The sequence below is a fragment of the Streptomyces sp. NPDC053367 genome (assembly GCF_044545925.1).
Lineage (GTDB): Bacteria > Actinomycetota > Actinomycetes > Streptomycetales > Streptomycetaceae > Streptomyces.
Map to the genome: position 1 here is coordinate 57,672 of NZ_JBITYN010000012.1, position 56,670 is coordinate 114,341.

48 protein-coding genes, 2 pseudogenes and 1 riboswitch (2 of these 51 running past the window's edge) are annotated in these 56,670 nt (G+C 72.0%); of the genes and pseudogenes, 18 read left to right on the forward strand and 32 right to left on the reverse strand.

Features of this window, described 5'->3' with window-relative positions; translation table 11 throughout:
• A protein-coding gene (locus ACIGXJ_RS30415; RefSeq protein ID WP_399652086.1) for a glycoside hydrolase family 3 C-terminal domain-containing protein crosses the window boundary here: on the forward strand, positions 1-1,847 show its 3' portion. 988 nt of this gene lie to the left of the window's left edge; only the last 1,847 of its 2,835 coding nucleotides appear in the window; the start codon falls outside the window, past its left edge; it ends in the stop codon at positions 1,845-1,847.
• An 82-nt stretch (positions 1,848-1,929) separates the two neighbouring features.
• On the opposite strand, the gene ACIGXJ_RS30420 is transcribed toward ACIGXJ_RS30415, so the two are convergent.
• The 3 genes from ACIGXJ_RS30420 to ACIGXJ_RS30430 form a co-directional block, all read right to left on the reverse strand.
• Positions 1,930-3,375 (reverse strand): aldehyde dehydrogenase family protein, encoded by a 1,446-nt coding sequence (locus tag ACIGXJ_RS30420; protein WP_399652088.1) that lies wholly within the window; start codon positions 3,373-3,375, stop codon positions 1,930-1,932.
• Positions 3,376-3,748: 373 nt separating this feature from the next.
• Positions 3,749-5,326: a PucR family transcriptional regulator gene (locus tag ACIGXJ_RS30425; protein ID WP_399652090.1), complete on the reverse strand. Its 1,578-nt coding sequence runs from the start codon at positions 5,324-5,326 to the stop codon at positions 3,749-3,751.
• A gap of 156 nt (positions 5,327-5,482) precedes the next feature.
• Entirely contained in the window at positions 5,483-7,567 is a 2,085-nt protein-coding gene (locus ACIGXJ_RS30430; protein ID WP_399652092.1) for an ATP-binding protein, read from the reverse strand.
• A gap of 280 nt (positions 7,568-7,847) precedes the next feature.
• Between ACIGXJ_RS30430 and gabT the strand changes: the two genes are divergently transcribed.
• A complete protein-coding gene (gabT, locus tag ACIGXJ_RS30435; protein WP_399652096.1) occupies positions 7,848-9,182 on the forward strand; it encodes a 4-aminobutyrate--2-oxoglutarate transaminase in 1,335 nt (444 codons plus the stop codon).
• A 389-nt stretch (positions 9,183-9,571) separates the two neighbouring features.
• Complete coding sequence (locus ACIGXJ_RS30440; RefSeq protein ID WP_399652098.1) at positions 9,572-10,186, forward strand: phosphatase PAP2 family protein; 615 nt, start codon at positions 9,572-9,574, stop codon at positions 10,184-10,186.
• Here the strand turns inward: ACIGXJ_RS30440 and ACIGXJ_RS30445 are convergent.
• Positions 10,125-11,918: a chitinase gene (locus ACIGXJ_RS30445; protein ID WP_399652100.1), complete on the reverse strand. Its 1,794-nt coding sequence runs from the start codon at positions 11,916-11,918 to the stop codon at positions 10,125-10,127. The genes ACIGXJ_RS30440 and ACIGXJ_RS30445 overlap by 62 nt on opposite strands.
• A gap of 250 nt (positions 11,919-12,168) precedes the next feature.
• Here ACIGXJ_RS30445 and ACIGXJ_RS30450 point away from each other — a divergent pair, with 250 nt between their 5' ends.
• A complete protein-coding gene (locus tag ACIGXJ_RS30450) occupies positions 12,169-13,242 on the forward strand; it encodes a hypothetical protein (RefSeq protein ID WP_399652103.1) in 1,074 nt (357 codons plus the stop codon).
• Between the two features lie 36 nt (positions 13,243-13,278).
• On the opposite strand, the gene ACIGXJ_RS30455 is transcribed toward ACIGXJ_RS30450, so the two are convergent.
• The 7 genes from ACIGXJ_RS30455 to ACIGXJ_RS30485 form a co-directional block, all read right to left on the reverse strand.
• Entirely contained in the window at positions 13,279-13,734 is a 456-nt protein-coding gene (locus ACIGXJ_RS30455; protein WP_399652106.1) for a hypothetical protein, read from the reverse strand.
• Between the two features lie 119 nt (positions 13,735-13,853).
• Positions 13,854-15,281, reverse strand: coding sequence for an NAD(P)/FAD-dependent oxidoreductase (locus ACIGXJ_RS30460; RefSeq protein ID WP_399652109.1), 1,428 nt, complete (start codon positions 15,279-15,281; stop codon positions 13,854-13,856).
• 25 nt (positions 15,282-15,306) lie between these two features.
• The gene (locus ACIGXJ_RS30465) at positions 15,307-16,107 is read right to left on the reverse strand and encodes an ABC transporter permease (protein ID WP_399652111.1); all 801 of its coding nucleotides are present in this window, start codon (positions 16,105-16,107) and stop codon (positions 15,307-15,309) included.
• Complete coding sequence (locus tag ACIGXJ_RS30470) at positions 16,108-17,037, reverse strand: ABC transporter permease (RefSeq protein WP_399652114.1); 930 nt, start codon at positions 17,035-17,037, stop codon at positions 16,108-16,110.
• Positions 17,037-18,197: an ABC transporter ATP-binding protein gene (locus ACIGXJ_RS30475; RefSeq protein WP_399652116.1), complete on the reverse strand. Its 1,161-nt coding sequence runs from the start codon at positions 18,195-18,197 to the stop codon at positions 17,037-17,039. Before ACIGXJ_RS30475 ends, ACIGXJ_RS30470 begins: the two co-directional genes overlap by 1 nt.
• Complete coding sequence (locus ACIGXJ_RS30480; protein ID WP_399652118.1) at positions 18,194-19,441, reverse strand: spermidine/putrescine ABC transporter substrate-binding protein; 1,248 nt, start codon at positions 19,439-19,441, stop codon at positions 18,194-18,196. Before ACIGXJ_RS30480 ends, ACIGXJ_RS30475 begins: the two co-directional genes overlap by 4 nt.
• A gap of 56 nt (positions 19,442-19,497) precedes the next feature.
• The gene (locus tag ACIGXJ_RS30485; RefSeq protein ID WP_399652120.1) at positions 19,498-21,033 is read right to left on the reverse strand and encodes a gamma-aminobutyraldehyde dehydrogenase; all 1,536 of its coding nucleotides are present in this window, start codon (positions 21,031-21,033) and stop codon (positions 19,498-19,500) included.
• Between the two features lie 211 nt (positions 21,034-21,244).
• On the opposite strand from ACIGXJ_RS30485, the pseudogene ACIGXJ_RS30490 reads away from it, so the two are divergent.
• A pseudogene (locus ACIGXJ_RS30490) lies at positions 21,245-21,804 on the forward strand (NADAR family protein).
• A 60-nt stretch (positions 21,805-21,864) separates the two neighbouring features.
• On the opposite strand, the gene ACIGXJ_RS30495 reads toward ACIGXJ_RS30490, so the two are convergent.
• Positions 21,865-22,329, reverse strand: coding sequence for a DUF4190 domain-containing protein (locus tag ACIGXJ_RS30495; protein ID WP_399652123.1), 465 nt, complete (start codon positions 22,327-22,329; stop codon positions 21,865-21,867).
• A gap of 57 nt (positions 22,330-22,386) precedes the next feature.
• Positions 22,387-23,088 (reverse strand): DUF4190 domain-containing protein, encoded by a 702-nt coding sequence (locus ACIGXJ_RS30500; RefSeq protein ID WP_399652126.1) that lies wholly within the window; start codon positions 23,086-23,088, stop codon positions 22,387-22,389.
• Positions 23,089-23,425: 337 nt separating this feature from the next.
• On the opposite strand from ACIGXJ_RS30500, the pseudogene ACIGXJ_RS30505 reads away from it, so the two are divergent.
• Both ACIGXJ_RS30505 and ACIGXJ_RS30510 read left to right on the forward strand, forming a co-directional pair.
• Positions 23,426-24,545 (forward strand): annotated as a pseudogene (locus tag ACIGXJ_RS30505) (adenosine deaminase); the annotation flags it as partial.
• A gap of 20 nt (positions 24,546-24,565) precedes the next feature.
• The gene (locus ACIGXJ_RS30510; protein ID WP_399652129.1) at positions 24,566-25,264 is read left to right on the forward strand and encodes a glycerophosphodiester phosphodiesterase; all 699 of its coding nucleotides are present in this window, start codon (positions 24,566-24,568) and stop codon (positions 25,262-25,264) included.
• Here the strand turns inward: ACIGXJ_RS30510 and ACIGXJ_RS30515 are convergent.
• Positions 25,261-25,860, reverse strand: a complete 600-nt coding sequence (locus ACIGXJ_RS30515) for an NADPH-dependent F420 reductase (protein ID WP_399652132.1) — start codon at positions 25,858-25,860, stop codon at positions 25,261-25,263. The genes ACIGXJ_RS30510 and ACIGXJ_RS30515 overlap by 4 nt on opposite strands.
• A gap of 68 nt (positions 25,861-25,928) precedes the next feature.
• Between ACIGXJ_RS30515 and ACIGXJ_RS30520 the strand changes: the two genes are divergently transcribed.
• The gene (locus tag ACIGXJ_RS30520; protein WP_399652134.1) at positions 25,929-26,300 is read left to right on the forward strand and encodes a winged helix-turn-helix transcriptional regulator; all 372 of its coding nucleotides are present in this window, start codon (positions 25,929-25,931) and stop codon (positions 26,298-26,300) included.
• A gap of 152 nt (positions 26,301-26,452) precedes the next feature.
• Positions 26,453-27,601 carry a serine hydrolase domain-containing protein gene (locus ACIGXJ_RS30525; protein WP_399652137.1) on the forward strand — a complete coding sequence of 383 codons (1,149 nt, stop codon included), beginning with the start codon at positions 26,453-26,455 and terminating at the stop codon, positions 27,599-27,601.
• Here ACIGXJ_RS30525 and ACIGXJ_RS30530 read toward each other — a convergent pair.
• On the reverse strand, positions 27,591-28,124 hold the full coding sequence (locus ACIGXJ_RS30530; protein WP_399652139.1) for a hypothetical protein: 534 nt from the start codon (positions 28,122-28,124) through the stop codon (positions 27,591-27,593). The genes ACIGXJ_RS30525 and ACIGXJ_RS30530 overlap by 11 nt on opposite strands.
• Positions 28,125-28,180: 56 nt before the next feature.
• Positions 28,181-30,433: a heavy metal translocating P-type ATPase gene (locus tag ACIGXJ_RS30535; protein WP_399652141.1), complete on the reverse strand. Its 2,253-nt coding sequence runs from the start codon at positions 30,431-30,433 to the stop codon at positions 28,181-28,183.
• Positions 30,434-30,617: 184 nt separating this feature from the next.
• Between ACIGXJ_RS30535 and ACIGXJ_RS30540 the strand changes: the two genes are divergently transcribed.
• Positions 30,618-31,592 carry a hypothetical protein gene (locus tag ACIGXJ_RS30540; protein ID WP_399652143.1) on the forward strand — a complete coding sequence of 325 codons (975 nt, stop codon included), beginning with the start codon at positions 30,618-30,620 and terminating at the stop codon, positions 31,590-31,592.
• A 64-nt stretch (positions 31,593-31,656) separates the two neighbouring features.
• Here ACIGXJ_RS30540 and ACIGXJ_RS30545 read toward each other — a convergent pair whose 3' ends face one another.
• Positions 31,657-33,096 (reverse strand): gamma-aminobutyraldehyde dehydrogenase, encoded by a 1,440-nt coding sequence (locus ACIGXJ_RS30545; RefSeq protein ID WP_399652146.1) that lies wholly within the window; start codon positions 33,094-33,096, stop codon positions 31,657-31,659.
• A gap of 163 nt (positions 33,097-33,259) precedes the next feature.
• Here ACIGXJ_RS30545 and ACIGXJ_RS30550 point away from each other — a divergent pair, with 163 nt between their 5' ends.
• The 7 genes from ACIGXJ_RS30550 (at position 33,260) to ACIGXJ_RS30580 (ending at position 40,140) form a co-directional block, all read left to right on the forward strand.
• Positions 33,260-33,778, forward strand: a complete 519-nt coding sequence (locus tag ACIGXJ_RS30550; protein ID WP_399652148.1) for an Lrp/AsnC family transcriptional regulator — start codon at positions 33,260-33,262, stop codon at positions 33,776-33,778.
• A gap of 19 nt (positions 33,779-33,797) precedes the next feature.
• Positions 33,798-35,162, forward strand: coding sequence for an aspartate aminotransferase family protein (locus ACIGXJ_RS30555; RefSeq protein ID WP_399652151.1), 1,365 nt, complete (start codon positions 33,798-33,800; stop codon positions 35,160-35,162).
• Positions 35,163-35,350: 188 nt separating this feature from the next.
• Positions 35,351-36,091, forward strand: a complete 741-nt coding sequence (locus ACIGXJ_RS30560) for an ABC transporter ATP-binding protein (RefSeq protein WP_399652153.1) — start codon at positions 35,351-35,353, stop codon at positions 36,089-36,091.
• A complete protein-coding gene (locus tag ACIGXJ_RS30565) occupies positions 36,073-37,527 on the forward strand; it encodes a hypothetical protein (RefSeq protein WP_399652156.1) in 1,455 nt (484 codons plus the stop codon). Before ACIGXJ_RS30560 ends, ACIGXJ_RS30565 begins: the two co-directional genes overlap by 19 nt.
• Positions 37,528-37,671: 144 nt before the next feature.
• Positions 37,672-38,112 (forward strand): VOC family protein, encoded by a 441-nt coding sequence (locus tag ACIGXJ_RS30570; protein ID WP_399652159.1) that lies wholly within the window; start codon positions 37,672-37,674, stop codon positions 38,110-38,112.
• Between the two features lie 37 nt (positions 38,113-38,149).
• The gene (locus ACIGXJ_RS30575; protein ID WP_399652162.1) at positions 38,150-39,274 is read left to right on the forward strand and encodes an LOG family protein; all 1,125 of its coding nucleotides are present in this window, start codon (positions 38,150-38,152) and stop codon (positions 39,272-39,274) included.
• A 155-nt stretch (positions 39,275-39,429) separates the two neighbouring features.
• Complete coding sequence (locus ACIGXJ_RS30580) at positions 39,430-40,140, forward strand: LAETG motif-containing sortase-dependent surface protein (protein ID WP_399652164.1); 711 nt, start codon at positions 39,430-39,432, stop codon at positions 40,138-40,140.
• Positions 40,141-40,166: 26 nt separating this feature from the next.
• Here the strand turns inward: ACIGXJ_RS30580 and ACIGXJ_RS30585 are convergent, their stop codons facing one another.
• The 11 genes from ACIGXJ_RS30585 to rpsB all read right to left on the reverse strand — a co-directional run bounded on the left by ACIGXJ_RS30585 (position 40,167) and on the right by rpsB (position 51,637).
• On the reverse strand, positions 40,167-40,964 hold the full coding sequence (locus ACIGXJ_RS30585; protein WP_399652166.1) for a maleylpyruvate isomerase family mycothiol-dependent enzyme: 798 nt from the start codon (positions 40,962-40,964) through the stop codon (positions 40,167-40,169).
• Between the two features lie 133 nt (positions 40,965-41,097).
• Positions 41,098-42,117: an ABC transporter ATP-binding protein gene (locus tag ACIGXJ_RS30590; RefSeq protein WP_399652168.1), complete on the reverse strand. Its 1,020-nt coding sequence runs from the start codon at positions 42,115-42,117 to the stop codon at positions 41,098-41,100.
• Positions 42,117-43,784 carry an ABC transporter permease gene (locus ACIGXJ_RS30595; RefSeq protein ID WP_399652170.1) on the reverse strand — a complete coding sequence of 556 codons (1,668 nt, stop codon included), beginning with the start codon at positions 43,782-43,784 and terminating at the stop codon, positions 42,117-42,119. Before ACIGXJ_RS30595 ends, ACIGXJ_RS30590 begins: the two co-directional genes overlap by 1 nt.
• The gene (locus ACIGXJ_RS30600) at positions 43,760-44,851 is read right to left on the reverse strand and encodes a thiamine ABC transporter substrate binding subunit (protein WP_399652173.1); all 1,092 of its coding nucleotides are present in this window, start codon (positions 44,849-44,851) and stop codon (positions 43,760-43,762) included. The genes ACIGXJ_RS30595 and ACIGXJ_RS30600 overlap by 25 nt, the downstream gene beginning before the upstream one ends.
• Before the next feature lie 78 nt (positions 44,852-44,929).
• A riboswitch (TPP riboswitch) is annotated at positions 44,930-45,037 on the reverse strand.
• 39 nt (positions 45,038-45,076) lie between these two features.
• Positions 45,077-46,183 carry a 23S rRNA (adenine(2503)-C(2))-methyltransferase RlmN gene (rlmN, locus tag ACIGXJ_RS30605; protein WP_399652176.1) on the reverse strand — a complete coding sequence of 369 codons (1,107 nt, stop codon included), beginning with the start codon at positions 46,181-46,183 and terminating at the stop codon, positions 45,077-45,079.
• 49 nt (positions 46,184-46,232) lie between these two features.
• Positions 46,233-46,682 (reverse strand): SRPBCC family protein, encoded by a 450-nt coding sequence (locus ACIGXJ_RS30610; RefSeq protein WP_399652179.1) that lies wholly within the window; start codon positions 46,680-46,682, stop codon positions 46,233-46,235.
• 168 nt (positions 46,683-46,850) lie between these two features.
• Positions 46,851-48,053: a phosphatidate cytidylyltransferase gene (locus ACIGXJ_RS30615; protein ID WP_399652181.1), complete on the reverse strand. Its 1,203-nt coding sequence runs from the start codon at positions 48,051-48,053 to the stop codon at positions 46,851-46,853.
• Positions 48,053-48,610: a ribosome recycling factor gene (gene frr, locus ACIGXJ_RS30620; RefSeq protein ID WP_145867003.1), complete on the reverse strand. Its 558-nt coding sequence runs from the start codon at positions 48,608-48,610 to the stop codon at positions 48,053-48,055. Before frr ends, ACIGXJ_RS30615 begins: the two co-directional genes overlap by 1 nt.
• 186 nt (positions 48,611-48,796) lie before the next feature.
• Positions 48,797-49,555, reverse strand: coding sequence for a UMP kinase (gene pyrH / locus ACIGXJ_RS30625; RefSeq protein ID WP_399652183.1), 759 nt, complete (start codon positions 49,553-49,555; stop codon positions 48,797-48,799).
• 195 nt (positions 49,556-49,750) lie between these two features.
• Positions 49,751-50,587: a translation elongation factor Ts gene (tsf, locus tag ACIGXJ_RS30630; protein WP_399652185.1), complete on the reverse strand. Its 837-nt coding sequence runs from the start codon at positions 50,585-50,587 to the stop codon at positions 49,751-49,753.
• A 150-nt stretch (positions 50,588-50,737) separates the two neighbouring features.
• Positions 50,738-51,637, reverse strand: coding sequence for a 30S ribosomal protein S2 (gene rpsB, locus ACIGXJ_RS30635; protein WP_399652187.1), 900 nt, complete (start codon positions 51,635-51,637; stop codon positions 50,738-50,740).
• Positions 51,638-51,907: 270 nt separating this feature from the next.
• Between rpsB and ACIGXJ_RS30640 the strand changes: the two genes are divergently transcribed.
• On the forward strand, positions 51,908-52,486 hold the full coding sequence (locus tag ACIGXJ_RS30640) for a murein hydrolase activator EnvC family protein (protein ID WP_399652189.1): 579 nt from the start codon (positions 51,908-51,910) through the stop codon (positions 52,484-52,486).
• 494 nt (positions 52,487-52,980) lie between these two features.
• On the opposite strand, the gene ACIGXJ_RS30645 is transcribed toward ACIGXJ_RS30640, so the two are convergent.
• The 4 genes from ACIGXJ_RS30645 to ACIGXJ_RS30660 all read right to left on the reverse strand — a co-directional run.
• Positions 52,981-53,538: a TetR/AcrR family transcriptional regulator gene (locus ACIGXJ_RS30645; protein WP_399652609.1), complete on the reverse strand. Its 558-nt coding sequence runs from the start codon at positions 53,536-53,538 to the stop codon at positions 52,981-52,983.
• Positions 53,539-53,620: 82 nt separating this feature from the next.
• Positions 53,621-54,466 carry an RNA polymerase sigma factor WhiG gene (gene whiG, locus ACIGXJ_RS30650; RefSeq protein ID WP_399652192.1) on the reverse strand — a complete coding sequence of 282 codons (846 nt, stop codon included), beginning with the start codon at positions 54,464-54,466 and terminating at the stop codon, positions 53,621-53,623.
• 281 nt (positions 54,467-54,747) lie between these two features.
• Complete coding sequence (dprA, locus tag ACIGXJ_RS30655; RefSeq protein WP_399652194.1) at positions 54,748-55,902, reverse strand: DNA-processing protein DprA; 1,155 nt, start codon at positions 55,900-55,902, stop codon at positions 54,748-54,750.
• Positions 55,899-56,670, reverse strand: the final stretch of a protein-coding gene (locus ACIGXJ_RS30660) for a YifB family Mg chelatase-like AAA ATPase (RefSeq protein ID WP_399652196.1). It continues 854 nt past the right edge of the window; the window shows 772 of its 1,626 coding nt (coding positions 855-1,626); its start codon lies off the right edge, out of view — the gene reads right to left on this strand; its stop codon occupies positions 55,899-55,901. Before ACIGXJ_RS30660 ends, dprA begins: the two co-directional genes overlap by 4 nt.

The following is a 56,670-nucleotide window of genomic DNA, read 5'->3' on the forward strand; positions in this document are numbered from 1 at the left end:
ACACCCCCGAGCACCGGGACCTCGCGCGCGAGGCCGCCGAGCAGGCGATCGTGCTGCTGAAGAACGACGGCGTGCTGCCGCTCGCCCCCGACAGCCGGATCGCGGTCGTCGGGCTGCTCGCCGACGAGTGCAAGCTCGACTGGTACAGCGGCACGCTCCTGCACCGCTCCACCCCGCTGGAGGGCCTGTACGAGCGGTTCGGCGCGGAGCGGGTGCGGTTCGCCGAGGGCGTGGACCGGGTGCTGCTGCGCACGGCCGACGGACGTCTCCTGCGGGTGCCCGCCGCCCCCGGCGCCCCGCAGGACGAGCCCGGCGCCGAGGCCGCCCTGGACCCCGCACTGCTGTCCGGCCGCACCGACCTGCCGCCGCTCACGGCGGACGCCGAGGGCACCGAGCTGGCCCTGACCGACTGGGGCGAGGGCGTCCTCACCCTGCGCGCGCCGGACGGCCGCTACCTCTCCGTCGCCGACGACGGCTTCCTCCGCGCCTCCGCCGGCCGGCCCGGCGGCTGGGTCGTACAGGAGACGTTCCGGCTGGAACCCCATGGCAGGGGTCACCTCCTCCGGCATCTGGGGACAGGTCGTCCTGTCTGCGTCGCCGCCGAGGGCGTGAAGGTTGCCGGGGAGTCCGGGACAGCCGGGGAGGTCTTCGAACTGGTCGTCGTCCAGCGGGGCGAGGACGCGGTGGCCCGGGTGGCCGCCGACGCGGACGTGGTGATCGTCGTCGCGGGCAACGACCCGCACATCAACGGCCGTGAGACCGAGGACCGTACGACGCTGCGGCTGCCCGGCCACCAGCGCCGCCTGCTGCGCGCCGCCCGCGCCGCGAACCCGCGCACGGTCCTGGCGCTGGTCTCCGCCTACCCCTACGCGATCGAGCCGGGCCCCCTCGCGGCCGCGCTGTGGACCGCGCACGGCGGCCAGGCCGCGGGCACCGCGCTGGCCCGGGTGCTGGCCGGTGACGTCTCCCCCGGCGGGCGCCTGCCGCAGACCTGGTACGGCCGCGACGCCGATCTGCCCGGCCTGCTCGACTACGACGTCATCGGCAGCCGCCAGACGTACCTGTACTTCGAGGGCGTGCCGCTGTTCCCGTTCGGGCACGGGCTGACGTACTCGGCGTTCGCGTACGGCGATCTGACCGCACGTGCCTCGGGCGACACCGTGGACGTCTCCTTCTCGGTCACCAACACCGGCGGCCGGGTCGCCGACGAGGTCGCCCAGCTGTACCTCCGCCCGGCCGCCCCGTCGGTCGTCCGGCCGCGCCGGCAGCTGGTCGCGCACCGCAGGGTGCGGCTGGCGCCCGGCGAGCGGGCCGGCCTCGCATTCGCCGTGCCGCTGCGGGAGTTCGGCTTCTGGGACGTGGCCCTCGGCCGCCGGCGCGTCGAGCCGGGCCCGTACGAGCTGCTGGCGGGCGCCTCCAGCCAGGACATCCGCTCGCGTACGACGGTGACGCTCGACGGCGAGCCCACGGGGCCGCGCCCGGTGCGCGAACGCGGCCTTCCGGCGGCCGACTTCGACGAGCAGAGCGGCACCGAGATCGTCGACCGCGCCAAGGTGTCCGGCGACGCGGTGCGGGCCGTGGCGGCCGGCTCGGGCGAACTCCTCTACCGCGACTGCGACTTCGGCACCGGGGTGACGGGGGTGCGCGCGCAGGTCGCGGGCGGGGGGACGCTGGAGGTGTCCCTGGACGGCGGCCCCGTGCTGGCCGTACTCACCCCGCGGACACCCACGTCAGGCCCGTACGACTACGTCACCCTCGACGCGCCCCTGGTCGCCGCGGGCGTCCACGACGTCCACCTCGCGCTGCGCGGTCCGCTGCGGCTCGCGCACGTCGGCTTCTCCGGTTGAGGGTCCGGAGAGGCCGGCGGACAGGCCGACGGCCTGAGCCCCCGCACAGTGGGCTCAGGCCGTCGGTGTCTGCGGATCGCGCTCAGAGGGCGAGACCGGTCAGGACCAGGACGCGCTCGTAGGTGTAGTCGTCCATGGCGTACTTGACGCCCTCGCGGCCGACGCCGGACTGCTTGGCGCCGCCGTACGGCATCTGGTCGGCGCGGTAGGAGGGGACGTCGCCGATGATGACGCCGCCGACCTCGAGGGCGCGGTGGGCGCGGAAGGCGGTCTGCAGGTCATGGGTGAACACACCCGCCTGGAGGCCGAACTTGGAGTCGTTGACCGCGGCGAACGCCTCGGCCTCGCCGTCGACCCTGTGCAGGGTCAGGACCGGGCCGAAGACCTCCTCGGTGGCGAGGGTGACGTCCGCGGGCAGGCCGGCGAGCACGGTCGGCGCGTAGGTGGCGCCCTCGCGGGTGCCGCCGGTGAGGAGCTTGGCGCCGGCCTCGACGGCCTCGTTCACCCACGACTCCACGCGCTTGGCCGCGTCCTCGCTGACCAGCGGGCCGACGTCGGTGGAGTCGGCGGCCGGGTCGCCCACGCCCTGCGCCTCGACGGCCGCGACGACCTTCTCGGCCAGACGGTCGTAGACGGAGGCGTCGGCGATCACGCGCTGCACGGAGATGCAGGACTGGCCGGCCTGGTAGTTGGAGAACGTGGCGATCCGAGTCGCCGCCCAGTCCAGGTCGGCCTCGGAGGACCAGTCGCCGAGCACCACCGCGGCGGCGTTGCCGCCCAGCTCCAGCGTGCAGTGCTTGTGCGGCACCGACTGCTGGATGCCGTAACCGACCTTGTCGGAACCGGTGAAGGAGATCACCGGCAGGCGCTCGTCCTGCACCAGGGCGGGCATCGACTCGTTGAGGACCGGCAGCACGGACCAGGAGCCGGCCGGCAGGTCGGTCTCGGCGAGCAGCTCACCGAGGATCAGGCCGGACAGCGGGGTGGCGGGGGCCGGCTTGAGGATGATCGGCGCGCCGACGGCGATCGCGGGGGCGATCTTGTGGGCGCACAGGTTCAGCGGGAAGTTGAACGGCGCGATGCCGAGGACGACGCCCTTGGGGAAGCGGCGGGTCAGGCCCAGCCGGCCGACGCCGCCGGCGTCGGTGTCCAGGCGCTGGGCCTCCCCGCCGTTGAAGCGGCGGGCCTCCTCGGCCGCGAAGCGGAAGACGGACACGGCACGGCCGACCTCACCGCGCGCCCACTTGATCGGCTTGCCGTTCTCGGCGGAGATCAGCTGGGCGACCTCCTCGGTGCGCTCGGCCAGCCGCTTGGAGACGTGGTCCAGGGCGGCGGCGCGTACATGGGCCGGGGTGGCGGCGAACTCGTCGAGGACGGCGTGCGCGGCGGCGACGGCCTCTTCGACCTGGGCCTCGGTCGGGACACTGACCTTGCCGACGAGACGCCCGTCGTACGGGTTGGTCACGTCGAAGGTGTCGGTGCCGGTGGCCTGGCGGCCGGCGAGCCAGAAGGCGTGGGTGGCGGTCATTCGAGTCCCGGCCCTTCCGCGTAGAGGGGTGCTTGTCGGGTCCACCGTAGGTGGGGGTCGCGACCTGCGGGGTTGTCCGATCCGTAGCAGTCGGCGGCGCCGGTGCGACGATTTGGCCTGCCACGCGGGGCGGTGGCCCTCAGCGTCCGCCCCAGCACCGGGCCGGTGCGCCGGTCCGGTCCCCCACTCGGGCCCCGCACCCTCAGCGTCCGCCCCAGCTCCGGGCCGGTGCGCCGGTCCGGCTCGCCACTCCGGCCCCGCACCCTCAGCGTCCGCCCCAGCACCGGGCCGGTGCGCCGGTCCGGCCTCCCACTCGGGCCCCGCACCGCCCAGCCTCCGCCCCAGCACCGGGCCGGTGTGCCGGTCCGGCCCGCTACTCGGGCGCCGTGGCCTTCAGCGCCAGCCACAGCTCCATCCGTACGTCCGGATCGTCCAGGGAGCGGCCGAGGATCTCCTCCACGCGCCGCATCCGGTAGCGCAGGGTGTGCCGGTGCACGCCGAGGTCGGCGGCTGCGGCGTCCCACTGCCCGTGCCGGGACAGCCAGGCCCGCAGGGAGGCCACGAGGTCGCCGCGGCCGGTGGCGTCGTGCTCGTGCAGGGCCCGCAGCAGCCCGTCGGCGAACGCCTTCACGGCGTCGTCGGCGAGCAGCGGCAGCACGGACCCGGCGGCGAGCCGCTCGTGCTCGACGAGGACGCGGCCACGCCGGCGGGCCACGCTCAGCGCCTGCTCGGCCTGCTTGTACGCGGTGGCAGCGGCGATCGGCCCGGCGGGCGCCGACAGCCCGACGACCAGCTCGTCCTCCTCGCCCGCGGACTGTTCCCGCGCACCGGTGCGGGCGGCCTCGCGCTCGGCGGCGTACTCCAGACAGGCGCCCGCGGCGGCGCCGTCGTCCGTGGCCAGCACCACCAGGCGCTCGCCCTCGGGCACCGCCAGCACGGTCTCGCCCGCGCGGGCGGCGGCCGACTCCACCAGCTCGGTGAGCGCGTCGAGGCGGCCGCCGGAAGGCGCCGCGCTCTCGGCGACGGCGATCCGGAAGGGCGCGTCCAGCAGCCCCCCGTACAGGTCCCCGGCGACCGCGCGGGCGTGGTCGGGCTCCCCCGCGAGCAGCATGCGCAGCACGGCCGCGCCGATGCGCTGCTCGGCGGCGTGCAGCGAGCGGGACCGTTCGGTGGTGAGGGTGAGCAGGGCGATGGCGGAGTGGACGGCGTAGCGCTCGGCGGTGCCGAGGGCGGCGGCGGTGCCGACGGCGAGGGCGGCGCGGGGGCGGCGGCCGGTGCCGATGGAGTGCAGCTCGACCCGGTCCTCGTGCTCCGGCCCGCCCACCACGGAACTGGCGGGTGCGGGCCGCTCGCGCAGCCGCTCCACGTCGGCGGTGAGCCGGGCGGCCCTGCGTCCGGCCCAGTCCGGGGCGGCGGCGACGACCGCGCCCGAGGCGTCGTACAGCGCGGCCCATCCGTCGACCTGCGCGGCGAGCGCGCCGAGCAGGCCCTCCGGGCCCTCGCCGAGGGCCTGTCTGGTCAGCTCGCGCTGGGCGGCGAAGCCCGCGGTGACGGCCCGGTACTGGTCGGCGGCGATGGCGGCGGAGACGGCCTTGGTGATGGCGAGGAACGGGGTGCGGCGGGGCACCTCCAGCAGGGGCAGGCCCTCCTGCTCACAGGCGTCCACGAGCGCCAGGGGGATCTCGTCGTAGTTGACGCCGACGGCGAACCCGAGCCCGACGACCCCCGCCCCGACCAGCCGCCGCACGTACCGGCGCATCGCCTCCGGCTCCTCGGCGTCCAGCTTCAGCGCGGTGATCAGCAGCAGCTCGCCGCCCTCCATGTAGGGCACGGGGTCGGCGAGCTCGCTGACGTGCGCCCAGCGCACGGGCACGTCCAGGCGGTCCTGGCCCGCCCGCACGGTCAGCTTGAGCGCGGAGTGGTGGGCGAGCGAGGCGAGCGTGGGAGGCATGGGGCCTTCAGAGCTAGGGGGACACGAGCGTCCAGGAGACAGGACCGGTGCGCTTGATCACTTGGCCGCCGTGTATGAACGGCCTCCACCGATTCTGCCTCACCGTACGGTCCGGCCCCACCGGTGCGCCCTGTCTCCACCCACTCGGTCGTCGCGTCAGCCCCGGTCGTGCAGGTCCACCAGCAGCGGCGGCGCGTGCTCTCCCTTCACCGTCGTGAGCGACAGCACGGCGTGCCCGGGCGGCACCGCGTGCGCCAGCTCGGACGCCGACCAGCGCTCCCGCTCGACCTGGCGGACGGTGACGGCCCGCGCGGTGGGGGCCTTGCCGGTGATCACCCGGCGCAGCATGTGGACGGCCTTGCCGGCCGGGGTCTCGGCGATGATCTGCCGGTCGGTGACGTCCCGGGCCTCGGTCCACTCCTTCCCCCACACCTCGGCGAAGTCCTGCCCGTCCCAGGGGGTGAGCCCGGACAGCGCCATCCGGCAGCCGGTGGCGCCGAGCAGCGGGCCGCGCAGCGGACGCGGTACGTCGTCGAGGGTGCGCAGCGTCAGCACGACCCCGGCGTTGGCGGACCTCAGGCGCTGGATGCCGCGCACCGCCTCGGGCGTGACGACCCCGGAGGCGTCGTCCATCACCAGGCAGGCGAACAGCGACCGGTCCTCCCGTACGGTCACGCTCGCCGTGAACTGGGCCAGCACCAGCCGGGCCAGCATCCGTGAGGCGTCGGCGTGGCCGCGCGCGGGCAGGTCGATCCGGACCCGGACGGGGTGGTCGAGGGCCTGCAGCGAGAACGGCCGGGACTGGCCGGAGGTGTCGAAGAACCCGGCGAAGGCGGGGCGGTCGAGCAGCGCGATCCGGTCGGCGAGGGCCCCGCCCGGGTCGCCGGGCCGGCCGGTCTGCCGCTCGTGCGCGTCGAGCTCCCGCAGCAGGGACTCCTGTCCGCCCGCCCGCAGCGCCTCGCGCAGCTCCGCGAGCGGTCCGGGGTCGCCGTCCAGGAGCCGGCGCAGCTCGGGGACGCCGGGGAAGCGCCCGTGCACGGCCCGGAACGGCCCGAGCAGCCGGCCGAGCACCGTGGTGGCACGGCGGACCTCGTCGAGGTCGCCGACCAGCGCCTCGGCCAGTATCGCGGCCGCCTCGTCGGGGTCGCCGGTACCGCCGTACAGGTCGAGGTCGTAGGCGGACTCCGGATTCCCGATGCGTACGACGACGTCGAAGGCGTCGGCCGGGCCGAGGCCCGCGCCCGCCGCGCCGACCGCGACCACGGCGGTACGCCCGGCCAGCGCCTGCAGGCACAGCGACTCGGTGAGCGGTCGCACCAGGCTCCCCGTCTTGCCGGAGCCGGCCGGGCCGACGGCGACCAGCGAGGTGCCGAGCAGATCCGGGCCGAGGCCGAGCCCGGTGCCGCGGTAGGCGTACGGGTTGCGCGGGTCGTCGGCCGTGGTGCCGAGCCGTACCTGCCCGGTGACCAGGTCGTGCCGTGCCAGCCGCGCGGGCAGGTCCCGTTCCCCGGACGGGTGCGGACACGCGGCGGCGCCGTCCTTCAGCACGGCCCCGGTGAACGCGGCGAGGCTGAACCTGCCGGTCCGCACGCCCTGCCAGGCGCGCGCGATCCTGGCCTGGTCGACGTCCTTCATGAATCCGCCGCGCGCCTCCGCCGCGAGCCGCTCGGCGGCGTCGGCGGCTCCCGCGGCACGCAGCGCGGGCCACTGGGCGGGGTCGTCCCCGGGGGCGGGCGTGGCCGGTGCGGGATCGCGCGGCCTGAGGCGGGGGGCGACGAAGCGCCGCCAGATCTCGGCCCAGCGGCCGAGCCGTGCGACGGCGACGACGATGACGCCCGCGATCAGGCCGTAGTACAGCAGTGAGGTGATGAAGAAGCCGGTCTTGTCGCCGGCGCCGGTCCGCCAGTCGTCGGGGGTCATCGCGAGGAGGGGGATCAGCCACCAGTCGCCCAGGTAGCCGTTGTAGAGCAGCGACCAGACGAGCCACCCCAGCAGGAAGGCGATGACCGCGCCGCCCAGCAGCTGCGCGACCGGCGCCTCCTCGGGCTCCTCGTCCGGCCGTGGCACGTGCCCGAACCGCCACACCCCCGGCGCCGCCTTCGGCCGCGGCGTGCGCAGCCAGGCGAGGAAGGCGGAGCCGTCCGGGCGGGGCGGCATCGCGGGCACCTGCGGCGGCCCCGCCGGGCGCGGTACCGGGTTCGCCTGTGTGCCCCGGCTGTCCTGCGTCCCGTCGCTGTTCATCGCCCTTGCCCCCTGACCAGCCGTTCGGTCCATCGTCAGCGGTCAATCTAACGCTCCCGCAAGGGGAGTTCACCGGTACGCGGCCGGGGACGCGCCAAGCGACACCCTCAGCTCTATGTCCACCGCGGACAACCGCGACACGCGAAAGCGCCCACATGGAGCATGCCCACCCCCCTCCACCCGTCCTAGCCTGCGAAAAAGAAGAAAAGCGTCCTCAAGACGTCCGTAAGACCTCCGTACGACGTTCGTCAGACGTCCGTAACACCCCACAGGAGCCCTCATGACCGCTGTTCCGCAGGAGCGCCGCGTCGTCACCGCCATCCCCGGCCCGAAGTCGCAGGAGCTGCAGGCCCGCCGTGTCGCCGCGGTCGCGCAGGGCGTGGGCTCGGTGCTGCCCGTGTTCACCGCGCGCGCGGGCGGCGGCATCATCGAGGACGTCGACGGCAACCGCCTGATCGACTTCGGCTCCGGTATCGCCGTGACCTCCGTCGGCGCCTCCGCCGAGGCCGTCGTACGCCGTGCGAGCGCGCAGCTCGCCGACTTCACCCACACCTGTTTCATGGTCACCCCGTACGAGGGCTACGTGGAGGTCGCCGAGGCCCTCGCCGAGCTCACCCCGGGTGACCACGCCAAGAAGACCGCCCTGTTCAACTCGGGCGCCGAGGCCGTCGAGAACGCCGTCAAGATCGCGCGTGCGTACACCAAGCGCCAGGCGGTCGTCGTCTTCGACCACGGCTACCACGGCCGCACCAACCTGACGATGGCGCTGACCGCGAAGAACATGCCGTACAAGCACGGCTTCGGTCCGTTCGCGCCCGAGGTCTACCGCGTGCCGGTGGCGTACGGCTACCGCTGGCCGACCGGCCCGGAGAACGCGGGCCCCGAGGCCGCCAAGCAGGCCATCGACCAGATCAGCAAGCAGGTCGGCGCCGAGAACGTGGCCGCGATCATCATCGAGCCGGTGCTGGGCGAGGGCGGCTTCATCGAGCCGGCCAAGGGCTTCCTGCCGGAGATCGTGAAGTTCGCGAACGACAACGGCATCGTCTTCGTCGCGGACGAGATCCAGTCCGGCTTCTGCCGCACCGGCCAGTGGTTCGCCTGCGAGGACGAGGGCATCGTCCCGGACCTGATCACCACCGCCAAGGGCATCGCCGGCGGTCTGCCGCTGGCCGCCGTCACCGGCCGCGCCGAGATCATGGACGCCGCCCACGCGGGCGGCCTGGGCGGCACCTACGGCGGCAACCCGGTGGCCTGCGCCGGTGCGCTCGGCGCCATCGAGACGATGAAGGAGCTCGACCTCAACGCCAGGGCGAAGAACATCGAGGCGGTCATGAAGGCGCGTCTCGGTGCCATGGCCGAGAAGTTCGAGATCATCGGCGACATCCGCGGCCGCGGCGCCATGATCGCCATCGAGCTGGTCAAGGACCGCGCCACCAAGGAGCCGAACCCCGAGGCGACCGCCGCGCTCGCCAAGGCCTGCCACGCCGAGGGCCTGCTGGTCCTGACCTGTGGCACCTACGGCAACGTGCTGCGCTTCCTGCCCCCGCTGGTGATCGGCGACGACCTGCTGAACGAGGGCCTCGACATCATCGAGCAGGCGTTCGCGCGCATCTGAGCAGCTGATCCGCGCCTCTGACGGCCGCCTCCGGCAGACCGTGTGAAGAACGTGTGGGGGGAGGATGGCAGGATGCCGTTCCGGCTGTCCTGCCCCCTCCTCCTGTCGTAGGTTCTTCCCAGATGAGAGATACACCCCGCCCGCAGGGTCCTGCGGGCGATCCCAGGCCGGGGCCTCCCCAGCTTCGACCTGGTCGTGCCCTCGCGCACACACACGGAGCCTCAGGCTCCGGATCTCCTCACCGATCGGACGGTCGCTCGCCCCAGACCCCCCGGGGCGCGCGACACTCCGATCCGTTCGGCCGTCCCGGAATCACCCCCCCTGTTCCGGGACGGCCGACCCCTTTCCTCCCTCTCCCGCTTCTCCTCGCCGTCCTCGTCCTCTCCGCCGTGCTGTTCGCACTGAGCACCTGGCAGGTGGCCGCCGACGGCCCGCTGCTGCGCCTGGACGAGCGTCTGAGCCGCGCGCTGGTCCACCCGGACCGCGCCTCGGACCTGCTGTCCGACCTCGGGAGCGTGCCCGTCGCCGTCCCCGTACTGGCGGTGGCCGCGGTGTACGCCGCCCGGCGCGCCCGCGGCTCCGGGACGGCCCGCTGGTGGCTGCCCGCCGTCGCCGCGGGCGCCCTCATGGCCCTGGTCGCCGCGGTCGTCGTGCCCGTCAAGGAACTGACCGGCCGGCCGGGCACCTCCGTCGTCCCGCCCGGCACCGGCTACTTCCCGTCCGGCCACACGGCGACGGCCGCCGTCGCCTACGGGACGGCGGCCCTGCTGCTGTGGCCGTGGCTCACGCGCGCCGGCCTCCGCCGGACGGTGGCCGCCGTCGCCGCCGCCCTGGTCCTCGGCACGTCGTACGGTCTCGTCCGGCGCGGCTACCACTGGCCGCTGGACGTGGTGGCCAGCTGGTGCCTGGGCGCGCTGCTGCTGAACCTGTTCGTGCTGGTGGTCAGCCGAAGTAGCCGTCGAAGGTCCGCTGGAACTCCCAGTTCGAGTAACGGTCCCAGTTGACCGACCAGGTCATCAGGCCGCGCAGCCCCGGCCAGGTGCCATGGGTGGCGTACGAGCCGCAGTTCAGCTTCCTGGTGAGGCAGTCGAGGGTCTTGACGACCTCGGCCGGGGCCACGTGGCCGTTGCCCGCGTTCGTCGACGCCGGCATGCCGATGGCGACCTGGTCGGGGCGCAGCGGCGGGAAGACGTTGTTCGGGTCGCCGGCGACCGGGAAGCCGGTGAGCAGCATGTCGGTCATGGCGATGTGGAAGTCGGCGCCGCCCATGGAGTGGTACTGGTTGTCCAGGCCCATGATGGGGCCGGAGTTGTAGTCCTGGACGTGCAGCAGGGTCAGGTCGTCGCGCAGGGCGTGGATGACCGGGAGGTACGCCCCCGCGCGCGGGTCCTGCCCGCCCCACCTGCCGGTGCCGTAGTACTGGTGGCCGAGCTGCACGAAGAAGGTCTCGGGGGCCATGGTGAGGACGAATTTCGGGCCGTACTCGGCCTTCAGGGTCTTCAGCGCGGAGATCAGGTTGACGATCACCGGGGTCTTCGGGTGCTGGAAGTCCGTGTCGTCGGCGTTCAGGGACAGCGAGTGGCCCTCGAAGTCGACGTCCAGGCCGTCGAGGCCGTACTCGTCGATGATCCTGGAGACGGACGACACGAAGGTGTCGCGGGCGGCGGTCGTGGTGAGCTGCACCTGGCCGTTCTGGCCGCCGATGGAGATCAGCACCTTCTTCCCCGCCGCCTGCTTGGCGCGGATCGCCGCCTTGAAGTCGGCGTCGCTCTCCACGTTCGGGCACTCGGTGACCGGGCAGCGGTCGAACCGTATGTCGCCCGAGGTGACGGAGGTGGGTTCGCCGAAGGCGAGGTCGATGACGTCCCAGCTGTCGGGTACGTCGGCCAGGCGGGTGTAGCCGGAGCCGTTGGCGAAGGTGGTGTGGAGGTAGCCGACCAGGGCGTGCGGCGGCAGGTCCGAGGAGCCTCCCCCGCCCGGGGCGGTCGTGGCGGTGACGGTCGCCGAACGGGCGGACTCCCCGACGTCGTTGACGGCCGCGACCTGGAAGGCGTAGGCCGTGGCGGGGGTGAGGCCGGTGACCGTGGCCGAGGTGCCCGTCACCGTCTGGACCCTCGCTCCGTCGCGGTAGACCGCGTAGCTCGTCGCGCCGGTGGCGCCCGTCCAGGACAGGGCGACGCTGGAGGACGTGACCGTGCCGGTCCGCAGTCCGGTCGGGGCCGCGGGCGGCTGGGTCGGGGTGGCGCCCGGGCCGGTGAGGGAGATGTCGTCGGCGTGGTACGCGCCGGTGCCGTACCAGCCGTGGGTGTAGATCGTGACGCGGGTGGTGGAGGGGCCGGTGCGGAACGTCGTCGTGAGCCTCTGCCAGTCGGGTGCGGACTGGGTCCAGGCCGAGACGTCCGTCGTGCCCGTGCCGCTCGCGCCGAGGTACACGTACGCGCCGCGGACGTGTCCGGACAGCGTGTACTGCGCGTCCGGCTGCACGGTCACCGTCTGGGCGCAGCGGGCGTTGTCGCCGCCTGCCGGGGTCGCCTGCAGCGCGCGGGTCCCGCTGTGCACGGGTGAGGTGACGGTGGTGCCGGCCGTGCAGGTCCAGCCGTCGAGGCCCGACTCGAAACCGCCGTTGCGGGCCAGGTCGGTGTCGGCGGCGCGGGCCGCCGACGAGAGCGCGGTGATACCGGGTACGGCCAGGGCCGTCGCCGTCAGGAGAGCGACCAAGGGTCTGGTGCGGTCCACAAGTGCCTCCGGGCAGGGGGGAATTGGAGGGGTGGAGCGCGCCCAGCTTGGTCCAGACCAATTGAGTGGTCAAGACCTCCGGGCCACCCGCCGGGACCCGGTGCGCTCATGCGATCATGCGGACGGTTGTCGATGGACCGGCCGCGGCGGACCGCCGATCGGCCGGCCGGAGACCGGGCCGTCGAGTGCCGGGCGTCGAGCGAGAGCGGGAATGCGTGTGAGCGGGGCGGGGGGACAGGACGGGTCGTCCGTGTCGGACGAGGAGTGGGAGCGGTTCCTGCGGGAGTCGATGACGGGCGCGGCCGACGCACCCGTCGAGCCGTCGGCGCGCGCCCGCGCCGTGGAGCGGCGGCTGCGGGACGGCCCGGACCGGCCGCAGGGCTGGCGTACGTACACACCGGCCCGGCCCCCGCGCAGGACGGGCCGGTACGTGACCGGGCTGGTGGCGGCCCTGGCCCTGCTGTTCGCGGGGCTCTTCCCGGAGCAGGTCATCGGCTGGTTCGGCGGCGGCGACGGCGGGCAGGACGACACCCCGGCGGCCGCCGAGTCGGCCCGGCCGCGGGAGGCGCCCGGCGCGGAGCCCGCCCTGCGCCCCACCCTCGACGACCCCTTCCGGGGTTCGCCCGCCGCCCGCTGGGCCGACGGAGCCGCCGGGATCACGGTCCCGGCGGCCAGGGCGACCGGCTGGATGGACGCCGCCCAGGTCGAGGAGGCCCTGCTGCGCAGCCGCGACTTCCTGGTGGCGGCGGGGCTCGACCCCCGGGTGCTGCGCGGCGAACGGCCGGCGAAGGCGATCGCGCTGCTCAACCCGCACCAGGAGGACGTCCAGCGGTATCTGCGAACCTCCCTGTCCTCGGCGAGGCCCACGGAGGAGACCGACCCGCTGCTGCTGTTCAGCCGCTTCCGGCCGCAGCAGACCCGGCTGGTCGGTGACGTCGTCAGGACGCGCGGCCGGCTGATGTACCGGGAGGGCAAGCGGGGGGCGGTCGAGGTGACGGCGGACGTCACGTTCGTGTACCCGGTCACCCCGGCGGGCGACGGCGGGCCGGACGCGCAGGTGCTGCGCACGGTCGTGCGGCGCGAGGTGGTGATGAGCTGGGACGACCCTGCCCGGGTCGTCACCGAACCGGGCACGCTGTCCCTCCTCTCGTACACCCTGGAGGTGACCAACGGCGGCTGCTCCGCGCCCACCGGCTACTTCGTGCCGCCCTTCGGCGCAGCCGGGGAACAGCACACCGACGAGACCCGCCGGCTCGACCCGTACGACCGCAGCAAGCCCCTCGCCCCGGCGGGCGACGGCTGCGCCACCGCCACCCGCTCGTAGAGTCCTTCCGGTGCTGGTGACCGCACGGGTGGCCCCTCAGTCGTCCGGCTCCTCCCGCGCCAGGTCCGCCGCCGCCTCGTGCATCGCCAGCTCCAGCAGCGCCGGGTCGGTGAGGGTGCCCGAGCCGTCGGGCGGCACCAGCCAGCGCACTCCGCCGCCGGCGCGGCCCGGGTAGGGCACCACGATCCAGGTGCCGGCACCGACGGTGCGGATGCCCGTGCCGAGCCAGCGGGCGGCCGTGCCGGGCGGCACCAGGAAGCCGACGCGGTTGTCGCCGGAGTCGGCCAGCACCGGGCCGGGCCGGTCGAGGATGCGGGTCAGCACGTCGAGGGTGGGGTAGCCGAGCTCCCCCGGCAGGATCAGCACGTCCCAGGCCTTGCCCGCGGGCAGCAGGGCGACCCCGAGGGGGTTGCGCTCCCACTCCCAGCGGCAGGCGTCCGGGTCCGGTGCCACGGACGCCAGCCACTCCGCCGCAGTCTTCGCGCCAGCCATGAAAAGACCTCCCTCTCGCTCGGGACGCGTTCGCGTCATGAGGGAGAGGGAGGCCGGCGCCGGGCATTACGCGACTTCGGGCACCTTTCTCACAAGGACTCAGCTGTTCTCACAAGGACTCAGCTGTCGAAGCCCAGCCCCAGCCGGTCCATCGTGCGCAGCCAGAGGTTGCGGCGGCCGCCGTGCGCGTCCGCGCGGGCCAGGGACCACTTGGTGAGGGCGATACCGGTCCACGCGAACGGCTCCGGCGGGAACGGCAGCGGCTTGCGCCGGACCATCTCCAGCTCCGTCCGCTCGGTCCGCTCCCCCGCCAGCAGGTCCAGCATCACGTCGGCGCCGAAGCGGGTCGCGCCCACCCCGAGGCCGGTGAAGCCCGCCGCGTACGCCACCTTGCCCTGGTGGGCGGTGCCGAAGAACGCCGAGAAGCGCGAGCAGGTGTCGATGGCCCCGCCCCAGGCGTGCGTGAAGCGCAGTCCCTCCAGCTGCGGGAAGCAGGTGAAGAAGTGCTCGGCGAGCTTGGCGTAGGTCTCCGGCCGGTCGTCGTACTCGGCGCGCACCCGGCCGCCGTAGGGGTAGACCGCGTCGTAACCGCCCCACAGGACGCGGTTGTCGGTGCTGAGCCGGAAGTAGTGGAACTGGTTGGCGCTGTCCCCGAGCCCCTGCCGGTTCCTCCAGCCGACCGAGGCGAGCTGCGCGTCGGTCAGCGGTTCGGTCATCAGGGCGTAGTCGTAGACCGGCACGGTGTACGCCCGCACCCGCTTGACCAGGTTCGGGAAGATGTTCGTGCCGAGGGCGACCTTGCGGGCGCGGACCTGCCCGTAGGGGGTGGTGACCGCCATGCCGGCGCCGTACGGCTTCAGGGTGAGCGCGGGCGTGTGCTCGTAGACGCGGACGCCGAGCTCGGCGCAGGCGCGCTTGAGGCCCCACACCAGCTTGGCCGGATTGAGCATGGCCACGCCCCGGCGGTCGTACAGACCCGCCTGGAAGGTGGGCGAGTTCACCTGCTCGCGTACCGCGTCGGCGTCCAGGAACTCGACGCCGCCGGCGAGGCCGTGGCGTTCCATCTCGTCGTACCACTCACGCAGTTCGCGCGCCTGGTACGTCTCGGTGGCGACGTCGATCTCGCCGGTGCGCTCGAAGTCGCAGTCCAGGGAGTGGCGGGCGACCGCCTTCTCGATCTCGTCGAGGTTGCGGGCGCCCAACTCCTCCAGCTTGTGGATCTCGTCCGGCCAGCGGGTGAGCCCGTTGGGCAGACCGTGGGTGAGGGAGGCGGCGCAGAAGCCGCCGTTGCGGCCCGAGGCGGCCCAGCCCACCTCGCGGCCCTCCAGCAGTACGACGTCCCGCTGCGGGTCGCGCTCCTTGGCGAGCAGCGCGGTCCACAGGCCGCTGTAGCCGCCGCCGACGACCAGCAGGTCGCAGGTCTCGGCGCCGGTCAGGGCGGGCTCGGGGCGGGGCCTGCCGGGGTCGTCCAGCCAGTACGGGACCGGCTGGGCGTCGGAAAGTGATTTCGTCCAGTTGTTGCCACGGCTCATGGCGCTCGGGGCCATGATTTCAACTCCCTACGACTGCTTTTTACGCCTTTTGCTTGGTGCGGCGATTGCTGACGACCATCGAGGTCAGGACGAACAGGACGGCGATGACGAACATGGCCGTGCCGATGACGTTGATCTGGACGGGCGTTCCGCGCTGTGCCGAACCCCAGACGAACATGGGGAAGGTGACGGTCGAGCCCGCGTTGAAATTGGTGATGATGAAATCGTCGAAGGACAGCGCGAAGGCGAGCAGCGCGCCCGCGGCGATGCCGGGTGCCGCGATCGGCAGGGTGACCCTGACGAACGTCTGGAACGGGCCGGCGTAGAGGTCCTGCGCGGCCTGCTCCAGCCTCGGGTCCATGGACATGACCCGGGCCTTGACGGCGGTGACGACGAAACTGAGGCAGAACATGATGTGGGCGATCAGGATCGTCCAGAAGCCCAGCTGGACGCCCATGTTGAGGAACAGGGTGAGCAGCGAGGCGGCCATGACGACCTCGGGCATCGCCATCGGCATGAAGATCAGCGAGTTGACCGCGCCGCGCGCCCGGAAGCGGTAGCGGACCAGCGCGAAGGCGATCATCGTGCCGAGGGCGGTGGCGCCCAGCGTCGCCCAGAAGGCGATCTGCAGGCTGAGCGTGAGCGAGCTGCACAGGCCCGCGACACCGCAGGGGTCGGTCCAGGCGTCGGTGGAGAACTTCTGCCACTCGTAGTTGAAGCGGCCCTTCGGGTCGTTGAAGGAGAACACCGTCACGACGACGTTGGGCAGCAGCAGATATCCGAGCGTGAAGAGGCCCGCGATGACGACGAGTTTGCTCTTGAGCCAGTTGACGAAGGCCATTTAAACCAGATCCTCCGTGCCGGACTTGCGGATGTACAGCGACACCATGACGAGGATCGCGAACATCAGGATGAAGGACAGGGCCGCCGCGGTCGGGTAGTCGAGGATGCGCAGGAACTGCGTCTGGATGACGTTGCCGATCATGCGGGTGTCGGTGGAGCCGAGCAGGTCGGCGTTGACGTAGTCGCCGGCCGCCGGGATGAAGGTCAGCAGCGTGCCGGAGACGACACCCGGCATCGACAGCGGGAAGGTGACCTTGCGGAAGGTGGTGGAGGGCCGGGCGTACAGGTCGTTCGCCGCCTCGTGCAGCCGCGGGTCGATGCGCTCCAGCGAGGTGTACAGCGGCAGGATCATGAACGGCAGGAAGTTGTACGTCAGACCGCACACCACCGCCAGCGGGGTGGCGAGCACCCGGTCGCCCGCGGTCATGCCGAGCCAGCTGGTGACGTCCAGGACGTGCAGCGAGTTCAGCGCGCCGACGACGGGTCCGCCGTCGGCGAGGATCGTCTTCCAGGCGAGCGTGCGGATCAGGAAGCTGGTGAAGAACGGCGCGATCACCAGGATCATGATCAGGTTCCGCCAGCGGCCTGCCCGGAAGGCGATCAGATACGCCAGTGGGTAGCCGAGCAGCAGACACAGGACCGTCGCCGACCCCGCGTACAGCACCGAGCGCAGGAACTGCGGGTAGTAGTCGGTCAGCGCGTCCCAGTAGGTCGCGAAGTGCCAGGTGACCTCGTAGCCCTGCTCCAGGGAGCCGGTCTGCACGGAGGTGGACGCCTGGTAGATCATCGGCAGCGCGAAGAACACCACGAGCCAGGCGAGTCCGGGCAGCAGCAGGAGGTACGGCGTCCAGCGGCCGCGCCTGCGCGGCGGCTTCTTCTCGGGGGCGGTGGGCGCCAGTGGCGGCGGCGCGTCGGTGAGGGTCGCCATCAGACCGCCTCTTCCTCGGTGCCCGCGTCGATGGACTGGGCGGCGTCGAGGCCGAAGGTGTGCGCCGGGTTCCAGTGCAGGACGACCTCGGCGCCGGAGACCAGCCGCGCGTCGCGGTCGACGTTCTGGACGTACACCGACAGTTCCGGGCAGACAGGGCTGTCGACGACGTACTGCGTGGAGACGCCGATGAAGGAGGCGTCGGCGATCTTCCCGGTGATCCGGTTGCGGCCGTCGGGGATCTCTCCGGCGTCGTCGGCGTGCGTCAGGGAGATCTTCTCGGGCCGTACGCCGACCAGCACCTTGCCGCCGGTCGTGGTGGGGGCGGAACATCGCGCCCCGGGCAGGACGAGCTTGCCGCCGCCCGCCTTCAGGACGATGTCGTCGCCGCTGCGGGAGTCGACCTCGGCCTCGATGAGGTTGGAGGTGCCGAGGAAGTTCGCGACGAACGTCGTCCTCGGGTTCTCGTACAGGTCGGCGGGCGCGCCGAGCTGCTCGACGCGGCCTGCGTTCATCACGGCGACCTGGTCGGCCATGGTCATGGCCTCCTCCTGGTCGTGCGTGACGTGCACGAAGGTGATGCCCACCTCGGTCTGGATGCGCTTGAGCTCCAGCTGCATCTGGCGGCGCAGCTTCAGGTCGAGGGCGCCGAGGGGCTCGTCGAGGAGCAGCACCTTGGGGTGGTTGATCAGCGCACGGGCGACCGCGACGCGCTGCTGCTGGCCGCCGGAGAGCTGGTGCGGCTTCTTGCGGGCCTGCTCACCGAGCTGGACCAGCTCCAGCATCTCGTCGACCTGCTTCTTCACGCTCTTGATGCCGCGCCGGCGCAGACCGAAGGCGACGTTCTCGAAGATGTCGAGGTGCGGGAAGAGGGCGTAGGACTGGAAGACCGTGTTCACGGGCCGTTTGTACGGCGGCAGGTGCGTGACGTCCTGCTCGCCGAGCCGGACGGTGCCCGTGGTGGGCTCCTCCAGGCCGGCGATCATGCGCAGGGTGGTGGTCTTGCCGCAGCCGGAGGCGCCGAGCAGGGCGAAGAACGAGCCCTGCGGGACGGTCAGGTCCAGCGGGTGGACGGCCGTGAAGCCGTTGTCGTACGTCTTGCTGATGCCCGAGAGGCGGACGTCACCGGTGTTGTCGTTCTTGTTCGTCACGTCGATCACGCCCCAGTCAGCTTCGCGAACTTCTCTTCAAAGGCCGTCTCTTCCTTCGAGCTCAGCGAGCGGAAGGCGCGGGACTTCTTGGCCATGGCCTTGTCGGGGAGGATCAGCGGGTTGTTCGCCGCGTCCTCGTCGATCTTCGCCAGCTCTTCCTTCACGCCGTCGACGGGACAGACGTAGTTGATGTACGCGGCGAGTTCGGCGGCGGCCCTGGGCTCGTAGTAGTAGTCGATGAGCCGTTCGGCGTTCGTCTTGTGACGGGCCTTGTTGGGGACCAGCAGGTTGTCCGTGGACGTGATGTAGCCGCTGTCCGGGATGATGAAGTCGATGTCGGGGCTGTCCGCCTTCAGCTGGACGACGTCGCCGGCCCACGCGATGCAGGCGGCGAAGTCGCCGCTGGTGAGGTCGGAGGTGTAGTCGTTGCCGGTGAAGCGGCGGATCTGGCCCTTGTCGACGGCCTTCTGCATACGGGCGATGGCCGCGTCGAAGTCGTCGGCGGTGAAGTCGCCGGGGTCCTTGCCCATGTCGAGCAGCGTCATGCCGACGCTGTCGCGCATCTCCGACAGGAAGCCGACCCGGCCCTTGAGCTTGGGGTTGTCCAGCAGGTCGGAGACCGACTTCACCTCTTCGCCGTCCAGCGCCTTCTTGTTGAACGCGATGACCGTCGAGATGCCCTGCCACACATAGGAGTAGGCGCGGCCCGGGTCCCAGTCGGGGCTGCGGAACTGCGCGGACAGGTTGGCGTAGGCGTGCGGCAGGTTGGCCGGGTCCAGTTTCTGGACCCACCCGAGGCGGATCAGCCGGGCGGCGAGCCAGTCGGTGACGCAGATGAGGTCGCGCCCGGTGTCCTGGCCGGCCGCGAGCTGCGGCTTGATCTTGCCGAAGAACTCGACGTTGTCGTTGATGTCCTCGGTGTACTTGACCTTGATGCCGGTCCGCTCGGTGAACGCGTCGAGCGTGGGGTGGTGCTTCTCGCTCTCGTCGACGTCCATGTACTCGGTCCAGTTGGAGAAGCTGACGGTCTTCTCCTTCGCCGAGTGGTCCTCGGCGGACACGCCGCCCTGGGTGTTGCCGGCGGCCGGGATGCCGCAGGCGCTGAGCGTCCCCAGACCGCCGACCGCGAGTGCGCCGCCGGCGGAGGCGCGCAGCAGCGAACGGCGGCTGAGGGAGGCCCTGCCGTTGCGGAGGCTGCGCCGCATGGCGGCCACTTGGGCCGGGGACAGGCGGTCGGGCTCGTACTGCTCCATGCGCTTGGTGCCCTTTCGGGAGGTCGGTCGGCCGCTGGTCGGGCGGCCTGATGTCGCTATCGGTCCCCGAAGATCGTGCGGTGCCAGTCCTTCGCTGCGACCGCCGTGTTGTCGAACATGACGTGCTTGATCTGCGTGTATTCGTCGAAGGAGTAGGTGGACATGTCCTTGCCGAAGCCGGAGGCCTTGTAGCCGCCGTGCGGCATCTCGCTGATGATCGGGATGTGGTCGTTGACCCACACACAGCCCGCCTTGATCTCGCGGGTGGCGCGGTTCGCCCGGTAGACGTCCCGGCTCCAGGCGGAGGCGGCGAGTCCGTACGGGGTGTCGTTGGCGAGCGCGATGCCCTCGTCGTCGGTGTCGAAGGGCAGCACCACGAGGACGGGCCCGAAGATCTCGGACTGGACGATCTCGCTGTCCTGGGCGGCGTCCGCGACGAGCGTAGGCCGGTAGTAGGCACCCTTGGCAAGGTCCCCTTCGGGGGCCTCGCCGCCGGTCACCACGCGCGCGTAGCCGCGCGCCCGGTCGACGAAGGCCGCGACCCGGTCGCGCTGCGCATGGGAGACGAGCGGGCCGAGGTCGGTGCCGTGGGCGAAGGGGTCGCCGAGCCGCACGGTCTCCATCAGGGCGGCGGTGCGTACCACGAACTCCTCGTACAGGGGTCGCTGCACATACGCGCGTGTGGCGGCGGTGCAGTCCTGCCCGGTGTTGATGAGGGCGCCCGCGACGGCGCCGTGGACTGCGGCCTCCAGGTCGGCGTCGTCGAAGACGACGAAGGGCGCCTTGCCGCCGAGCTCCAGGTGGATGCGCTTGACGTTCGCGGTGGCCACCTCGGCGACCCGCCTGCCGACCGCGGTGGAGCCGGTGAACGAGGTCATGGCCACGTCCGGGTGCCCGACCAGGTGCTCGCCGGCCTCCTTGCCGGTGCCGGTGACGACGTTGACGACCCCGTCGGGGATGCCGGCCTCGGTGCATGCCTCGGCGAACAGCAGTGAGGTCAGCGGGGTGAGCTCGGCGGGCTTGAGCACGATCGTGTTGCCCGCGGCGATCGCCGGGAGGATCTTCCAGGCGGCCATCTGCAGGGGGTAGTTCCAGGGGGCGATCGAGCCGACGACGCCGATGGGCTCGCGCCGGAGGTACGACGTGTGGTCGCCCGAGTACTCACCGGCGGACTGCCCCTGGAGGTGGCGGGCGGCACCGGCGAAGAAGGCGGTGTTGTCGATGGTCCCGGGGACGTCGAACTCCCGCGTCAGCTTCAGCGGCTTTCCGCACTGGAGGGACTCGGCGCGGGCGAAGTCCTCGGCGCGCTCGGCGAGGACTGCGGCCAGCCTGTGCAGGGCGTCCGAGCGCTCGCCGGGGGTGGCCCCCGACCAGCCGGGGAAGGCGGCGCGGGCCGCGGCGACGGCGGCGTCCACGTCGTCGGTGCCGGCCAGCTCGTAGGTGAGGACGGTCTCGCCGGTGGCCGGGTCGACGACCGCGTGCGTGCGGCCCGAGGTGCCCTGCTCGTAGCGGCCCGCGATGTACTGCGCGCCGGCCGCGAACCGCTCCTGGGCCGGGAATCGTTCCGGGGTGGTGGTGCCCGGGTTGTGCATGTCGCTCTCCTCCGCCTTCCCCCCGCTGTCCACGGGGGCGGGTGGCGTAGCTCCAGCTCGATTTGAGTGCCGATCCTGACAGAGCACAGGCACTCCAACAAGGGATTCCGTTGTTGCCTTTTGGTTACGCGACGGAATCTGTCGGCCAGGTGTCGAGTGGTCGAGGAAAAGGGAGGACGGAGTGTCAGTGGTGCGTGCCAGACTCGCGTGCATGGGAAAGATCGATTCTCGGGATGCCCTGGTCAGGGAGGTCCGCGCGGGGGCGGGGATCAAGTATTTGCACTTCTGGGGCCACCGTCCGCGACCCGACGGGCGCATCGGCGCGAGCTGTCTGAGCCAGTGGTGGCCGTCGCCGTTCACGGTGGACGGCACGACGTACGCGACGGCCGAGCACTGGATGATGGCCGCCAAGGCGCGGCTGTTCGGCGACGCCGAGGCCGAGCGGCGGGCGCTGGCGGCGGAGCATCCCGCACAGGCGAAGAAGGCCGGTCGGCTGGTCCGGGGGTTCGACGAGGGCGTCTGGGAGCGCGAGCGGTTCGCGATCGTGGTCGAGGGCAGCGTCCACAAGTTCGCGGCGCACGCGGACTGCGGGAGTTCCTGCTGAACACGGGCGGGCGGGTGCTGGTGGAGGCGAGCCCGGTGGACCGCGTCTGGGGCATCGGCCTCGCGGCGGACGACGAGGCGGCCTTCGACCCGCGGCGCTGGCGGGGGCCGAACCTGTTGGGGTTCGCGCTGATGGAGGCCCGGGACCGGCTGCGCAGCGGCGGCTGAGCGGGACTGCGACGGGGGGCCGGTCAGGGACCGGCCCCCCGTTCTCGCGCTCTCGGCGGGTCAGGCCGCGCCGGCGGCACCCATCACGCTGGCGAACAGCAGGAAGCCGAGGAGCGGCAGCAGCACCGTGGCGACGATGCCGAGCACCAGGCCGGCCGTCGCCGCACCCTTGTTGGTCGCCTCGCCGCGCTTGGCCTTGCCCCGGCCGACCGCGCCGAAGATGATCGCGAGGATGCCGAGGACGACGCCGAAGAACCACAGGAAGAACGTCAGGCTGCACACCACTCCGATGATGCCCAGCACGAGTCCGCTGGTGCCCATGCCGTTGCTCGGCTGCATCGGCATGACATAGCCGGGCGCCTGCACATAGGGCTGCGGCGCGGCCGGGTATCCCTGACCGGGCTGCTGCGGATAGCCGTACCCCGGGCCGGACTGCTGCGGGTAGGCGTAGCCCCCGGCCGACTGCTGCGGCGGCTGGTTGGGGGGCGGGCCGAACCCACCGGGTCCGGGCTGGCTGTTGGACATGAAATCGATCTCCCCTCGTCGTCAGTCAGGCATCGTAACGGCCCGCCTGCGACGGCATCAGGCGTTCGCGGGTGCGGAGCCCTGTACGGAGACCTGCGGGGGGATGTGCTGGGGGACCTGCAAAGGGACCTGCGGGGAGACGGGTACCGAGACGGACGTCGAGCGGAGGGCACCGTACGAGTCGTCGTAGTCGGAGTCGTAGTCGTCGTCGTTGATGGCCGCCGTGATGCCGATGACCATCAGGACGACGACGGCTATGCCGAGGATCAGCCCGATGATGCCGGTGATCAGACCCGCCTGCGCCTGGCCGTGGTTGTTCGCCTCACCGCGCTCCGCCTTGCGGCGGCCCTTGACGCCGAAGACGATCGCGAGGACGCCCAGGACGATCGAGACCACGCCGTACAGACAGAACAGGCAGCAGGACAGGATGCCCAGCACCATCGCCGCGATCCCGATGCCGTTCTGCGGCTGGGGCGGCATCGCGGGCCAGCCGTAGCTCTGCGGGTAGCCGGGGTATCCGTAGCCGCTGGTGGCGGGGCCCTGGGGCGCCTGCGGGGCGAGGGGCGGCGGGGGGACCTGGGTGTCGCCCATCGGCGGGGTGAACCCCGCGGCGGGCATGGACGTGACGGTGGCCTGGTCGTGCACGGAAGGGGGGCCGGGGTCGGGCGTCCTGCCGTCCGCCACCGTCCGGTTCTCCGGCGGCGCCCAGGGGTCGTACCCCCCGCCCTCGCCGGCGCCCGGCTGCGTCCCGTCCGTCATCTCATGCCCCCCGGGGTCGATCGTCCCGGCCATGCTACGGCCTGCCACCGACACACCCCCCACCGGCCGTCGGGGGACACCGACTGCCATGGGACGGCGTCCGGGAGGGAAAGGGCCGCGGGACGGCGGAGCAGCCGCCGACGGCGAGCAGCCGCAGAAGGAGAGCTCAGCGTCTCGGCCGACTGCCACAGCCGGTGCGCGGGTGGGAAAAGGCCGCGAAGCGGCGAGACGGCGGGACAGCCGCCCACGGCGAGCAGCCACAGGAACAGAACGGGCGCGAAACACCGGCCAAGTCGGCGAAGCCACCCGCACCGCCCACCGGCAGACGCACCACCCCGCCCACCCCGCCTACGATGGCCCTACTCGATCAGCCGATCACCGCGCCGCACGGCCTCCGCCCCCGGCGCCCACCCCGGGAGGCCCCCGTGACCGATCTGCACGCCTTCATCGCCGGACTGCCGAAGGCCGAACTCCACGTCCACCACGTCGGGTCCGCCTCCCCCCGGATCGTCTCGGAGCTGGCCGCGCGCCACCCGGACTCGAAGGTGCCGACGGACCCGGAGGCCCTCGCGGACTACTTCACGTTCACGGACTTCGCGCACTTCATCGAGGTGTACCTGTCCGTCGTGGACCTGATCCGCACCCCCGAGGACGTCCGCCTCCTCACCTTCGAGGTCGCCCGCGAGCTGGCCCGCCAGCAGGTGCGCTACGCCGAGCTGACGATCACCCCGTACTCCTCCACCCGCCGCGGCATCGACGAGCGCGCGTTCATGGACGCGATCGAGGACGCCCGCAAGGCGGCGGAGGCCGAGTTCGGCACGGTGCTGCGCTGGTGCTTCGACATCCCGGGCGAGGCCGGCCTGGCCTCCGCGGAGGAGACCGTCCGTCTGGCCACCGACGACCGCCTGCGCCCGGAGGGCCTGGTCTCCTTCGGCCTCGGCGGCCCCGAGATCGGCGTACCGAGGCCGCAGTTCAAGCCGTACTTCGACCGCGCCGTCGCCGCGGGGCTGCACTCCGTGCCGCACGCCGGCGAGACGACCGGCCCGGAGACGGTGTGGGACGCCCTGACCTACCTCGGCGCGGAGCGCATCGGGCACGGCACCAGCTCCGCGCAGGACGAGAAGCTGCTCAGGCATCTCGCCGACAACAGGATCCCCCTGGAGGTGTGCCCGACCTCCAACATCGCCACGCGCGCGGTGGCCACCCTCGACGAGCACCCGATCAAGGAGTTCGTGCGGGCCGGCGTGCTGGTGACGATCAACTCCGACGACCCGCCGATGTTCGGCACCGACCTCAACAGCGAGTACGCGGTCGCCGCCCGCCTCCTCGGGCTGGACGCGGGCGGCGTGGCCGAGCTCGCGAAGAACGCGGTCGAGGCGTCCTTCCTGGACCCGGCCGGCAAGGCCCGCCTCACGGCCGAGATCGACACGTACACGACGACCTGGTCGGCCTCCTGACCGCCCCTCACAATGGGCGCATGCAGAACGTGACCGCCGTGGCCCACCGCGGCGACCCCTATCGCTTCCGCGAGAACACCCTCGACTCCGTACGCTCCGCGCTCGCCCTGGGCGCGGACGCGGTCGAGGTCGACGTACGGCTCACCCGGGACGGCGTCCCGGTGCTGCTGCACGACGACACGCTCAAGCGCCTGTGGGAGCTGGACCGGCCGCTGCTCGCGCTGTCCGCCGAGGAGGTCCGCGGCCTCACGGACGGCGCGGTGCCGACCCTCGCGGAGGCGCTCGCGGCGACGGACGGGCACCGGGTGATGCTCGACCTGCCGGGCACACCGGACGTCCGGGCCGCGCTGAAGGTGGTGGACGTGGTGCGGGCGTGCGGCGCCGAGGACCGTGTGTACTACTGCGCCGGCGCCCCCGCGATGCTCGCGGTGCGCGCGGCCGACCGCGCCGCCGAGATCGCGCTGACGTGGACGACGCTGGCGCCGCCGCGGGCCGCGCTGCTGGAGGCGGTGCGGCCGCGGTGGCTCAACTACCGCTTCTCGCTGGTCGACCGGGAGCTGGCCGCGCGCGTGCACCGCGACGGCTTCCTGCTGTCGGTGTGGACCCCGGACACCCGCCGCAGCATGCGCCGCCTCGTCGAGGCGGGCGTCGACTCGATCACGACGAACCGCGTCGACCTCCTGAGCGGCCTCAAGTCCGCCCTGTCACAAGCGGCCTAGCCCGCCGCGTACGCCAGCGGCGGCGCGATCGCCTGCGCGTCCGCGCCCTCCGCCACCCACAGCCGGATCAGCAGCGCGGCCGTCGCCTCCACCAGCCCCGCCCGGTCCAGCCCGCCGGCGTGCACCGGTTCGCAGCCGATGTCCCGCACGAGTCGTCGTACGACGTCCAGGGCGGGCTCGTCGTCCCCGGCGAGCGGCACCGCGAGGGGGCGGCCGTCGAAGACGGGCGGGGTGCGCCGCCAGACGGAGACGTGACAGAGGTTGAAGGCCTTGACCACGCGCACTCCGGGCGCCGCGGCGGCGATGCGCTCCGCGGCCGAGGGCCCGCCCGAGGTCAGCAGGGCGAATCCGGCGCCGACGGGGTTGGTGCAGTCGATCAGCGTCCGCCCGCGCAGGGGCTCCGCGAGCCCGGCGACGACCGGGACCGCGGCCTCGTACGGCACGGCCAGCAGCACGGCGTCCGCGCCGAACTCGGCGGCCTCCCGCAGCCCGGTCGGCCCGGTGCGGCCGCCGGCGCGGACCTGATGGCCCGCCCGCGCCCACTGGGTGCCGAGCGCGTCCGCCATGCCGCCGGTGCCGAGGATTCCGATGCGCATGAGCGCGTCTCCCTTCGAAGAGTCGGTTTTCCCCGACGGTAGAGGGGAGTTCGGGCACCATTCGGTACGTGACCAGCGACCCGACGTTCCTCGCCGACTGCCGTGCGCGGCTGGCCTTCGACCTGCTCGCCAACACGTGGAACTCGGTGGTGCTGTGGGCCCTCAAGGAGGGCCCCCGCCGCCCCGGCGAACTACGCGAGCGCATCGGCGGGATCAGCCAGAAGGTACTGACCGAGACCCTGCGCAGACTGGAGTTCAACGGGCTGGTGTCCCGGTGGGCGTACGGTGGCTCGCCTCCGCGCGTCGAGTACGAACTGACCGGCCTCGGACGGACGTTGCTGGTGCCGATCGACGCCTTCGGCGCCTGGGCGTTCGAGCACGGCGACGAGGTGATGGTCGCCCAGGAGCGGTACGGCGAGGCGCAGGAGGGACACCCTTAGGGGGCCGACCCCGGTCATCCCCGTGTGCGGCGGGCGAGTTGCTCGGGGATTTCCAAGGGGCCGGTGCCCTCCTCGGTGATGATCCGTTCGGCCACGCGCCGCCTCAGGATGATCACACAACGTTCGCACCGGATCTTCCCGAGGAGCCCACCATGCGTCTGCAGCGCCGTACGGCCGTCGTCGCCGCCTCTCTCGCCCTGGCCCTGGCGGCCGGCCCGCTGGCCGCCCCGGTGTTCGCCGCGTCGGACCCACGGGTACCGGCGGCCGCCTGCTCCTGGACGACGGGCCCGGACACCGAGGCTCTAGCCGCCGCGCTCGCCGGGATCCCGGACGACAAGGTGACGGCCGCGCAGATCCGCGTGGGCGGCAAGGGGAGCTGGCACGGCGCGGCCGGGGTGCGCGATGTGCGGACCGGGGCCCCGGTGCTGGAGCACGGCCGGTTCCGGGCCGGTTCGACCACGAAGGTGGTGACCGCCTCGATCGTGCTGCAGCTGGTCGCGGAGGGGCGCATCGACCTCGACGGCACCGTGCAGGAGTATCTGCCGGGCCTGCTCACCGACGACTTCCGGGAGCCGGTCACCGTACGGCAGCTGCTGACGTACACCAGCGGCCTGCAGCCGGGGGCCGGCTTCGGCGACACGACCGAGGAGATGTTCCCGCACCGCTTCGAGACGCTGACGCCGCGTGAGGTCGTGGCGGCGGCGGTGGCGAAGGGACCGGCGTACACGCCCGGGGAGCGGCAGACGTACGGCAACATCCACTACACCGTGCTCGGCATGCTGATCGAGAAGGTCACCGGCGACTCGTACGCCCATCAGGCCCGGGTGCGGGTCTTCCGGCCGCTGGGCATGCACGGCTCCTCGTTCCCCGCGGGCCCCGACCCGCGGGTGCACGGCCCGCACAACCGCGGCTACGAGTGGATCGACGGTGAACTGGTCGACGTCACGGAGTGGAACATGTCGGACCGCTTCGCGGCCGGCGACCTGATCTCGACGACCGCCGACCTGGAGCGGCTGCTGAAGGGCGTGTTCGGCGGCCGGGTGGTGCCGCCGGCGCTGCTGAAGGAGATGCTCACGCTCCCGCCGGTCGAGGGCGCTCGGTACGGCATGGCGCTGGAGACCTTCAAGCTCAACGGCCGTCAGGTATGGGGCAAGTCCGGCTCGCGCCCCGGCTACGCCACCGGCATCGCCGCCACCCCCGACCTGTGCCGGACGGTCGTCTTCTCCGTGAACGCCACGGACGCCCGCTCCAACGGCCTGGGCATAGCCCAGCGCTTCGCCTTCCCGGCGTTCAACCGCTGACGGAGACGGCCGGCGCCGCCGGAGGCGCCTGCGTCAGCGCCTCCAGCCGCTTGATCTTCCGGCGCACGGCATACAGCGGGATCGCCCCGAAGACCCCGAAGGACATGTCGATCACGCTCCACCAGAAGGGGATGCCGCGGATCGGCCCGCAGATCAGGGCGAGCGGGACGATTCCGGCGCAGGCGATCATCCCGGCCTCCACGACCCAGACATTGCGGACCGGGTCGCACAGCACGCCGTAGAAGAAGACGGCGATCACGAGGTGGGCGAAGGCGAGCCAGTCGGTGCCGTAGAGGAGGAAGGGGTGGTCGGCGTCGGCGGTGTCGAGTCCCTCGCGCACCCGCTCGATCCAGTCCGTGAGGCCCGGCAGGTGGTCCTGGACGGACAGGGCGCTCAACAGGTCCTCGGTCCAGCGCAGTTCATGGACGAGAGGGAACGCGGTGGCACCGCTGAGCACCAGACAGACGACGAAGAAGGCCAGCCAGACGCGGATGCCCTTGAGCAGGGCGGCTCTGTCGCTCATGGGCACAGCGTAGCCCCGCTTTTGAACGTGTTCAAAAGCGGGGCCGCCGTGAAGGGTCAGGCCGCCTTGAAGCGGCGCAGGCGGAGGGAGTTGCCGACCACGAAGACCGAGGAGAAGGCCATGGCGGCTCCGGCGATCATCGGGTTGAGCAGACCGGCCGCGGCGAGCGGCAGGGCGGCGACGTTGTAGGCGAAGGCCCAGAAGAGGTTGGAGCGGATGGTGCCCAGCGTGCGGCGGGCGAGCCGGATGGCGTCGGCCGCGACCCGCAGGTCACCGCGGACCAGCGTCAGGTCCCCCGCCTCGATGGCCGCGTCGGTGCCGGTGCCCATCGCCAGACCGAGGTCGGCCTGGGCGAGGGCGGCCGCGTCGTTGACGCCGTCACCGACCATGGCGACCGAACGGCCCTCGTCCTGCAGCCGCCGGACGACGGCGACCTTGTCCTCGGGCAGCACCTCGGCGATGACCTCGTCGATACCGACCTCGGCGGCGACCGCCTCGGCGACGGCCTGGTTGTCACCGGTGAGCAGGATGGGGGTGAGCCCGAGGGCGCGCAGCCGCCGGACGGCCTCCGGGCTGGTGTCCTTCACCGCGTCGGCGACCTCCAGGACCGCGCGGGCCTCGCCGTCCCAGGCCACGGCGATGGCGGTACGGCCGGCCGACTCGGCCTCGCGCTTGGCGCGCCGCAGCCCGGCGGGCAGCTCGATCGCCCACTCCGCCAGCAGCTTCTCGCGGCCGACGAGGACGGCGTGGCCGTCGACGACGCCCTGGACGCCGAGTCCGGCGATGTTCGCGAAGTCCTCCGGGGCGGGCAGCGAGCCCAGCTTCTCCAGGGCGCCGGCGGCGACGGCCTGGGCGATGGGGTGCTCCGAGGCGTGCTCCAGGGCACCCGCGAGCCGCAGCACGTCGGCCTCGTCCGTGCCGTCGGCGGCGTGGACGGCGAGCAGCGTCATCCTGCCCGTGGTGACGGTGCCGGTCTTGTCCAGCACGATCGTGTCGACCTTGCGCGTGCTCTCCAGCACCTCGGGGCCCTTGATCAGGATGCCGAGCTGGGCGCCCCGCCCGGTGCCGACCATCAGCGCGGTCGGTGTGGCGAGGCCGAGGGCGCACGGGCAGGCGATGATCAGAACCGCCACGGCGGCGGTGAAGGCGGCGGTCAGCCCCTCGCCCGAGCCGAGCCAGAAGCCCAGCGTGCCCAGCGCCAGCGCGATGACGACCGGCACGAACACCCCGGAGATCCGGTCGGCCAGGCGCTGCGCGGCCGCCTTGCCGTTCTGCGCGTCCTCGACCATCCTCGCCATCCGCGCCAGCTGCGTGTCGGCCCCGACGCGGGTGGCTTCGACGACCAGCCGACCGCCGGCGTTGAGCGTGGCCCCGGTGACGGCGTCCCCGCTACCGACCTCGACCGGCACGGACTCGCCGGTCAGCATGGAGGCGTCCACGGCCGAGGTGCCCTCGACGACGACACCGTCGGTGGCGATCTTCTCGCCGGGCCGGACCAGGAACCGGTCGCCGGCCTTCAGCTCGCCGACGGGGATCAGCTCCTCACGGCCGCCCCGCAGGACGGTGACCTCCTTGGCGCCCAGCTCCAGCAGCGCCTTCAGCGCGGCCCCCGCCCGGCGCTTGGAACGCGCCTCGAAGTACCGCCCGGCCAGGATGAACGCCGTCACCCCGGCGGCCGCCTCCAGGTAGATGTTCCCGGCGCCGTCCGAGCGGGCGATGGTCAACTCGAAGGGGTGCGTCATCCCCGGCGTGCCGGCCGTGCCGAGGAACAGCGCCCACAGCGACCACGCGAACGCCGCAATCGTGCCGACCGAGATCAGCGTGTCCATCGTGGCCGCACCGTGGCGGGCGTTGGTGAAGGCGGCCTTGTGGAACGGCCAGGCGGCGTACGTCACCACCGGCGCGGCCAGTGTCAGCGACAGCCACTGCCAGTACTCGAACTGCGCCGCCGGGACCATCGCCGGCACGATCACCGGCACGGCCAGCACCACGGCGGTGACCAGCCGCTGCCGCAGCGGCAGCAGTTCGTCGGGCCCGGCCGCCTGGGGAGCCCCGCCCTCGGCCACGGCCGGCTTCGGCTCGGTCGCGGTGTAACCGGTGGCCTCGACGGTGGCGATCAGGTCGGTCACGGTCACGTCGCCCGCGTAGGTCACCCTCGCCTTCTCGGTGGCGTAGTTGACCGTGGCGGTGACGCCGTCCATGCGGTTGAGCTTCTTCTCGATCCGCGCCGCACAGGAAGCGCAGGTCATCCCGCCGATGGCGAGTTCTACCCGGCCGGTTCCGGTGGCCTCGGGGGCCGTGGTGGTCATGAGGAGTCCCTCCCAGACCGCGATTCAACACCGCGACTTATACCCCCAGGGGGTATCTGACTCCCTCAGGTATACCCCCTACAGGTATTTCACGCAACCGCCTTGCGATACCCCCAGGGGGTATGCGACATTGACAACGTCGCCCCGCGCGGCAGTACATCCAGCCCGTTCTCAGGAGCCCGAGATGAAGCCCGTAGTGAAGATCGGCGCATTCGCCGCCGCCCTGGCCGCCACCTTCGGCACCGCCTACGGAGTCGGGAACGCCGTCGGCCCGGTCTCCTCCGACGACGGCGGTGGCGGTGGCAGCGGCAGCCACGGCCACAAGGAGACGGCCGCCCACGCCCAGCACACCCCCGGTGCGCGGCAGAAGAGCGGGGCGGGGACGCCCGGCGGCCTCCAGATCTCCGAGGGCGGCTACACCCTCGACCTGCAGACCACCCGGGTGCCGGCCGGCGAGAAGACCGCGCTGCGCTTCGCCGTGCGCGGCGAGGACGGCCGCCCGGTGACCGAGTACCGGCGCGAGCACGAGAAGGAGCTGCACCTGATCGTGGCCTCGCGGGACCTGACGACCTTCCGCCACCTGCACCCGGCGCGCGCCGCTGACGGCACCTGGAGCACCACCGCCGAACTGCCCGCCGCCGGTACCTACCGGGTCTTCGCCGACTTCACCCCGGCCGCGGGCGGGGAGAACCTGACGCTCGGCGCCGACCTCGCGGTCAGCGGGCCGTACGCACCCGAGGCCCTCCCCCGCACCGGGGCGACCGCCCGGGTGGACGGCTACACCGTCCGGCTGACCGGCTCGCTCGCCCCCGGCGCGGACAGCGACCTCACCTTCGAGGTCACCCGCGACGGCCGGCCCGCCCGGCTCCAGCCCTACCTCGGGGCCTACGGCCACCTCGTCGCCCTGCGCTCCGGCGACCTGGCCTATCTGCACGTCCACCCGCACGAGGAGGCCCACGGCAGCGCCACCTCCGGTCCGGAGGTCGCCTTCACGGCGGCCGCGCCCAGCACCGGGGACTACCGCCTGTTCCTGGACTTCAAGGCCGACGGCAAGGTCCGTACGGCGGCCTTCACGGTGCACGCCGGGGACGCCACCGCCGTACCGGAGAAGCCCGCTGCCTCCGGGGAGGGGCACAGCGGGTCGGGGCACGGTCACTGAGAACGCGAAAGCGCGGCCCCGGACGGTCCGTCCTCCGTCCGGGGCCGCGCTGCCGTGCGGGCGCTTACGCGTCCAGCGACGTCATCACGTGCTTGATGCGCGTGTAGTCCTCGAAGCCGTAGCCCGACAGGTCCTTGCCGTAGCCGGACTTCTTGAAGCCGCCGTGCGGCATCTCGGCGACCAGCGGGATGTGGGTGTTGATCCACACACAGCCGAAGTCGAGCTTCTTGGACATGCGCATGGCCCGGCCGTGGTCCTTGGTCCACACGGACGAGGCGAGGGCGTAGTCGACGCCGTTGGCCCACTGGACGGCCTGGTCCTCGTCCGAGAAGGACTGGACGGTGATGACCGGGCCGAAGACCTCGTTCTGGACGATCTCGTCGTCCTGCTTGAGGCCCGAGACGACGGTCGGGGCGTAGAAGTAGCCCTTGTCGCCGACCTGGTGGCCGCCCGCCTCGACCTTGGCGTGGGCGGGGAGGCGCTCGATGAAGCCCGCGACCTGCTTGAGCTGGTTGGGGTTGTTCAGCGGGCCGAACAGCACGTCCTCGTCGTCCGGCTGGCCGGTCCTGGTCTCTGCGGCGGCCTTGGCGAGGGCGGCCACGAACTCGTCGTGGATCGCCTCCTGGACGAGGACGCGGGTGGCGGCCGTACAGTCCTGGCCGGCGTTGAAGAAGCCCGCGACGGAGATGTCCTCGACGGCCTTGGCGATGTCGGTGTCCTCGAAGACGACGACCGGGGCCTTGCCGCCCAGCTCCAGGTGGACGCGCTTGAGGTCCTTGGACGCCGACTCGGCGACGGACATGCCGGCGCGTACGGAGCCGGTGATGGAGGCCATCGCAGGGGTGGAGTGCTCGACCATCATGCGGCCGGTCTCGCGGTCGCCGCAGATGACGTTGAAGACGCCCTTGGGCAGGATCGAGCCGATGATGTCGGCGATCAGCACGGTGGACGCCGGGGTGGTGTCCGACGGCTTCAGCACGACGGTGTTGCCCGCGGCGATGGCCGGGGCGAACTTCCACACGGCCATCATCATCGGGTAGTTCCACGGCGCGACCTGCGCGCAGACGCCGACCGGCTCACGGCGGATGATCGAGGTCATCCCGTCCATGTACTCGCCGGCGCTCCGGCCCTCCAGCATGCGGGCGGCGCCCGCGAAGAAGCGGATCTGGTCGACCATCGGAGGGATCTCCTCCGAACGGGTCAGGCCGACCGGCTTGCCCGTGTTCTCGACCTCGGCGGCGATCAGGTCCTCGGCGCGCTCCTCGAACGCGTCCGCGATCTTCAGAAGGGCCTTCTGCCGCTCTGCCGGGGTGGTGTCCCGCCATGCCGGGAACGCTGCCTCCGCGGCCGCCATGGCGGCGTCGACGTCGGCCTGCCCGGACAGCGGCGCGGTGGCGTATGCCTCGCCGGTGGCGGGGTTGACGACGTCCGTGGTCCGTCCGTCGGCGGCGTCCCGGAACTCCCCGTCGATGTAGTTGCGCAGACGACGCAGCTCGGTGGTCACTGCCGGCCCTCCTGTCGGATGTCCATTCCTTGAGATGCCCACCCTAGTCGCTCGCCCCACGGTTTCAACACCCCCCAGCCGCGCGAATCTGCGAAATCCGCAAGTCTCCATCGCGTGAACAACGAATTTCATCGATCCGGCCTTGCAAAACTGTCGAGTCCTCGTGCAGAGTGAGGTCGTGGCCAGTCGAAGCGCAGACCAGAAGGACTCCCGCGAGTCCAGGAACGGCGGCAATCCCCAGCTGGATGCCGTCTCCCTCGCCATCATCGAACAGCTCCAGGAGGACGGCCGCCGGCCGTACGCCGCCATCGGCAAGGCCGTAGGGCTCTCCGAGGCGGCCGTGCGCCAGCGCGTCCAGAAGCTGCTCGACCAGGGCGTCATGCAGATCGTCGCCGTCACGGACCCGCTCACCGTGGGCTTCCGCCGGCAGGCGATGGTCGGCATCAACGTCGAAGGTGACGTGGAGTCCATCGCGGACGCGCTGACGGCCATGTCGGAAGTCGAGTACGTGGTGATGACCGCGGGCTCGTTCGACATCCTCGCGGAGATCGTCTGCGAGGACGACGACCACCTGCTGGACGTCATCAACAAACGCATCCGGGCCCTGTCCGGCGTGCGCTCCACCGAGAGCTTCGTCTACCTGAAGCTCAAGAAGCAGACCTACATGTGGGGAACCCGATAACCGTGAGGACCCGATAACCGTGAGCACCAAGGACCTCAGCCGAAGCGCGTACGACCACCTGTGGATGCACTTCACCCGCATGTCGTCGTACGAGAACTCCCCCGTCCCGACCATCGTCCGCGGTGAGGGCACCTACATCTACGACGACAAGGGCAAGCGCTACCTCGACGGTCTCGCCGGCCTCTTCGTCGTCCAGGCCGGCCACGGCCGCACCGAGCTCGCCGAGGTCGCCGCCAAGCAGGCGAGCGAGCTGGCCTTCTTCCCGGTGTGGTCCTACGCCCACCCCAAGGCCGTCGAACTGGCCGAGCGCCTCGCGCACGAGGCCCCCGGCGACCTCAACAAGGTCTTCTTCACCACCGGTGGCGGCGAGGCCGTCGAGACCGCCTGGAAGCTCGCCAAGCAGTACTTCAAGCTCCAGGGCAAGCCGACCAAGTACAAGGTCATCTCCCGCGCGGTCGCCTACCACGGCACCCCGCAGGGCGCCCTGTCCATCACCGGCCTGCCCGCTCTGAAGGCCCCCTTCGAGCCGCTGGTGCCGGGCGCGCACAAGGTGCCGAACACCAACATCTACCGCGCCCCGATCCACGGCGACGACCCCGAGGCCTTCGGCCGCTGGGCCGCCGACCAGATCGAGCAGCAGATCCTCTTCGAGGGCCCCGAGACCGTCGCCGCGGTCTTCCTGGAGCCGGTGCAGAACGCCGGCGGCTGCTTCCCGCCGCCGCCCGGCTACTTCCAGCGCGTCCGCGAGATCTGCGACCAGTACGACGTGCTGCTCGTCTCCGACGAGGTCATCTGCGCCTTCGGCCGCCTCGGCACGACCTTCGCGTGCGACAAGTTCGGCTACGTGCCGGACATGATCACCTGCGCCAAGGGCATGACCTCGGGCTACTCCCCGATCGGCGCGTGCATCGTCTCCGACCGCCTGGCCGAGCCGTTCTACAAGGGCGACAACACCTTCCTGCACGGCTACACCTTCGGCGGCCACCCGGTCTCCGCCGCGGTCGGCCTCGCCAACCTCGACCTGTTCGAGAAGGAGGGCCTGAACCAGCACGTCCTCGACAACGAGGGCGCCTTCCTGAAGACGCTGCAGAAGCTGCACGACCTGCCGATCGTCGGCGACGTCCGCGGCAACGGCTTCTTCTACGGCATCGAGCTGGTGAAGGACAAGGCGACGAAGGAGTCCTTCAACGACGAGGAGACGGAGCGCGTGCTCTACGGCTTCCTCTCCAAGGCCCTCTTCGACAACGGCCTGTACTGCCGCGCCGACGACCGTGGCGACCCGGTCGTCCAGCTCGCCCCGCCGCTGATCTCCAACCAGGAGACCTTCGACGAGATCGAGCAGATCCTGCGCGCGACCCTGACCGAGGCCTGGACGAAGCTCTAGCCTCCGGCGGTCGGACCGCGTTTCGGCCCGGGGTGCACCCGATCGAGTGAGAAGGGTGCACCCCGGGCCGCGTGCTGTCCGGCGTCACGGATCCCGATCCCTAGCGTTTCCGGTAACCGATCGGCCCAGCCTTCGTTCCCCCGGACGGGGGATGAGGCAACGGGAACTACGGATCTGAGGTGTACGCCATGGAGGCCCCGCCGGACAACGACGTGCTCTGGGCACGGTCCCTGCACTACCAGCACAGCGACGGCTCGCCCGCACTGAGCGGCGTCTCCCTCGGCGTGCGCGAGGGAGAGATCCTGGCCGTCGGCGGCCCGCGCGGCAGCGGCAAGACCGCCCTGCTGGCCTGTCTGTCCGGCCTGGTTCCCGCCCGCCGCGGCGAGGTCTGGTTCAACAGCGTCCCCGTGCACACCATGGGGCCCCTGGCTCGCGAGCGGCTGCGCCGCGACCGCTTCTGCTGGATCGACCCGGCGCCGGTGCTGGTCCCCGAGCTGAAGGTGTGGGAGAACGCCGCCCTGCCGCTGATGCTGCGCGGCACGAGCCGCCGCCGCGCCAGGACGGCCGCGCTGGAATGGCTGGAACGCCTCGACGTCGGCGAGCGCGCCCGCAGACGCCCGCACGAACTGACCCACGCCGAACGCCAGCGCGTCTGCATCGCCCGCGCCCTCGCCCCGGCGCCCTCGGTCCTCTTCGCCGACGAGCCGACGGCCCCGCTGCACCGCGCCGAGCGCGCGCATGTGCTGCGCACGCTGACGACGGCCGCCCGCTCCCACGGCATCACGGTCGTGCTGGCCACGCACGACGCGGACACGGCCGCCCTCGCGGACCGCACGGTGTCGCTGCTCGACGGCCGCCGGGTGAACACCGTGCAGCTGCCTCCCATGGCCGAGTCGGAAGGCCGGGCCGCGTGCTCGCTCTCCGTCTGACCCGCGGCGCCCGTCCGGCCGTCCAGCTGCGCCGCCTGCTGGTGGCCGCGGCCTCGGCGGGCACGGGGTTCCTCCTGCTGTGCGCCCTCGGCCACGGCCTCGCCCATCCCGACGCGACGGGCTCCTCCCTCCTCCGGCTCGCCTGGTGCATGGCCCCGCTGGCCGCGACGGCCTACTTCGCGGTGGCGGTCGCCCGCACCGACCCCGGCACGAGACCCCTCCAGGGCCTCTCCGCCATCGGCCTGGGCCCGGCTCGCCAGATGGCCGTCTCCGCGACGACGACGGCCCTGTCGACCCTGCTCGGCTCCCTGCTGGCCCTCCTCGTCTTCCTCCACCTCCGCGGCGACCTCACCGGGCTCCCCTTCGACGGCGAAGCGGCCGGCGCCCTGGCCGCCGACCGGCCCCTGCCGCTCCCGGCGGCCCTGACCCTGCTGTCCCTGGTCCCGCTGACCGCCTCGCTGTCGGTGGCGCTGGTGCTGCGCCCCCGCGAGCCGCGCCGCCCGGACGCGCCGCGCTTCTTCGGCCGCTTCGGCGCCTACGGGAAGGGCGGCGCGGCCAGGGAGACGTTCGGGTCGTACGGCAGGTTCGGCGCCAGACTGGGCGGGGTGAACCGTCCGGCGGGCCGGGGAGCGGACCCCGCGGACCAGCCCGGAGCACCCGTCGGCGAACCCGCTCCGCTCACGGCCGGGCGTGCCACCGCGGAGGCCCCCGAGCCGCAGAAGGGCGGCACTCCACAGGCACGGAAGGGGGACACCCACCCTGCGCCCACGGCCACTCCCGCACACACCACCGGTCAGGCCGGCCTCCCCGCCCCCGCCCTCGCGGCACCCGACTCCCCCGCCGCGCTCCCCTGGGGCATCGCCACCCTCGCCGCGGGCCTCGCGGTGGAGGCCTACGCCACCCGCGCGACCGCCACGCCCGGCCTGGCCCTGCCCGGCGGCCTGACGGGCAACTCCCTGGGCGTCCTGATCGGCTGGTCCCTCACCGCCGTGGGACTCGCACTCGCGGGTCCGGGGCTGACCCATCTGTGCGGCCGGCTGCTGCAGGCGGTCCGCCCCGGCGCCCTGCGTCTGCTGGCGGGACGTGTCCTCATGGAGGAGAGCACCCGGATCGGCCGCCCCCTGGGTGTCGTCTGCGCGGTGACCTCCGCCGCGTACGCGATGGGCACGCTGTACGAACCCGACGGCGCCACCATCGGCCCGCTCACCGCCCTCGGCTCCCTGCTCGTGGCCGGCTGCACCCTGGCGACCCTGCTCACCGCGGCCGTGGAGGCCAAGCACGCCCGCGCCGACACCACGGCCGCCCTGGTCCGTCTCGGTGCCCCCTCGACGACCCTGCGCGCGGCCGCGGCCCTGCGCGCGACCGCCCTGCTGGCCCTGTTCGGCCCGCTCACCCTGATCGTCGCGGAACTCGCGGCCCGGCCGCTGACGCGCTGAGCCCGCGGCCCCGAACGCTTGAAGGCCCGGGCGGGGAAGTCCGTTCGAAAAGATCGACGGGGAGCGATGAGTTCCCCGCCGCCTGCCGGTCTACCCCCACGAACAGCGCGACACCGTCGCACAAGCCCGATGGGAGAGGCCCGCATGTACCCGCAGATGATCTTCGTGAACCTGCCCGTGAACGACCTGGACGCCGCCAAGCGGTTCTTCACCGGCCTCGGCTACACGATCAACCCCCAGTTCAGCGACGAGAACGCCGCCTCGGTCGTGATCAGCGACACCATCGTGGCGATGCTGCTCACCAAGCCGTTCTACGCGACCTTCACCGACAAGGAGATCGCGGACGCGACCAAGACCAGCGAGGTGCTGGTGTGTCTGAGCGCGGAGAGCCGCGAGAAGGTCGACGAGCTGGTCGACAAGGCGATCTCCCTCGGCGGCACCGCGACCGGCAAGACCCAGGACATGGGCTTCATGTACGGCCGCGCCTTCGACGACCTCGACGGTCACACCTGGGAGATCATGTGGATGGACCCGGCGGCGGTGGAGGGCGAGACCTCCGCGCAGGAGGGCTCCGCCCAGGGCTGAGGCCCGCGATGTCGAACACGGTGCCTAGCATGGGCGCGTGCAGACGATGCCCGCCCATGCGGCCCACCACGACGACCGCGAGATCGAGACGCTCGAGGAGTTCGACGCGACCGTCTCCGCGCGCGGCACACTCGGCGGATTCCGCGTCCAGGCCGTCGACCTGACGGACCGCACCCGCGAACTCCTCACCACCGACACCTCGGGGGCCGTCTTCCTCGGCTGCCCCATGCGCGAGGACGCGGCCACGAAGGTCCTCGCGGACGGCGCGCTGGTCTTCCCGCCGGTCCCCGACCTGCCGTTCGACCCGTACCGGGGCATGGTCTACTCGCCCGACGAACTCTTCGCCTCCCTCGCCGAGGGCGGCTACGAGGCCACGCCCGACGCCCGCGCCTACGCCTGGTTCCAGCGCACGAAGGCCGACGGCGACATATTCGCCTCCGTGCTGCGCGCCGTCCACGACGACTCCGTCTCGGACGCCCTCGACGAACTCCTGTCCGGAGACCGGGTGGTGGGCGTCATGGGCGGCCACGCGATGGGCCGCGGCACCCGGAACTACGCCGGTGCCGCACGACTCGGCCGCGAGCTGGCACGGGCCGGCTTCACGGTCGCCACCGGCGGCGGCCCGGGCGCGATGGAGGCGGCGAACCTGGGCGCGTACGCCGCCCCGTACGACGACGAGATGCTCACCGAGTCCCTCGACATCCTCGCCAAGGCGCCCCTGTTCACCCCGTCGGTCACCGAGTGGGCGACGGCCGCCTTCGAGGTGCGCGCCCGCTGGCCGAAGGGCGGCGGCTCGGTGGGCATCCCCACCTGGTTCTACGGTCATGAGCCGCCCAACCCCTTCGCCGCGCACATCGCCAAGTACTTCGCCAACGCCACCCGCGAGGACGGTCTGCTGGCCCGCTGCAACGCGGGCGTGGTGTTCCTGCCCGGCGCCGCCGGCACCGTCCAGGAGATCTTCGACAACGCGACCCCGAACTACTACGAGTCGCGCGGCGAGCCCACCCCCATGGTGCTGGTGGACCGGGCGCACTGGACGGAGAAGCTGCCGGCCTGGCCACTGCTGCGGTCCCTGGCCCGGGAGCGGTCGATGGACTCGCGGATCGCGCTGATCGACCGGATCGAGGAGGCACCGGAGGCGCTGAGGCGACTGGGTGGCTGAAATCTCGCACAACATCCCGCGTTGAAACCTGTCGGCGATTAATAAGCAGGCAAAGCCAACTCCCGTGGGCCTCAGGTGCATTGACAGTTCTTATGGGCCGCTTATAAACCAGTGAGCCTCAACCCCCCTCAATTGCACCTCACTTAAGGACAAACGTGTCCATAACCCCCCGTAACGCACGCCGTTCCGTGCGTGCCCTCGGTGTCGCCGCCGCCTCCGCCGCGCTCGCTCTCGGAGTCGCGGGCAACGCTCTGGCCTGCGACATCAGCGAGTTCTCCGCCGCCGCCGCGTGCGACGGCAGCAAGGGCGTCATCACCGTGACCGACAAGGACCCGTCCGGGGTCCTCGCCACGATCTCGGTCTACCTGGAGAACAAGGGCGCCGACGAACGCCTCGTCGGCACCCAGCAGGTGAAGGGCTCCCGCGAGGGCACCACGATCACCTTCGCCGAGGACTGGAAGCCGAACGCGGAGTACCGCATCCACGTCCTGGCGCCGGGCTATGTCGACGAGGACATCGAGCCGAACCTGGTCACGCCGTCCACCCCCTGCAAGAAGGACGAGACCCCGAAGCCCCCGTCGACCCCGTCGACCCCGACGCCGTCGGAAACCCCCTCGGAGAGCGCCCCGGCCCCCTCCGAGTCGGCCACGCCGACCCCCTCGGCACCGCAGAGCGAGAGCGCCCCGCCGACGGAGACCGCCCCGGGCAACGCCCCCTCGCCTGCGGCCGGTGACTCCAACCTCGCCGAGACCGGCGCGAACTCCAACACCGGTCTGATCGCCGGTGTCGCGGCCGCCCTGGTCGTGGTGGGCGGTGGCGCGGTCTTCTTCGGCCTGCGCCGACGCGGCTCGAACAGCAGCCGCTGACGCCGGCTGGGGCGGGCCGCCCCGGCTCAGTCGAAGGTGGCCCGCTCCAGCCAGAACTCCAGCAGCTCGCGCTCGCCGAGCACCTCCAAGTCCGCCGAGTCCAGCGGTATTCGGCGGTAGAAGGCGAGCAGCACCGAGGTGAGCGGCCCGCGCAGCGCGACCGTCGCCTTCGCGTGTCCACGCCGCCACACGACTCCCTCGTCGGTGAGCTCGACGAGCCACTCGGCGTTCAGCTCGGGCCCGGGGTCCGTGGCGTGCAGATGCAGGCTCTGCCCGGTACCCCGCAGCTCACCGGCGCCGGTGTGCGGCATCACCCGCTGCACGAACGTGACGATCTCCAGCCATTCGTCGATCGCGTCGGCGGCGATGTCCGGCGCGACCTCGTAAGGGAGCCCGGCGGCGAGCGCGGCGTCGGCACGGTGCACGGTGATCTCGTGGGTCATCCGGCGGGCCCAGAACGCGGCGGTGTTCTCGCCAGCCCAGCTCCAGGCCGGCGCGTCGGGACCGGCCTCGCGCAAGGTGGCGACCAGCAGCCGGCCGGCGTCCGCGAGCCAGGCGTCCAGCGCGGCCGGGTCGCCCACCTTCTCCGGCCCGTGCCGGTCCGGCACCTCTTCGTCCGGGATCTCCTCCTGGGCACGGGTGCGCACCAACAGCTCCGCCCAGCGCAGGGCCCGGCCCGTATGGCGCACCAGCTCGTCCAACGACCAGTCGGGGCAGGTCGGTACGGTGGCGGCGAGGTCGGCGCCGGAGGTCACGACGGACCTCAGCAAATCCACCTGGTGGGCGATGTCGTCGCAGTAGCGGTCATGGGTGAGTCGCGTCATGCCCCCACCGTAGGAGCGGTGCGATCACTGAGCATCAAGATTTCCACAGGGCCGGTCCGATTATCACCGGAGTCGGCGCCCACCCCTGGTCGAGCCTCCGGATCCTCCCCGGCCCCGCCCCACTCACCCCACCTCACCCCAACACCACGATCTCCTCCGCCTCGAACTCCACCCCCACCACGTCCCCGACCCCCGGCGCCTCCCGCAGCGCGCAGGCCGCCTCCAGCCGGGGCGCGTCCTCGGGCTGGAGGTGGACCGCGACATGGGTGCCCTTGAAGGTGCGGGCGGTCACCGTGCAGCGCAGCCCGTCCGCCGCGGGCACCAGCCGCACACCGGCAGGCCGTACGAGCACGGCGTGGCCGCCCTGCGGGGAGCCCTCCGGCACCGGCAGCTTGCCCCAGGGCGTGTCCGCGGCCTCTCCGGTCACGGTCGCCGGCACCACGTTGTCGAAGCCCAGGAAGCGGGCGACGAACTCGTCGACCGGCCGCTGCCAGACCTCAAGGGGCGTACCGGACTGGGCGATCCGCCCCTCCCGCATGACCACGACCCGGTCGGCGAGCGCGAAGGCCTCGCCCTGGTCATGGGTGACCGCCAGCACGGTGGTGCCCAACCTTCCGAACAGCTCCCGCAGTTCGACCACGAGCCGTTCGCGCAGCGACCGGTCGAGCTGGCCGAGCGGCTCGTCCAGCATCAGCAGCCGCGGCCTGGGTGCGAGGGCCCGGGCCAGCGCCACCCGCTGCTGCTCACCGCCGGACAGCGCGGCCACGGCCCGCCGCGCGGCGCCCGGCAGACCGACGAGGTCGAGCAATTCGCCGACATGTTCCTGCTGTTGCCGCTTGGAGGCACCGTGCATCCGCAGTCCGAAGGCGACGTTGCCGCCGACGTCCCGCTGCGGGAAGAGCTGGTGGTCCTGGAACATCAGCCCCACTCCCCGCCGGTGCGCGGGCACGCCCGCCTGGTCGCGGCCGTCGAGCAGCACCCGTCCGGCGTCCAGCGGCTGCAGGCCGGCCACGGCCCGCAGCAGGGTCGACTTGCCGCTGCCGCTCGGCCCGAGCACACACACGATCTCGTGCTCGCCGACACCCAGGTCGACGCCGTCGAGCACGGCCCGCCCGCCGAACCGTACGGTCGCGTCCTCGAGTCCGAGCAGCATCAGAACTCCCCCGTCCGGTCGGTCCGCAGCCGCTCCAGCACCAGCAGGGCCACCGCGCACACCAGCATCAGAATCGTCGACAGGGCCATCGCCTGCCCGTAATTGAGGTCACCGGGCCGCCCCAGCAGCTTGGCCACGGCGACCGGCAGAGTCGGGTGGTCGGCCCGTGCGATGAACACGGTCGCCCCGAACTCGCCGAGGGACACGGCGAAGGCGAACCCGGCGGCGACCAGCAGAGCCCGCCGCACCATCGGCAGGTCCACCTCCCGCCACACGCGCCACGGCGACGCGCCGAGCACGGCCGCGGCCTCCCGCAGCCGCCCGTCCACCGCCCGCAGCACCGGCAGGATCGTCCGCACCACGAACGGCACCCCGACCAGTGCCTGCGCGAGCGGCACCAGCACCCAGGAGGCCCGCAGATCCAGCGGCGGCTCGTCCAGGGCGATCAGAAAGCCGAAACCGACGGTCACCGCGGACACCCCGAGCGGCAGCATCAGCAGCGCGTCGAACCCGCGCACCAGCCGCCCCGCGTCCCGCCGGGTCAGCGCGGCGGCGGCCAGCCCGCCGATCAGTACGGCGAACGCGGTGGCCACGCACGCGTACCGCAGCGAGTTCCCGATCGCCTCGATCGGGGGCACGAGGAACGCGCCGCCGTCGGACGAGGTCAGCGCGCGGTAGTAGCCGAAGTCCGGCGCGTCCAGCGACCGCTGCACGAGCACCGCCAGCGGCAGCACCAGCAGCACGGCGACCGTCACCAGCACACCGGCGAGCAGCGCCCACTGCCCCGCCCCGCGCGGCCGCGCCGACGTCACCGAGGTGTCCACCAGCCGAAGGGCCGTCTCCCGCCGCCGTACGGTCCGGGCGTGCACGGCGAGGATCGCGCCCACCGCGGCGAACTGGACCAGGGTGAGCACGGCGGCCGTGGTCAGGTCGAAGATCTCGGTGGTCTGCCGGTAGATCTCGACCTCCAGGGTCGAGAACGTGGGCCCGCCGAGGATCTGCACCACGCCGAAGGAGGTGAAGGTGAACAGGAACACCATCAGGGCCGCGGCCGCGACGGCCGGCCCGAGCGCGGGCAGCGTGACCGTGCGCCAGGCGGTGAGGCGGGACGCGCCGAGCATCCGCGCGGCCTCCTCCTGCCGCGGGTCGAGCTGGCCCCACAGACCGCCGACGGTCCGTACGACGACCGCGTAGTTGAAGAAGACGTGCGCCAGCAGGATCGCCCACACGGTGGTGTCCAGACGTACGCCCCACAGCTCGTCCAGCAGACCACCGCGGCCTACGACGGCCAGGAACGCGGTGCCGACGACCACGGTCGGCAGCACGAACGGCACGGTGACCACCGCGCGCAGCACCTGTTTGCCGGGGAAGTCGAACCGGGCGAACGCATACGCGCCGGGCAGCGCGATCAGCAGGGTGAGCGCGGTCGAGGCGAGGGCCTGCCAGGTGGTGAACCACAGCACGTGCCGGATGCCGGGGTCGGCGAGCACCTCACCGAGCCGGCCCAGCCGCCACACCCCGTCGGCGTGCAGCCCGCGCTCGACGATCGCGGCGACGGGGTAGGCGAAGAACAGCCCGAAGAACGCGACGGGCAGGGCCATAAGACCCAGCCGCGCCGCGCTCCCCGTACGGCTTCCGCGCCTTACTTCAGTACGAGCGAGGTCCACGACGTGACCCACTCATCGCGGTGCTCGGCGATCTTCGCCGGGTCCATGGTCTCGGGGCTCTTCGCGGCGGGACCGTACTGCGTGAACTCGGCGGGCACCTTCGCGGCCTCGGTCACCGGGTAGACGAACATGTTCAGCGGCATGTCCTCCTGGAACCGCTTCGAGATCAGGAAGTCGATCAGCGCCTTGCCGCCCTCGGCGTTCTTCGCGTTGCTCAGCAGCCCCGCGAACTCGATCTGCCGGAAGCAGGTGCCGCTCGCCACGCCCGTGGGCGCGGTCTTCGGCTTCGGGTCGGCGAAGATCACCTCGGCGGGCGGGGAGGAGGCGTACGACACCACCAGCGGGCGGTCGGCCCTGGCCTTCTTTCCGCCGGCCGAGCCGGAGAACTCCTCGTTGTAGGCCTGCTCCCAGCCGTCGACGACCTTCACGCCGTTGGCCTTCAGCTTCTTCCAGTAGTCCTGCCAGCCGTCGTCGCCGTACTTCGCCGCCGTACCGAGCAGGAAGCCCAGACCGGGCGAGGAGGTGGAGGCGTTCTCGGTGACGAGGAGGTTCTTGTACGCGGGCTCGGTCAGGTCGTCGAGCGTGGCCGGCGGGGCCAGCTTGTGGTCGGCGAAGTACTGCTTGTCGTAGTTGACGCAGATGTCGCCGAAGTCGACGGGCGTGACCCGGTGCTCGTCCTTGTCGAGCTGGTACTCCGCGCCGACCTGGTCGAGGCCCTTCGCCTCGTACGGCTGGAAGAGCCCGTTGTCCAGGGCCCGCGACAGCAGGGTGTTGTCGACGCCGAAGAACACGTCGCCCTGGGGGTTGTCCTTGGTGAGGACGGCCTTGTTGACGGCCTGGCCGGCGTCGCCGTCCTCCAGCACCTTGACCTGGTAGCCGGACTGCTTCTCGAAGGCGGCGAGGACGTCCTCGGACACCGCCCACGAGCTGTGGCTGACGAGGGTGACGGTCCTGGAGCCCTTGCCGCCGGAACCGGTGTCCGTGTCGGAGGCGGAGTCCGACCCGCACGCGGACAGCGTGACCAGGCCGAGGCCGACGGCCGCGGCGACGAACGTCTTGATGTGCACGGAATTCCTCCTGGGACGGTCCAGGAAGAGACGCGGCCCCGCCCGGGTCCTCTTCGGGGCCCGGGCGGGGCGCAACAGCTCGAGTGATGACCGAACTTCCTACCCAGAATGACCTGGGCGAGGTTCAGAGGGTCTGCGGCCCGATCGCCGCACTCTCAGCGCTGTGGCGCTCCCCTGTCGGAATATGAAGATGTATTGAACGGATCTCGGACTACGGCTCTCAGACTACCGCTCGGTCGCGGCGAGCTGACCACAGGCTCCGTCGATCTCCTGACCTCGGGTGTCCCGGATGGTCACGGGCACCCCGTGCGCCGCAATGGCCTCGACGAACGCCTTCTCGTCCTCGGGCCGCGAGGCGGTCCACTTCGAGCCGGGCGTCGGGTTCAGCGGGATCAGGTTGACGTGCACCGGCTTGCCCTTGAGCAGCCGGCCCAGCCGGTCACCGCGCCAGGCCTGGTCGTTGATGTCACGGATCAGCGCGTACTCGATGGACAGCCGGCGCCCGGACTTCTCGGTGTACTCGAACCCGGCGTCCAGGACCTCGCGCACCTTCCACCGCGTGTTCACCGGCACGAGCGTGTCGCGCAGCTCGTCGTCCGGGGCGTGCAGGGAGATCGCCAGCCGGCACTTGAAGCCCTCGTCGGCGAACCGGTGGATCGCGGGCACGAGCCCGACGGTGGAGACGGTGATGCCGCGCTGCGACAGCCCCAGCCCGTCGGGCGCGGGGTCGGTCAGGGCACGGATGGCGCCGACGACCCGCTTGTAGTTGGCGAGGGGCTCGCCCATGCCCATGAAGACGATGTTGGACAGCCGCGCGGGCCCGCCGGGCACCTCGCCGTCCCTGAGCGCGCGCATGCCGTCGACGATCTGGTGCACGATCTCGGCCGTCGACAGATTCCGGTCGAGACCCGCCTGCCCGGTCGCGCAGAACGGGCAGTTCATACCGCATCCGGCCTGTGAGCTGATGCACATGGTCACCCGGTCCGGGTACCGCATCAGCACCGACTCGACGAGCGTCCCGTCGAACAGCCGCCACAGCGTCTTGCGCGTGGTCCCCTCGTCCGTCGACAGATGCCGTACGACGGTCATCAGCTCGGGGAACAGCGCCTCGCGCAGCCTCTCCCGGGACCCGGCCGGAATGTCGGTCCACTCCTGCGGGTCGTGCGCGTACCGCGCGAAGTAGTGCTGCGACAGCTGCTTGGCGCGAAACGGCTTCTCCCCGGCCTCGGCCACGGCCTGCTTGCGCTCGGCGGGCGAGAGATCGGCGAGATGCCGCGGCGGCTGCTTGGCTCCGCGCGGCGCGACAAAGGTGAGTTCTCCGGGCTTGGGCATGGTGCTACCAGTGTCGCAGATCGTCATGAGTGACCCGCGACCCCGAGGATCAGGCGCCCGTGCGCTCCAACCGCTGCTTCAGCAGGGCCTCGTCCCGGGGCAGCTCCTTGCGGGCCTGGGGGCGGACGACGAGGGGGACCAGGGCCTTGCCGAGGCCGTGGCCCTCGAAGTCGACCTCGATGGTCACGCGGGAGCGGCGTCCGTCGTCGAGCGGCTCGATCTCGCCGTGGGTGCGCGGACGCACGGGCCCCTCTACGCCGTGCAGCTCCCAGCTGTGCGGCGGGTCGAGCGCGTCGAACTCCAGGGTCACCGGGATCTGCCGGGTGCCCACCCGGCGGGTGACCCGGACCCGGGAGCCGGGGTGGAGCGGCCCCGCTTCGAGCGGCTCGGCCGCGACCGCGCTCAGCTGCCATTCCGGCAGGTGGGCGGGGTCGGTGAGATAGGCGTAGGCGTCTTCCGGAGGGCAGTCGATGTCGATGGATTCACGGATGGCGGACATGGGTGGACCCCCTTTGCGGGCGTACACCGAAATCGTCCCACCGGGCACGCCCCCCGGCCACCACCGCAGGACGACGTACGGACCCCCGCCCCGCAGGGGCAGAGGTCCGTGAGCGAGCGCACCGCCGGACTCGCCGGCCGGAGCCGACGAACAGCACCGCCGGACTCGTCAGCCGGAGCCGACGAACAGCACCATCAGCAGCCACACCACGGGAGCAGTCGGCAGCAGCGAGTCCAGGCGGTCCATGATGCCGCCGTGACCCGGAAGCAGGGTGCCCATGTCCTTGATGCCGAGGTCCCGCTTGATCATGGACTCGCCGAGGTCGCCCAGCGTGGCGCTGGCGGCGACGGCGAGCCCCAGCAGCAGGCCCTGCCACCAGCGGCCGTCGTCCACCAGGAACTCCATGCACAGCGCACCGGCGACCATGGCGAAGCTCACCGCGCCGAACAGCCCCTCGCGCGTCTTGCCGGGGCTGATCCGCGGAGCGAGCTTGTGCTTGCCGAAGCGCCAGCCGATCGCGTAGGCCCCGGTGTCGCTGACCACGGTCAGCAGCAGGAACGTCAGAACGCGCCAGGGCCCGTCGTCGGCGGTCAGCAGCAGCGCGACGAACGTGGCGAGGAACGGCACGTAGAACGCCGCGAAGACGCCGGCGGTGACGTCCTTGAGGTAGCCCTCGGGCGGCTCGGTCATCCGCCAGACCAGCACGGCCAGCGCGGTGAGGGCCATCGCGACCCACGCGCCCTCGGGGCCCCGGACGTACCCGGCGACGACCATCGCCGCACCGCCCAGCGCCAGCGGCACGAGCGGCGCCTTGATCTGCTTGCGCTCCTGGAGCCGGCTGGTCAGCTCCCACAGACCGACGACCACGGCGACCGCGATCACACCGACGAACACGGCCTTGTAGACGAACAGCGACGCGACGATCACCGCGCCGAGCCCGACCCCGACCCCTATGGCCGCGCCCAGGTCACGGCCCGCGCTCTTCTTCTGCGGTGCGGGGGCCGGCTGCGGGGCGTCGGGCATGGGCTCCGGATTCTGCGGCACCGCCCCGTAGGGCTGCGCCTGCGGCATGTCGTACGGCTGTGCTTGCGGCGCCTCGTAGGGCCGCGCCGCTTGTGTCTCGTCGCGGAACAAGGGGCCGCTCAGCCGAGCGGCCCCCCGGTCGTCATCCTGGTCGCCGCCGTACCGGGGTACGGCGGGTCCGTCGGGCACGATGGGCATGGGGCGAGTCTGCTGCGCCTCAGGCGCATCGTACGCGGGACCCGCCGGGGCAGTCCCGTGGACGTACCCCTGGCCGGGCCCCTGGTCGGACGGCCCCCAGTACCCGGCCTGACCGGCCCTGGACGGCGCTCCCCAGGAAGAGTCGTTCATCAGACTTCGAGCAGCTCCGCTTCCTTGTGCTTCAGGAGCTCGTCCACCTGGGCGACGTACTTCGCGGTGGTGTCGTCGAGCTCCTTCTCCGCACGGCGGCCCTCGTCCTCGCCGACCTCGCCGTCCTTGATCAGCTTGTCGATCGCGTCCTTGGCCTTGCGGCGCACGGAACGGATGGACACCTTGGCGTCCTCGCCCTTGCCCTTGGCGACCTTGATGTAGTCGCGGCGGCGCTCCTCGGTGAGCTCGGGGAACACCACACGGATGATGTTGCCGTCGTTGCTCGGGTTGACGCCCAGGTCGGAGTCGCGGATGGCCTGCTCGATGTTGCGCAGCGCGCTCTTGTCGAACGGGGTCACGACGGCCATGCGCGGCTCCGGCACGGAGAACGAGGCCAGCTGGTTGATCGGCGTCGGCGCACCGTAGTAGTCGGCCACGATCTTGTTGAACATCGCCGGGTGCGCACGGCCGGTGCGGATCGCGGCGAAGTCCTCCTTGGCGACCACGACGGCCTTCTCCATCTTCTCCTCGGCCTCGAGGAGGGTCTCTTCGATCACCACTTGCTCCTGCGTGTCTTGAGTAAGGCCCGGCTGCGGTTCCTCGTCGGGGCGGCGGCCGGCTGCGTCGCGTCTTCTTGCACGGTTCCCGACCGGCAGAACATTGTCCATCCCCCGGTCAGGCTCCGGGGCATTACCCGGTCGGGCTCCGGAGGATTCCCCGGTCCGGCTCCGGGTGAATCCCGGTCAGGCCCGGTTGCCCTGGTCGCCCACCAGCGTGCCGATCTTCTCACCCTTGACGGCGCGAGCGATATTGCCTTCGGCCAGAAGCTCGAAGACGAGGATCGGAAGCTTGTTGTCGCGGCACAGCGTGATGGCCGTGGCGTCGGCCACCTTCAGGTCGCGGGTGATGACCTCGCCGTAGCCGAGCGCGTCGAACTTCACGGCGTCCGGGTTGGTCTTCGGGTCGGAGTCGTACACCCCGTCCACGCCGTTCTTGCCCATGAGCAGCGCCTCGGCGTCGATCTCCAGGGCGCGCTGGGCGGCGGTGGTGTCGGTGGAGAAGTACGGCATGCCCATACCGGCGCCGAAGATGACCACACGGCCCTTCTCCAGGTGGCGCACGGCGCGCAGCGGGATGTACGGCTCGGCGACCTGGCCCATGGTGATGGCGGTCTGCACGCGGGAGTCGATGCCCTCCTTCTCCAGGAAGTCCTGGAGGGCGAGGCAGTTCATCACGGTGCCGAGCATGCCCATGTAGTCCGAGCGGGCGCGGTCCATGCCGCGCTGCTGGAGCTCGGCGCCGCGGAAGAAGTTGCCGCCGCCGATGACGACCGCGATCTCGGCGCCGTCGCGCACGACCGCGGCGATCTCACGGGCGATCTTGTGCACTACGTCCGGGTCCACGCCCAGACCCCCACCGCCGGAGAACGCCTCTCCGGACAGCTTCAGCAGATACCGGCCGCGCACTTTGCCGTCGTCGCTCTTCTGGGCCTTGGTGGTCATGGAGATCCCGCCTCTTTCACGTGTTGCACATACGAAGAAGGCCATTGCCGTCTGGGGGTGTTCCCGTGCTCGGCAATGGCCTCCTCGTCAGATCTGCTGTCGTCCGTCACACGCGCGTGCGACGGCGTCCGCGGACGACTGCGGTCGACCCGGGCGGTGATCCGCCGCGGGTCGCGCGTCGGTCCCGGTACGGACTCAGATGCCGACCTTGATGCGCGCGAAGCGCTTCAGGGTGACACCGGCCTCGTCCAGAACCTTCTGGACCGACTTCTTGTTGTCGAGCGCGTACGGCTGACCGAGCAGCGTGGCGTCCTTGAAGAAGCCGTTGACCCGACCCTCGACGATCTTGGCGATCGCGGCCTCGGGCTTGCCCTCGGCGCGGGTGGTCTCCTCGGCGATGCGGCGCTCGGACTCGACGACCTCGGCCGGGACGTCCTCCTTGGAGAGGTACTTCGGCGCGAAGGCGGCGATGTGCTGGGCGATGCCCTTGGCCACGTCGGCGTTCGGCTTGTCCAGCTCGACGAGGACACCGATCTGCGGGGGCAGGTCGGGCATCGTGCGGTGCATGTAGGCGAGCACGAAGCCGTCGGAGTACTGGGCGAAGCGGTCGAGGACGATCTTCTCGCCGAGGTTGGCGTTGGCCTCGTCCACGAACGCCTGGACGGTCTTGCCGGGCTCGATCTCGGAGGCGAGCAGGGCCTCCAGGTCGGCCGGGGAGGTCGCGGCGACGTGCTCGGCGATCTTGTTGGCGACGGCCTGGAACTTCTCGCCCTTGGCGACGAAGTCCGTCTCGCACTTCAGCTCGACCAGGACGCCGGAGGAGTTGTCGTCGGCGATGATCGAGACCACGGCGCCGTTCTCGGCGGAGCGGCCCTCGCGCTTGGCGACGCCCTTCTGGCCCTTGATGCGCAGCGCCTCGACGGCCTTCTCGACGTTGCCCTCGGCCTCGTCCAGCGCCTTCTTGCAGTCCATCATGCCGGCGCCGGTGAGCTCACGGAGCTTCTTGACGTCAGCGGCGGTGTAGTTCGCCATGAGTCTGTGAGTCTTTCTCGAAGTCTGGAATCGGATCCGCGCGGTCGCGACCCGCGGTAGCGGTCGCGGACCGCGTCCGTCCTGCTGACCTACGGGTGGACGACGGGGGCGCACGTCATGTCGCGGCCCCCGTCGTCAGCACCGACGGTGTCAGGCCTGCTCGCCCTCGGCGGCCGGCGCCTCGGCGGCGGGGGCCTCCTCGGCGGCGGGGGCCTCGGCGGCCGGGGCCTCCTCGGCGGCGGGAGCCTCGGCGGCGGCCGGGGCCTCCTCGGCCTTCTTCTCGCCCTCGAGCAGGTCGCGCTCCCACTCGGCCAGCGGCTCGCCCGCGGCCTTCTCGCCCTTGTCGCCGGTGGCGACGCCGGAGCGGGCGATGAGGCCCTCGGCGACGGCGTCGGCGATCACGCGGGTGAGCAGGGTGACGGAGCGGATCGCGTCGTCGTTGCCCGGGATCTTGTAGTCGACCTCGTCGGGGTCGCAGTTGGTGTCGAGGATGGCGACGACCGGGATGTTGAGCTTCCGGGCCTCGCCGACCGCGATGTGCTCCTTCTTGGTGTCCACGATCCAGACGGCGCTGGGCACCTTCTGCATCTCGCGGATACCACCGAGGGTCTTCTCCAGCTTGGCCTTCTCGCGCGAGAGCACGAGAAGCTCCTTCTTGGTCAGACCGGACGCGGCGACGTCCTCGAAGTCGATCTGCTCGAGCTCCTTGAGGCGCTGCAGACGCTTGTAGACGGTCGAGAAGTTGGTGAGCATGCCGCCCAGCCAGCGCTGGTTGACGTAAGGCATGCCGACGCGGGTGGCCTGCTCGGCGATGGCCTCCTGCGCCTGCTTCTTCGTGCCGACGAACATGACCGTGCCGCCGTGGGCGACGGTCTCCTTGACGAACTCGTAGGCGCGGTCGATGTACGACAGCGACTGGAGCAGGTCGATGATGTAGATGCCGTTGCGCTCGGTGAAGATGAAGCGCTTCATCTTCGGGTTCCAGCGACGGGTCTGGTGACCGAAGTGGACGCCGCTCTCCAGCAGCTCCCGCATCGTGACGACGGCCATGGCCGTTCTCCTCGTGTTTCTCGGTTGTGCCGCGGGTGCCGGACGACACCCGCGCCTGACGCTCCCGATGCGCCTGCCGCGAAGGACCGAGGGGCGCGTGACACCGAGGGGTGACCCATCGGCGCCGGGGCGTGCGAAGTCGACCCGGTGGCCCGGGTCGCCACCAGAAGTGTACGGGACCGGAGAGGCGCCGGGTGACGCCGCTGTCCACAACCGGCCGTCGGTCCACAGGTCCGGGCGTGATCGGCGGCGGTGCGGGACGGTCGTGCCATGCGAACGATCCGATACGCGTCCCTGACCACATGGGCCCTGCTGCTGGCTCTGGCCCTGACCGTCCTGACCCCGGCCGCGCGGGCCGACGCCCCGCCGGCGACGCCCTCACCCTCAGGCGGGCCCGATCCCGTCCCGCCTCTCGCCCGCCTGTGGCCGGTTGGCCCGCGCCCTTCGGTCCTGCGCGGCTGGCAGCCCCCGGCGACGCCCTACGGCCCCGGCCACCGGGGCGTCGACCTGGCGGCGGCGCCCGGCACGGAGGTACGGGCGGTGGCGGCGGGCCGGGTGGCCTTCGCGGGGCGAGTGGCCGGCAAGGGGGTGGTGTCGCTGGAGCTGCCGGGAGGTCTGCGCACCACATACGAACCGGTACGGGCGACGCTCCCCAAGGGCGCCGAGGTGACGCCCGGCCAGATCATCGGCACGGTGGAGCCGGCGGGCTCCCACTGCACGGAGCCCTGCGTCCACTGGGGCCTGAGACGAGGGGACACCTACCTGAACCCACTCGGTCTGCTTCCGCCATGGCTCCTGCGCGCGGGGCCGTCCCGGCTGCTGCCGGTGGCCGGGGTGCCGGTGCCGTGACCGCCGTCCATCGCGGTGCGGGGGGCCGAGACCGCCAGTCTCCGTCAGGGGTGCCGTGCCGTGACCGCCGGTGTCCGTCCGCGGCGCCGGTACCGAGACCGCCAGTCTCCGTCAGGGGTCCCGGTACCGTGACCGCCGTCCATCGCGGTGCGGGGGGGCGAGACCGCCAGTCTCCGTCAGGGGTGCCGGTGCCGTGACCGCCGGTGTCCGTCCGCGGCGCAGGTACCGAGATCGCCAGTCTCCGTCAGGGGTGCCGGTGCCGTGACCGCCGTCCGTCGCGGTGCGGGGGGGGCCGAGACCGCCAGTCTCCGTCAGGGGTACCGTGCCGTGACCGCCGGTGTCCGTCCGCGGCGCCGGTACCGAGACCGCCGGTGTCCGTCCGCGGGCCGTGGTGGGCCGGTCGCGCAGTTCTCCGCGCCCCTGGGGACGCCCCGGCTGCGGGCAGTCGTGCCGCTGGGGCCGGGGATGCCGCCCTGCCTCAGCCCCGCTGCACCTCAGCCCCGGACGCCCCGCAGCACCATGGCCACCGCCGCGTCCGCGATCACGTCCGGGTCCTCCGCCGCCCCGAGCTCGACCCTGCGGACAGCGGCGTCGACGACGCCCTGCACGAGCATCGCCGCCAGCCGTGGCTCCCCGTGACCAAGCTCCCGCAGCGCGGAGACGATCATCGCCACGAGCCCTCCGTGCGCGGCCCGAATCTTCTCCCGGGCCCCCGCGTCCAGCTCACTGGCCGAGATCGCGACGACGGCCCGGTGCCGCCGGTCCCCCACCAGTTCCAGCTGGGCCCGTACATACGCCTCGACCTTGCCCTGAGGGGAATCCGCCCGGTCCATCGCCGCGGAGACCTCCGCGGCCCACACGGGAAAGTCGACCGCGCACAGCTCCTCGACGACAGCGGCCCGTGACCGGAAGTACTCGTACACGGACGACCGCGCCAGCCCGGTTCGCTCGGCGAGTGCCGGGAAGGTCAGCGCCTCCGTCCCGCCCTCGGACAACAGGGAACGAGCCGCGTCCAGCAGGGCTGCACGCTGCATCGACCGGTGCTCGGCCACGGAGGCCGCTCGAATCCTTGGCACGTCGACCACTGTACGGACGCGCCTCGCGCGGCGGGAGTGATCCGGTTCGCCGCCCGGCTCAGCGGCCGAAGCTCGCAAGCTTCGCCCGCAGCTGGAGCACGGACTTGGTGTGGATCTGGCTGACCCGGCTCTCGGTCACGCCGAGCACGTTGCCGATCTCGGCCAGGGTGAGGCCCTCGTAGTAGTAGAGCGTGACGACCGTCTTCTCGCGGTCGGGCAGCGTGTTGATCGCCCGCGCCAGGAACCGGCGCAGCTCCCGGTCCTCGGCCACCTCCACCGGGTTGTCGGCGGCGGTGTCCTCCAGCGTGTCCATGAAGCTGAGCCCGTCGCCGTCCTCACCGCCGACGTGCAGCAGCTCCTCCAGGGCGACCACGTTGGCGAGCGACAACTGGCTGAAAACAGCGTGGAGTTCCTCCACGGCGATGCCCAGCTCGGCGGCCACCTCAGTCTCCGAGGGGGTGCGGCGCAGGCGCGCCTCCAGGGTGGCGTAGGCGCGCTCCACGTTGCGTGCCTTCTGCCGTACCGAGCGCGGGATCCAGTCCAGGGCCCGCAGCTCGTCGATCATCGCGCCCCGGATGCGGGTGATCGCGTACGTCTCGAACTTGATCTCCCGCCCGATGTCGAACTTCTCGATCGCGTCGATGAGCCCGAAGACACCGGAGGAGACGAAGTCGGCCTGTTCCACATTGGGCGGCAGGCCCACGCTCACCCGGCCGGCCACGTATTTCACGAGCGGCGAGTAGTGCAGGATGAGCTGTTCGCGCAGCCGCTCGTCCCCGGTCGCCTTGTACGACCGCCACAGTTCGTCGAGCGTCGAGGGAGCGGGCGGCCGCACGCTGCCACCGTCGCGGGCTGCTGGGGGGACCGCCGCCGCCCGGTCGGACCCGGAGGTGTGCTGGGGCATTCGTCGCCTTGAGCCGTTCTGCCGTGAAGCTTGCGAAGTAGGGATGCCTGGGTGAGCTGTCGGTTGGGTGTCGATTGCCGGTATGCGTCCCGGAACTTCGTGAGCGTAGCGTGACTGCGGTGTCGCGGTGAGCGAAGAAAGGGTGGGGGCCGGTGCGCAGATACGTTCCGCTGACCGCCCCGCCGAGGTATGGCGGCCACGGCCCGAGACCGCCTCGACACGTCAACTCCGTGATTTCTCAAGGGGACTACGGCTTCCCCTGAACGGACGAACACGCTCGGTCAGCCTGGAGGGCGACCGGTGCGGAGCGAGATCATCGCCTGGCGTGTCAACTTCCAGCCGTCGCCGTGTCGTTCGACGTAACCCAGTGCTCTCAGTTCGTACAGTCTCGCGATCGCGTCGTCGTCGGTCGTCTGCGCGCCGAGCGCGATCTCGTGCGGCGCGGCGGTCCGGCGGGCGGGCAGGGCGGCGAGGACGCGCCGGGTGGCGGGGGCGAGCAGGTCGCGCGGCAGCACCGGGCCGCGCCGCTCCGGGGCGAGCTGACCCATGGCGCCGACCAGCTCGACGACCTCGGCGGCGTCGGTGACGAGCACGGCCTCGCCGCGCAGGAGTTCGTGCACGCCGGCGGAGAGTGCGCTGGTCGCCGGGCCGGGGACGCCCATGGTGTGCCGGCCGAGCCGCCCCGCCGCCCGCGCGGTGACCAGCGAGCCACTGCGGTGAGCGGCCTCGACGACCACGGTTCCCCTGGTCAGGGCGGCGATGACACGGTTGCGCAGGACGAATCTGCTCGGTGTCGGATGCTCCCGCGGCGGCAACTCGCCCACCACGAGACCCTGTTCCGCGATCCTCATGATCAACTCGGTGTGTCCGCGCGGGTAGGGCCGGTCGACCCCGCAGGCCAGGACGGCGACGGTGGCGCCGCCCGCGCCGAGGGCACCTCGGTGCGCGGCCCCGTCGACGCCGTAGGCGCCGCCGGAGACGACGACCCAGCCCTGCTCGGCGAGGCCCGCGGCGAGGGTGACGGCCATGTGGGCGCCGTACTCGGTGCAGGCGCGGGCGCCGACGACGGCGACGGATCTCAGGGCCCACACGCGCAGGCTGGGGCGCCCGCGCACCCACAGCCCGATCGGCCGTGCGTCGCCCAGATCGTCCAGCTGCCCGGGCCACTCGGGTCCGCCGGGGCAGACGAACCGCACGCCGGCCTGCCGTGCGAGGGCGAGGTCCCGCTCCGGTTCGGCCCGCCGGGCCCGCGCCAGCAGCCCGGCCCACCGGGTGGCGCTCACCCCCGGCAGGGCCTCCCCTCCGGCCCGTAGCCGCTCGACCACCTCCCCCACCCCGGCCTCTCGCACCCAGCGCCCGGCCACCTCGTCGCCGGGCTCGACGACCCGGGTGAGGAAGACCCGTCCGAGCAGCTCGTCGTCGCTCTCGTCGCTCATGCCGTCGCCCCGATGGTCATCGGCACGCCCCGCGGGACACCGGTGCGCAGTTGCAGGGCCAGCCCCACGTCCGCCGCGGTGGGCCGGTCGTGACCGAGGAGGTCGGCGACGGTCCAGGCCACGCGCAGCACCCGGTCGAGGCCGCGCGCGGTCAGCACCCCGCGCTCCAGGCAGCGCTCGGCCTCATCCAAGGCCCCGCTCGCGGCGTACCAGCGGCTGCGCAGTTCACGCCCGGGCACCTCGGCGTTGGTGCGCCACGGTGTGCCGGCGAGCCGGGCCTCGGCACGCTCGCGTGCCTGCCGTACCCGGTCGGCGACCACCTCGGTGGGTTCACCGCGGGAACCGCGGTCCGTCAGCTCGGCCCGGGTGACGCGGTCCACCTCGACCCGGAGGTCCACCCGGTCGAGCAGCGGCCCGGAGAGCCGGGCCTGGTAGCGGCGGATCGCCGAGGGCGGGCACTCGCACAGGGCGTCCGTCCGGGAGAAGCGCCCGCACGGGCAGGGGTTGGCGGCGAGCACCATGAGGAACCGGGCGGGGAAGCGGACGACCCCGGCGCTGCGCGCGATCACGACGTGCCCGGCCTCCAGCGGCTGACGTAAGGCGTCCAGCACCTGACCGCTGAACTCCGGGGTCTCGTCCAGGAACAGCACGCCCCGGTGCGACAGCGACACCGCGCCCGGCCGGGCGATGCCGGGGCCGCCGCCGACCAGGGACTGCATGGTGGCCGAGTGGTGCGGGGCGCAGTAGGGGGCGACGTCGATCAGCGGC

Bases quoted from the DNA above. Each gene is read 5' to 3' on its own strand.
- ACIGXJ_RS30465 (WP_399652111.1), bottom strand. From the start codon at position 16,107: ATGGCCTTCGTCAACTGGCTCAAGAGCAAACTCGTCGTCATCGCGGGC.
- rlmN (WP_399652176.1), bottom strand. From the start codon at position 46,183: ATGCCCAAGCCCGGAGAACTCACCTTTGTCGCGCCGCGCGGAGCCAAG.
- ACIGXJ_RS30485 (WP_399652120.1), bottom strand. From the start codon at position 21,033: ATGCACAACCCGGGCACCACCACCCCGGAACGATTCCCGGCCCAGGAG.
- ACIGXJ_RS30560 (WP_399652153.1), top strand. From the start codon at position 35,351: ATGGAGGCCCCGCCGGACAACGACGTGCTCTGGGCACGGTCCCTGCAC.
- tsf (WP_399652185.1), bottom strand. From the start codon at position 50,587: ATGGCGAACTACACCGCCGCTGACGTCAAGAAGCTCCGTGAGCTCACC.
- ACIGXJ_RS30430 (WP_399652092.1), bottom strand. From the start codon at position 7,567: ATGAACAGCGACGGGACGCAGGACAGCCGGGGCACACAGGCGAACCCG.
- ACIGXJ_RS30425 (WP_399652090.1), bottom strand. From the start codon at position 5,326: ATGCCTCCCACGCTCGCCTCGCTCGCCCACCACTCCGCGCTCAAGCTG.
- ACIGXJ_RS30480 (WP_399652118.1), bottom strand. From the start codon at position 19,441: ATGGAGCAGTACGAGCCCGACCGCCTGTCCCCGGCCCAAGTGGCCGCC.
- rpsB (WP_399652187.1), bottom strand. From the start codon at position 51,637: ATGGCCGTCGTCACGATGCGGGAGCTGCTGGAGAGCGGCGTCCACTTC.
- ACIGXJ_RS30495 (WP_399652123.1), bottom strand. From the start codon at position 22,329: ATGTCCAACAGCCAGCCCGGACCCGGTGGGTTCGGCCCGCCCCCCAAC.
- ACIGXJ_RS30525 (WP_399652137.1), top strand. From the start codon at position 26,453: ATGCGTCTGCAGCGCCGTACGGCCGTCGTCGCCGCCTCTCTCGCCCTG.
- gabT (WP_399652096.1), top strand. From the start codon at position 7,848: ATGACCGCTGTTCCGCAGGAGCGCCGCGTCGTCACCGCCATCCCCGGC.
- ACIGXJ_RS30500 (WP_399652126.1), bottom strand. From the start codon at position 23,088: ATGACGGACGGGACGCAGCCGGGCGCCGGCGAGGGCGGGGGGTACGAC.
- ACIGXJ_RS30570 (WP_399652159.1), top strand. From the start codon at position 37,672: ATGTACCCGCAGATGATCTTCGTGAACCTGCCCGTGAACGACCTGGAC.
- ACIGXJ_RS30640 (WP_399652189.1), top strand. From the start codon at position 51,908: ATGCGAACGATCCGATACGCGTCCCTGACCACATGGGCCCTGCTGCTG.
- whiG (WP_399652192.1), bottom strand. From the start codon at position 54,466: ATGCCCCAGCACACCTCCGGGTCCGACCGGGCGGCGGCGGTCCCCCCA.
- ACIGXJ_RS30610 (WP_399652179.1), bottom strand. From the start codon at position 46,682: ATGTCCGCCATCCGTGAATCCATCGACATCGACTGCCCTCCGGAAGAC.
- ACIGXJ_RS30590 (WP_399652168.1), bottom strand. From the start codon at position 42,117: ATGCTGCTCGGACTCGAGGACGCGACCGTACGGTTCGGCGGGCGGGCC.
- ACIGXJ_RS30615 (WP_399652181.1), bottom strand. From the start codon at position 48,053: ATGAACGACTCTTCCTGGGGAGCGCCGTCCAGGGCCGGTCAGGCCGGG.
- ACIGXJ_RS30515 (WP_399652132.1), bottom strand. From the start codon at position 25,860: ATGCGCATCGGAATCCTCGGCACCGGCGGCATGGCGGACGCGCTCGGC.
- ACIGXJ_RS30455 (WP_399652106.1), bottom strand. From the start codon at position 13,734: ATGGCTGGCGCGAAGACTGCGGCGGAGTGGCTGGCGTCCGTGGCACCG.
- dprA (WP_399652194.1), bottom strand. From the start codon at position 55,902: ATGAGCGACGAGAGCGACGACGAGCTGCTCGGACGGGTCTTCCTCACC.
- ACIGXJ_RS30460 (WP_399652109.1), bottom strand. From the start codon at position 15,281: ATGGCCCCGAGCGCCATGAGCCGTGGCAACAACTGGACGAAATCACTT.
- ACIGXJ_RS30510 (WP_399652129.1), top strand. From the start codon at position 24,566: ATGCAGAACGTGACCGCCGTGGCCCACCGCGGCGACCCCTATCGCTTC.
- ACIGXJ_RS30470 (WP_399652114.1), bottom strand. From the start codon at position 17,037: ATGGCGACCCTCACCGACGCGCCGCCGCCACTGGCGCCCACCGCCCCC.
- pyrH (WP_399652183.1), bottom strand. From the start codon at position 49,555: ATGACCACCAAGGCCCAGAAGAGCGACGACGGCAAAGTGCGCGGCCGG.
- ACIGXJ_RS30585 (WP_399652166.1), bottom strand. From the start codon at position 40,964: ATGACGCGACTCACCCATGACCGCTACTGCGACGACATCGCCCACCAG.
- ACIGXJ_RS30540 (WP_399652143.1), top strand. From the start codon at position 30,618: ATGAAGCCCGTAGTGAAGATCGGCGCATTCGCCGCCGCCCTGGCCGCC.
- ACIGXJ_RS30420 (WP_399652088.1), bottom strand. From the start codon at position 3,375: ATGACCGCCACCCACGCCTTCTGGCTCGCCGGCCGCCAGGCCACCGGC.
- ACIGXJ_RS30535 (WP_399652141.1), bottom strand. From the start codon at position 30,433: ATGACCACCACGGCCCCCGAGGCCACCGGAACCGGCCGGGTAGAACTC.
- ACIGXJ_RS30530 (WP_399652139.1), bottom strand. From the start codon at position 28,124: ATGAGCGACAGAGCCGCCCTGCTCAAGGGCATCCGCGTCTGGCTGGCC.